A 57671-nucleotide genomic window follows, 5' to 3' on the forward strand; every position below is an offset into this window, starting at 1 on the left:
TTCGATGAGCTTGTCGTCGCGCTTATAAAAAAAATAAAGACGGTTGCGTTCCATATCCATGTTTTGCGTCCTCCCGATGGCATCATCTAATCAATCGATGTACAATGAATATTGTACCACGTTTGCCAGGATTCTAAAAATATGGGCAGCCGATGCAGGGGGGAAGACGATGAATCGAAAACGATGGACCGCGTTGGCCATCGCCGCCGCCTTGTTTGTGATCTCGGTGCTTGTTCAAGCGGTTGGCGTTCTTTTGTCCGACAAGGCCGGCGGCTGGTCGGAAAGCTGGCTGGCGCTCATGGAGTCGCCATTTAGCGAAGAAGTCATCGCCGAGGGCGACCCGTTGAAAAAAATCGCTGTGTTGGAAGTGAACGGAGTTATTCAAGATGCGGGGGAAGCGGAGTCGCTTCTTTCCTCATCACAGTACAACCACCAAACGTTTTTGCAAATGATCAAACAGGCGAAAGAGGATCAAGACGTCAAAGCGATCATCTTGCGCATCAATTCGCCGGGCGGCGGTGTCGCGGAAAGCGCGGAAATTTACGATCAGCTGATGAAGCTGAAAAAGAAGACGAACAAGCCGATTTACGTATCGATGGGGGCCATGGCCGCCTCGGGCGGTTACTATATCGCTGCGGCCGGCGATAAAATTTTCGCCAGCCCGGAGACGATCACCGGCTCCATCGGCGTCATCATGCAAAGCGTCAACTATGAAGGGCTGGCAAAGAAGTACGGCGTGGAGCTTGTCACGATCAAAAGCGGGCCGTACAAAGACATCATGAATCCGGCGCGCAAAATGACCGAGGCGGAGCGCGATCTTTTGCAGCGCCTGATCAACCAGTCGTATGAAGCGTTTGTTGATGTGGTCGCCAAAGGGAGAAAGCTGCCGGAAGACACGGTGCGCAAGCTGGCGGACGGCCGCATTTATGACGGCCGTCAGGCGAAGGCGCTCCGCCTTGTCGACGAGTTCGGCTACTTGGATGACGCGATCGCTGCGCTCAAAAAAGAGCATCATTTAACCGGCGCTCAAGTCGTAAAATACGTGAACGATGCGCCGTGGAGCTCTCTCTTTGAGATGGTGTCGAACCGGATGAAGCCGGACAGCGAGGCGGCCGGGCTCATCCGCCTGTTGTCGCGCCCATCCTCGCCGCGGCTTATGTATTTATACGCCGAATAAAGGAGTGGAAACATGACGGACATGCAAATAACGGCGACGCTGGCGGATCATCTCCCGCCGGCAGAGCGCCCCCTCTGCTACGGCGGCTTTTGGCTTCGTTTTTGGGCGTATTGCCTTGATGTCATTGTTGTCTCAAGCCTCAACCGGCTCATCGTTTGGCCGCTTTTTCGCCTGTTCGATTGGCCGCTTGCGCAGGACGGTTTGTTCGCGCCAGCGGCGGTCGCGGCCGCCGTCGTCTTTTACGCCTATTTCGTGTTGATGACGAAAGCGTTTGGGCAGACGCTTGGCAAAATGGTGTTCGGCTTAAAAGTGGTCGATGAGCGCGGCGAGCCGCTCACCTGGCTGACCGTGTTGTTTCGCGAAGTCGTCGGCAAATTCATCGCGAAAAAATTGCTGTTCATCGGTTTTTTGTTTGTTGCGTTTTCCGAAAAGAAAAAAGGGATGCATGACCAGTTCGCGGATACGATCGTCGTCCGCGAGTAACAATCCGCCTGCATCAAGAACAGAACGTCAACCAATGTCCGCCTGCCGAAACGGCAGGTTTATTTTTTTTCCAGATGGCGACAATGTATGATGAAAGGGAGGGCGGACATTGAAAGCAGTCATCGCGGTCATCGCAACGGTTGTTCTTTTGCTTCTTCTCGTCGCCTGGATGAAAGTATCGGTGACGGTCGTGTTTCGCCATGTGAAAGACGACGATGAATGCAAAATCGTGGTGCGCACGCTGTTTGGCCTCCTCCGCTATACTGTCCGCATTCCGCTCATCAAGCTGGACATGGATCCGGATGCGCCGGGAGTGGCGTTTCTCCAGAAAAAAGGAGTGGAGGGAACGCGCGGGAAGGAGGAAAAGAAAGGGAAATTGACCCTAAAAAAAATCGCTGACCTGTTTCGACAGCTGAAACGGTTTCTCGAGCAAGTCGTCGACTTGCATGAAATTATGAAACAATTTTATCGCCACGTGACGATTACGAAATGGGAGTGGAAAACGAGAATCGGCACCGGCGACGCCGCGTCAACCGGCTTGCTCGTGGGGCTTGGCTGGTCGCTGAAATACATGATCATCGGCGCGGCGAGCCGCTATATGAACATGAAAACAACTCCGGCTGTCGCCATCGTTCCGGCCTACGATCGGGCCGCTTCGGAAACGGTGTTTTTATGTATGATTCAGTTTCGAATCGGGCATGCTATGGTAGCAGGATTGCGAGTGGTCAAACATTGGCGCGGACGGCGGCTGCCAAAGCGAAACCCATTGGCGGCCAAGCAGGCAAATGAAGGCTACTAGGAGGAATGACGATGACGAACCATCCGATTCAAGGGCTGATGACAACAGCGATGGAAAACTTAAAACAAATGATCGACGTCAATACGATTATCGGCGACCCGGTGGAGACGCCTGACGGCAGTGTCATTTTGACCGTTTCGAAAGTCGGGTTTGGCTTTGCCGCCGGCGGCAGCGAGTTTATGCTTGACGGTCAACAAAATGGCCACCAAGGGGTGCAAGCCGACGGGAACGGGCAGGCCCAAGGGAACGGACATCCGTTTGGCGGCGGCAGCGGCGGCGGCGTCTCGATTACGCCGATTGCGTTTCTCGTCGTCAACTCATCCGGGGTGAAGCTGCTCCATTTGGATGAAAGCACGCACTTATACGAAAAAATTCTCGATGTCGCGCCGCAGGCGTTTGAGAAGATTCAGGCGATGCTGAAGAAAAACAAGAAAGACGGCGCCGCAGGCCAAAAAGCAGACGACTTTGACATTTAGCCGGACCGTTGGCGTCCGGCCTTTTGTTTGTCTGCTGTCATGAACGGACAAAATCGTTGAAAAATTCCGTTCCGCGTTTTAGTATGGAAGTAGTACATATTTTTTCTAAAGGGGGAGAGAACCCATGGCCTATGTGACGTTTAAAGGGCAGCCGGTGACGCTTGTCGGCAACGAAGTGAAAGTCGGCGACAAAGCGCCGGATTTCACCGTGCTTGATCAAAACTTGCAGGAAGTGACGCTCGCGGATACGAAAGGGCACGTCCGCCTGATCAGCGTCGTTCCGTCGCTCGACACCGGAGTTTGCGACGCGCAAACGCGCCGGTTTAACGAGGAAGCGGCAAAGCTCGACAATGTGAAAGTGTTGACGATCAGCGTCGATTTGCCGTTTGCGCAAAAGCGGTGGTGCGGCGCCGCCGGCATTGAGAACGTTCAAGTGTTGTCCGACCATCGCGATGTTTCGTTCGGACAAGCATACGGCGTCTTGATCAAAGAACTGCGCCTGCTTGCCCGCGCCGTGTTTGTCATCGACAGCAATGACACAGTGACGTATGTCGAATACGTGCCGGAAGTGACGAACCATCCGAACTACGAAGCGGCGATTGAAGCGGCGAAAGCGGCGAAATAATGAAAAGGCCCCGACCTGTTCGGGGCCTTTTCGTTCCTATCGGCGCTTTTCTTGCGGCGCGAGGCGGACGGTCGTACAATATACAGAAGGGACGTTGGCAGAAAGGTGGGGACGTACAGATGATGACGCCAGTCGAACGGTTGTTCACGGTATTCGATGAAACGGCCCAACTTTTGCAAGAAGAATTGCAATGCACGTATTTAGAAGCCGTCGCGGAGACGGGGGAGAATTTGTTCCACGGCGACGTGCTGCAAAGCGAAGTGAGCGAGCTGAACGCGAAACGGCTGAAAAAGCAGTATCGCGAACTGATGCTGGAACGGTTTCAAAACGAAGAAATCCGCAAGGCGTTTCAGCTTGCGGTGTTAAAAGGGATGCGCAAGCATGTCCAGCCGCACCACCAAATGACTCCGGATGCGGTCAGTTTGTTTTTGGCGTATTTGGTCCGCGAGTTTACGCGCTCGCATTTGGCGCTTAAGATCCTCGACCCGGCCGTCGGCACGGCGAATTTATTGACGGCGGTGTTAAACGGCCTTCGAGGAAAACAGGCCAACAGCTACGGCAGCGATGTCGATGATCTGCTTGTCAAATTGGCGTACGTCAACGCGAACTTGCAAAAGCATCCGGTGCAGCTGTTTAACCAAGACAGCCTAAGGCCGCTGTTTGTTGAGCCGGTTGACGTCGTCGTCTGCGATCTGCCGGTCGGCTATTACCCGGATGACGACAATGCCGCCCGCTTCGCCTTAAAAGCGAAGGAAGGCCGGTCGTATGCCCATCATTTGTTCATCGAGCAAAGCTTGCGCTATACGAAAGAGGGCGGCTACTTGTTTTTCCTCATCCCGAATATGTTGTTCTCGAGCCCGCAGGCGGGGCAGCTGAACGAATTTTTAAAAGAGGCGGCCATTGTCCAAGGAGTCTTGCAGCTGCCGCTGTCGATGTTTAAAAACGATCAGGCGGCAAAAAGCGTGTTGATTTTGCAAAAGAAAGGGCCGAACGTCAAAAAGCCAAAACACGTGCTGCTTGTCGAGCTGCCGCGGTTTTCCAACAAATCGGCGATGCAGGCGATGATGGCGAAAATCGACGCCTGGATCACCGAGGAAAAAGAATGTTGACGAAAGGGTGTCCCAAACGCAACGGGACGCCCTTTTTGATCACCGTATAGGCCGTCAAGCCCCTTCACAAAACGAGAGGTTGCATCTTCCTCCCCTTGCGCTCACGCGTGGAAGTGGGGGGTCTTCTCGGCTCAAGATGATAAATGTTGCTCTTTTCTTCATCGAAGAATCGCTGTTTTTCACCGACCTTTTCGGTCAGCTCCGTTTTCATTTTTCACAACATAAAAACTTTTTCTTGCAACCGGTTGCGAAACAAAGCCGCGCTTGAAACGCGAAAACGGGAGGCATACAATGAAAAAGGCATAGTGAAACGGCGCCCAATCGCGCACACTAACGGTAAGCGCGAGCGGATTTTGGCAAAAAAGGAGCTGTGTTTTCGATGGCGAAAGTGCTAGCCATTAATGCGGGAAGTTCCTCGTTGAAATTCCAGCTGTTTGAGATGCCGGCAGAAACGGTGTTGACCAAAGGGGTCGTCGAACGGATCGGCTTTGACGACGCGATTTTCACCATTGTCGTAAACGGTGAAAAACATCAAGAAGTGACGGCGATTCCGGATCATGCCGCGGCCGTTAAAATGCTGCTTGATAAGCTCATTCGCTACGGCATTATCCGTTCGTTTGACGAAATTGACGGCATCGGGCACCGCGTCGTCCACGGCGGGGAGAAGTTCAGTGATTCGGTGCTCATCACCGAGGACGTCATCAAGCAAATTGAAGAAGTGTCCGAGCTCGCCCCGCTCCATAACCCGGCCAACCTCGTCGGCATTCGGGCGTTTCAGGAAGTGCTGCCGGACGTGCCGGCCGTGGCGGTGTTTGACACGGCGTTCCACCAGACGATGCCGGAACAGTCGTTTTTATACAGCTTGCCATATGAGTATTACACGAAATTCGGCATCCGCAAGTACGGATTCCACGGCACGTCGCACAAATACGTCACCCAGCGGGCGGCGGAGCTTCTCGGCCGGCCGATCGAACAGCTGCGCCTCATCTCGTGCCATTTAGGCAACGGGGCGAGCATCGCGGCGGTTGAGGGCGGCAAGTCGATCGACACGTCCATGGGCTTTACGCCATTAGCCGGCGTGGCGATGGGAACGCGCTCCGGCAACATCGACCCGGCGCTCATCCCGTACATTATGGAAAAAACGGGAATGACTGCGGATGAAGTGATTGAAGTGCTGAACAAAAAGAGCGGCATGCTCGGTCTGTCCGGCATCTCGAGCGATTTGCGCGACTTGGAAAAAGCGGCCGCCGAAGGAAATGAGCGCGCGGAACTGGCACTTGAAGTGTTTGCGAACCGCATTCATAAGTACATCGGCTCGTATGCGGCGCGCATGTGCGGAGTCGATGCCATCATCTTCACCGCCGGCATCGGCGAGAACAGCGAAGTCGTGCGGGCGAAAGTGTTGCGCGGCCTCGAGTTTATGGGAGTTTACTGGGATCCCATCCTAAACAAAGTGCGCGGCAAAGAAGCGTTCATCAGCTATCCGCACTCGCCGGTCAAAGTGCTCGTCATCCCGACGAATGAAGAGGTCATGATCGCCCGCGACGTCATGCGGCTGGCGAATTTGTAAGCGGATTGTAATAAAAAGAATCGTTGCAGCCATTTTGGCCAAAACGGCTGCCCCAAACAAACGGGGCAGCCATTTTTTTGTTTTGCCGCTTTGGTGCGCTTGATTCTTGTTTCAACAACTCCGGACGGAGATGTCTTGCGTTTTTCGTCTCCCCGGCAATCATCGGAATTGCCGGCGGCGTTGTTTCACGCCAAAATGAGAGTGCATACTCGGTTGAAGGGAGTGAACGGATATGGCATTGTTTCGTGATGATGCTCATGTGTATCGGGTGATTGGCGAGTTTATGCAAATTCCGTCGCGCCCAAGGACGGAATTTGAGCTGCGCAGCTGGTGGGAGCGGCATCCAGCGTATAAGGAATACGGCAACGAGGTGGAGCAAATCAATCGGATTGGAGAACAAATCCGCCGTTCCCGCGCCGCGTTCGTCTTTTATTTGACCGATCCGGAGGCGGTCATCAGCATCGATGCGAGGCGGCCGGAAACCGGTGAAAACTACGCCATTTATTTCGGGCAGGCAATCGATGCGCCTGATGTCGCCATCAAGACGACCGGCGATATCGCCCACCAATTTTGGGGCGGCAACATCAACGTTCCATTGGCGCTCATGACCGGAAAAATGAAGGCAAAAGGATCGAAAGCGAAGGCGTTGCAGCTGTTGCCGCGCATCGTGCCGGCGTTTCCGCTTTATCGGCGCTATTTGGAACTGATCGATGAGCGCGCGCTTCTCCATGCTTTAAAGGCGTAAAAACATCGGGGAGAGCCGCGAGGGAGGAAAGAAAGTTCCGACGATTTTCGGGATAGGACATGAAACGGAAACGCGATATAGTAAAAGTACAAAATGAAATTTCAGACAGTTCTAAATTTTTAAGGAGGCCATGAAGATGACGACGGTAAGAGACATTTTCCAACTGATCGATTCGCAATTGAGGGAAGACCCATCCCGCGCCGATGGGATTGTCGCGGTGTACCAGTTTAACTTAAGCGGATCTGATGCGGGGGTGTACCAAGTCGTCCTTCGCCCAGACGCTGGATTTGTCATTGAAGGGGAGCAAGAAACGCCTGATTGCACGCTCAGCATGGACAGCGAGGATTTTAAAAAAATGGTGGACGGCGAGCTCAACGGAACGGAAGCGTTTATGAGCGGGCGGCTCCGCATTGACGGGGACATGGGGCTGGCGCTGCGGCTCCAAGAAGTGCTGTCCGCCTACAACAGCGCCAATCAAAACCAATAAGCACAACAAGAAAGCCGGCCGGCATGTTTTTCCGTGCATTGACAACAGCGCCGACCGTCAGAAGGAAGGAGACGAAAGGCGGCGGGCTTGGCCTTTTTCGCAGGCCCGCCTAATTTGGTTAAAGGAGACGGGGGAATGGATTTACGAACGGTTTGGACGAAAAATATCGAGCAGTTCGGTCCTTATCCGGCACTGATTTTTGAAGGAAACGAATATACGAACGTGGACTGCGACGCCCGTTCGTCCCAGCTGGCTCATGCGTTGATTGAACTTGGGGTCAAGCCGGGCGACCGCGTTGTTGTAACGATGCCGAACAGCCCGGAAGTAGTAGTCGCCTTCAGCGGCGTCTTGAAAGCAGGAGCGGTTGTCGTGCCGGCGTTGCCGCTGTTGCAGACGCAGGAGCTCCATTACATTTTTAAAGACTGCGAACCGAAAGTTGTGCTGACGGCGGAAATGCTGTGGGCGAAAGCGAAAGAGGCCGCCAATGGCTTGCCGGCGCCTCCGGTGATGTTTACGATTGACGATCCTCATTCACCGCGCTCTCTGCGAATGAGAATGGAGCAAGCTCCTGCCAGCATGCCGCAGGTGGCGATCAGCGAACACGATCCGGCCGCCTTGCTTTACACATCAGGAACGACCGGCCATCCGAAAGGGGTCGTGCTGACGCACCGCAACTTGTATGCCAACGCGGAAGCAGCGGCCGAGATGGCGAAGCGGCTGCCTACCGAATATGACCGCGTCGGTCTTGGCGTGCTGCCGATCTCCCACGCGTTCGGCTTTACGATGATGAACGTCGCGCTGTTATTGGGCGACAAGATCGTCATCCTGCCGTATTTCGAGCCGAAAAAAGTGCTGGAGACAATCGAACGGCATCGAGTGACGCATACGGCGATGGTGCCAGCGATGTTCCATGCGTTGTGCTATTGCCCCGAGGCGGACCGCTATGACACATCCAGTTTGGTCGCGTGCGTGTCCGGCTCGGCTTCGTTGCCGCCGTCGCTCGCTTGGCAGTTTCAACGCAAGTTCAATTGCCTGATTTTGGAGGGATACGGACTGTCCGAGGCGGCGCCGATTGTGACGGCGACCGATCCGACGAAGCCGATCAAGCCGGGGTCGGTCGGGCTTCCGTTGCCTGGCGTGCAAGTGGCTGTCGTCGATGAACACGGCAACCGCCTGCCGCCGAACGAAGTCGGAGAACTGATTGTTTCTGGCCCGAACGTTTTCCAAGGCTACTACGGAAAAGACGAAGAGACGCGCCAAGCGCTGCGCGACGGCTGGCTGTATACCGGCGATATGGCGCGCATCGATGAAGACGGGTACGTGTTTATCGTCGACCGGAAAAAAGATGTCATCATTCGCGGCGGATTCAACATTTATCCGCGCGATATCGAGGAACTGCTTATGTCCCATCCGGATGTGCTTGAAGCCGGCGTTGTCGGCGTCCCTTCGCCGAAAATGGGGGAAGAAGTCGCCGCATATGTCGTCGTCCGACGTGGGTCCCAAGTGACCGAAGAGGAGCTGATCGAGTTTTGCCAAAAGCGGGTGGCGAAATACAAAAGCCCGCGCTTTTTGAAAAAGGTCGGCTACCTGCCGAAAAACATCATCGGCAAAATCGACAAAAAGAAGCTGCGTGAATGGGCCAGCGAGTTTATTCCCGCTGTCCAATCATAATGGAAAAGGAGAGGGACAAGGTGATTTCGTTTCAACCGACTGAAGAAGAACAGGCGTTTTTTCAAGTCGCCCGCAGCCTTGCCGTCGAGAAAATTCGGCCGGCCGCGAGAGAATGTGAGAAACGCCGGACCGTTTCGGCTGACTTGAGTGACAGGGTGGATGAGCTCGGCTTGTCGGCGCTCGAGCTCCCGGAATCGTGGGGAGGCTTGGAACTGCCCCTTCTGTCGCAAGCGCTCATTTGGCAAGGGCTCAGCTATGGCGATTTAGGCGTCATTCAAGGGCTTCCGGGGGCGCAAGAGGCGTCTTCCCTCTTTCGTCTGTCTTCCGAGCACCGCGTGTGGCACCGGTACCGGGAGATGGCGAAAGGCGGATGGCCGACTGTCTCCTGGATCGACGAAGCGGAACAAAAAGAACCGCTGAAGGAAGCGATTCGCGTGCGCCGGCGCGGCAGCGGATATATTGTGGACGGGGTGTCGTCTCCAGTCCGCTTGGCGTCGAAAGCCGACTGGGCGGTCATCGCCGCTAGGGACGAAGAAGAGGAAACGGTATTGCTCGCCTTTGATGAGCGAGTATGGGAGATCGAAGAAGGAGACATAAGGCTTGGGCTGCTTGCTGCCGGCATCGCTCGCCTTCGGTTTGCGGAAGTGTACGCCGGTCCGGAACAACTCGTTGCCCGCGGACCGGAAGCGGACGCATTGCTCAACCGCGTGCGCGCCCGAAACCAAGTCATCGAAGCGGCGAAGGAAGTCGGCTTGATGGAGGCGGCGCTTGATTACACCATTGAATACACTGCGGGAAGAAAGGCGTTCGGACAAGAGATCGCCAAGTTCCAAGGGGTGTCATTTACGATCGCAGAGATGGCGTTCGAATGCCGCGGGGCGAAACTGCTTGTATGGCAAGCGGCCGCTGCGGTTGACCAAGGGGATGAACAGGCGGGCGGCTACGCCTGGAGGGCGTTGTCGCGGGCTCATCGTTCCCTGCGCTATGTCACCGATCAGGCCGTGCAAATGCTCGGCGGGCACGGGTACGTGCAAGAATACCCAGCCGAAAAATGGATGCGCGACGCCCAAGCGCAAGTGATGCTGTACGGCCGGGAAACGGACTGGCTCATCCGCCGCGGCGAACAGCTGCTGGGCAAACGGAAAGAGAGGGTGGCGCCATGATTTCCTTTGAATTCTCACCGCAGCAAAAACAAATCAAAGAGCTCGTTCATTGGTTTGCTAAACATGAAGTGCGCCCGATCGCGCTGGAGGCCGACCGGCTCGGGCGGGTGCCGGACGAATGGCTGCAAAAAGTCAACAAAATGGGCATCCAGCTGAATGCGTCTTCGTTTGGCGGAGGGCGTCCGCCGTCTCATGCGGAAGGAAAGAAAGAGAAAAAAGAGCGCGAAGGCAACCGCGTGGCCGTCATCGCCGCTGAGGAGCTCGCGTGGGGATGCCCAGGCATCGCCCTTTCCCTTCCCGGCCCTGGCCTTGGCGGGCCGCCGATTCAATCGAGCGGCACGCCGGAGCAGAAACGGCGGTTTTTGTCCATTTTCACGAAGGAGGAGCCGCGCTGGGGAGCTTACGCCTTGACGGAACCGGAAGCCGGCTCGGACGCGTCCGGCATCCGCACGACGGCGAAAAAAGTGGACGGCGGCTATGTATTAAACGGGCAAAAAATTTTCATCACCAACGGCGCCCGCGCTTCTTGGGTCGTCGTGTTCGCCACGGTTGATCCGAAGTTGGGCCGCGCCGGGCACCGGGCGTTTGTCGTCGAAAAAGGGACGCCGGGATTTGTCGCGACCCGCACCGTCCATAAGATGGGTTTGCGCGCCAATGAAACGGCGGAGCTCTTGTTTGAAGACTGCTTTGTTCCTGATGAAAATTTGCTTGGCGGTGAAGAGTTGTATAGCGCAAATGCGAATAAACCGTCCGGTTTCCAAGTGGCGATGAAAACATTTGACAGCACGAGGCCGATCGTCGCGGCCATGGCCGTCGGCATCGCCCGCGCCGCCTATGAATATACGCTTGACATCGTTCGCAGCGAGTACCCGAAACAAGGACGGTTGTACTATGAAGCAGCCGCCCTGCTTGCCGAGGCGGAGCAAGAGATTGACGCTGCTCGCCTGTTGACGTGGGAAGCGGCGTGGAAAGCCGACATTGGCGAGCCGAATGCGATGGAAGCGGCCGTCTGCAAAGCAGTCGCCGGTAAAATGGCGCTTCATGTCTGCGCTATGTGCCTTGAACTGCTCGGTCCCGTCGGCCTTGGCGGACATTTGGTCGAGAAATTGTACCGCGATGTGAAAGTGTTTGATATTTTTGAAGGCACGCAGCAAATCCAGCGCCTTGTCACAGCAAGACGGTTGTATGCGCCATACGGCGTGCACGTATAGAAGAGCGAGGCGGCGACCCAAACATCTCCGCTCGCGGTGGAGAGCGATGATCATTTGTGAAGTTTGCCGGTTCGATTGAACGAAAGGGGGAATTCCGATGCCTTATGAAACGTTGCGCATAGAGCGGCGAAACAAAGGAGTCGCTTGGGTGATGATCCACAACCCGCCGGCGAACGCCATTAGCGAGCGATTAATGGAAGAATTGGAGAAAGCGGCCGATGAATTGGAAGCCGACCGCGGAGTGCGCGTTGTCGTCATCGCGTCGGCCCATCCGAAAACGTTTCTCGCCGGCGCTGATTTAAAGGACATGATTCAGCGAGGAACCCAGTTTGCCGGCAATGAAGCGGGCATCGCCGAACAAAGCGCCCGCATGCAGCGCTGTTTCGACCGCTTCGCGACGATGCCGAAGCCGGTCATCGCGGCCATCAACGGCTATGCGCTCGGCGGCGGCTGTGAATTGGCCCTGGCGTGCGATTTCCGCATCATGGGCGGCGGCAAAATCGGCCTGACAGAAGTCTCGCTCGGCCTCATTCCCGGCGCGGGCGGCACGCAGCGGTTGACGCGCCTCGTCGGGCGGGCGAAAGCGACGGAACTCATTTTTCTTGCCAGACGGCTTGACCCGCAAGAAGCGCTCGAACTCGGCCTTGTTCATCGCGTCACGCCCCCGGAGCGGTTGGAAGAAGAGGCGTCGGCGTTTGCCGAGCAACTGTCAGAAGGGGCCGTGCGGGCGATGGGGCTCGCCAAGCGGGCCATCTATGCGGCCGAAGGGCTTCCAGAAGACGGATTTGGCATCGAAGCGGCGTCATTTGCGGCAACGTTTAAGACAGGAGAGCCGGCGATTGGGCTGGCGGCGTTTTTCCAAAAGAAACAACCGCAATTTTTACGTTAAACGGAGGGATCACCGATGTCGTCATGGGCGGAACTGCTGAAAGGAAAAGTGGCGGTCGTCACCGGCGCCTCACGCGGCCTCGGGCGCGCGGATGCCTTGGCGCTTGCCGAAGCGGGAGCGGATGTCGTCATTACCGATATTTTGCTCGAATCGGATGAAGAAAGCAAACAGACGGCGCAAAAATATGGGCCGCTCTCACAAGTGATGCAGAGTACAAAAGTGGTGTACGCCGAAAAGACAGCGGAAGACATTCGCGCCATGGGGCGGCGGGCGCTGGCTCTCAAAATGGACGTCACCGACCGCGAGCAAGTGAAAGAAGTGTTTGCCCGCGTCAAGGAAGAGTTTGGTTCCATTGACATTCTCGTCAACAACGCCGGCACGCTCGACCACGTTTCGCAAATCGAAAAGCAAAACGATGAGTTTTGGGAGCGCGATTTGCGGGTGAACCTGACCGGCACGTACAACTGTACAAAAGCGGTATGGCCGTATATGAAAGAGCAAGGATGGGGGCGGATCATCAACATGTCGTCCGTCGCCGGGACGCTTGGCGGCTTTGGCCAAGCGAGCTATTCGGCCACGAAAGGAGCGGTGTTGAGCTTTACGAAAAGCATGGCGCTTGAGGGGGCGCGCTACGGCATCACCGTCAACGCCATCGTGCCGGGCATTATCAACACGGAAGCGTTCCGCATGGGCAACCCGAAAATGAACGAGCGGATGATCCAGCGCACGGCGTTCCGCCGCCCGGGTGAGCCGGAAGATGTCGCCAACGCCATCGTCTTCCTTTGTTCCGATAAGGCGAAGTACATCACGGGGATTGGGTTGAATGTTTCAGGCGGCATCGAATTGTTTACGTTCTGATGAATAAGCGGCCCGCTTTGGAATGTGGCGATTTGAACATAGGAAGAGAGGCCTGCGGCGGCTCTAGCCGCGCAGGAAAACGGTTCGATTTTGATACGGAACAGGAGGAGCGGCATGAGGGAAGTGGTGATTGTTGACGCCGTGCGCACGGCGATCGGCAAGAAAAAAGGGGCGCTCTCAAGCGTCCATCCGGTCGATTTGCTTGTTCCGGTGCTGCGGGCGCTTGTCGACCGAAATGGGCTGGATGCCGGCCTGGTGGAAGATGTCATCGTCGGCTGTGTGACGATGACCGGAGAGCAAGGGGGCAACATCGCCCGCCAAGCGGTGCTCGCCGCCGGCTTTCCAGTCGGAGTGCCGGCGTTTTCCTTAAACCGGATGTGCGGCTCGAGCCAACAGGCGATTCATAGCGCGGCGCAGGCGATTTTGGCCGGCGACATCGACATCGCCATCGCCGCCGGGGTCGAAAGCATGACGCGCGTTCCGATGGGAAGCGACATGGGGCGGTTCAGCCGCCAGCTGACAAGTCGGTACAACATCGTGCCGCAAGGGATTTCTGCGGAGATGATCGCGAAAAAATGGGGATTGTCGCGGGAAGAGCTTGATGCGTTTTCCTTGCAAAGCCATGAAAAAGCGGCGGCGGCAACCGACCGCGGGATGTTTGAGCGGGAAATCATTCCGCTTGACGTGCCGGGCGAGGAGGGGACGGTGTCCTTCACCCGCGACGAAGGGATTCGGCGCGACACCTCGCTCGAAAAGTTAGCAGCGTTAACGCCGTCATTCCAGCCGAAAGGCGGCGTCATCACCGCTGGGAATTCCAGCCAAGTCAGTGATGGAGCGGCCGGCGTGCTGCTCATGTCGGCAGAAAAAGCCCGGCAGCTCGGTTTGCGGCCGAGAGCCCGCATCGTCGCCCGCGCGGTCGTCGGCGAAGATCCGATTCTGATGCTCACGGGCGTCATCCCGGCCACGCGCCGCGTGCTCGAAAAAACGGGACTGCGCCTTGAGCAAATCGATGTCATCGAAATCAATGAAGCGTTCGCTTCGGTCGTCAAAGCATGGGAGCGGGAGCTCGAGCCGGATATGGCAAAAGTCAATCCGCGCGGCGGGGCGATCGCCCTCGGACACCCGCTCGGCGCGAGCGGCGCCCGGCTGATGACAACGCTGCTCCATGAGCTTGAGGACATGGACGGGAAATACGGATTGCAAGTGATGTGCATCGGCTTTGGCATGGCGACAGCCACGATCATCGAGCGGCTGTAAGCAGAAAGGAGGAAAGCGGGTTGCACGCATCACTCGAAACGGCCAAGCCAAAACCAGCGCGCGACTTTGCGGCCATTGGCGCTGCCATTGAAGAGGAGCTGGCTGCCATTACGGCGGGAAAACGGCGGCGGAAAATCATCGCTGTGCTTGTCAAAAACGGGCTTGGCATGGTGCTTGGCGACGCTGTCGCCCATAAGCTGCGGGGAAAGAGGGGGAACAACGATTATTGGCGCCATGTCGGCCGCCGGCTGCGCCTAGCGTTTGAGGAGCTCGGCCCGACGTTCATCAAGCTCGGGCAGGTGCTTGTCACAAGGCAAGACTTATTGCCAGAGCCGATTACGCTTGAGCTGGAGAAATTGCTTGACCGGGTGCCGCCCATTGAGTTTGCCAAAATCGAATACATTTTGGAGCGGGAGCTGCCTGACGGCTTGGAGACGTTTGAATGGATTGAGGAGGAGCCGCTCGGCTCGGCGTCGCTCGCTCAAGTGTACAAAGCGAAACTCAAAGACGGGCCGGTTGTCGCGGTCAAAGTCGTGCGCCCGACGGTCGAAAAACTGTTTCAAACCGATATCGCCATCATTAAAAAAATGGCCGCCCGCCTGCAAAAGCGGCTGCCGCCTGAACTGCAGGCCGCCCTTGACCTCGGGGGGCTCGTGCAAGATTATTACAGCAGCGCCATGGATGAGCTGGACATGACGGAAGAAGCAAGAAAAATGCAAGAAATGAAGCAAAAGTACGAAAGGAGGGCTGAACATGTCACGGTTCCGCACGTGTATGAAGCGACGAAAAGCGTCTTGATCATGGAATACATTGACGGCTGGCTCATTAAAGACTTCCCTGTCGATTTTCTCACCTTCGAAGAGCGGGTCAACATCATGATCGATCTTGTCCATCATTACGTGCAAACGATGCTCGACGGCCATTATCATGCGGATGCCCACGGTTCCAACATTATGATTGACAAGCGGACGAAAAAGGCGGTCATCATCGACTGGGGGATGACCGGGCGGATGGACAGCGTGATGGCGCAAATTTTGATGCGTGTCATTTTGCACATCCAGCTCAACCAGGCGGAAGACGCCGCCGAAGTGTTTATGGAACTGATGTCGCCCACCATTTACACCGATGTTGTCAAATTGAAAGATGAACTGCGGACGTTGACGTTAAACTATGTGTCCGCCCATCAAGGGAGCAGCCGCTACAACTACGGCCGCCTCGTCCTTGAAGCGACGGCGATCGGGCTCCGCAACTACTGCAAAGTCCCGAACGGCTTGGCGCTTTGGGCGAAAGGATTTTCCGCCACCGAAGGGACGGCGCGCTGGATTTGCCCGGAAATTTCGTACGGCGAAGTCGTGGAGGCGTATGAAATTCCAATTTTAAAAAGCATCCTCGGAAAGCGCTTTAATTTTCGCGCCAACGCGAGTCTTGTCGCTGAAACGGCGGAAATGATCGCCACCTTCCCGCGCCGGTTCAACAAAGTGTTGGAGACGATGGCCGAAAACAAATGGCGCATGACCGTGCAAGTCCAAACCGACCCGGTGACGCGCAATACGCTCAACCAAATCGCCAACCGTTTGGCGCTTTCCCTCATCGCGTTTGCCATCATTATGGCCACCGGGTTTATTGTCGCCAGCATCCCGGGCGGAACGTTTCTCGGCATGGAGAAAACGACGATCGCCAACATCGGGTTGGCCGTTTCTGTCATCTTGGTCGTTTTCCTTGGCTGGCGGCTGTTCCGGACGCGCAAACAGCGGCCGCGATTTTAAAGAGGGAGGAAGGAACATGCGCGAGGAACAAGAAGAGCTGACGATGTCAAAGCGCATCGAAGCGTTTTACCGGCAAAGCGGCGGGCCGGGAAGCCCGACGATCCGGCGGTTGCTCGATAAGCATTTGCTGTATGGGAAAGACCACGGCCTGCCGGGGAAAAAGGAAGAGTTTGAGGATGTCATCCGCGATGTGTTTTTGCAAGACCATTCGACCCGGCCGCTCGTCATCGGCCTTTTCAAGCTGAAAGAAACGCTCAAGCAGGAATGGGACGCCTATTTGGATGCATTGCGGGGCCGCGGCATCCGTGAAGAGGAAGCGGATATGGCCGGCAAGCGGGCGTAATGGGCGGATGGAAAAGGAGGGAACGACATGGCAAAAGCCGCAGTATTGCACCGCTACGGGGAGCCGCTGTCAATCGAAGAACTGGATTTGGCAATCCCCAAGCGCGGGGAGGTCAAAGTGAAAATGAAAGCGGCGGGCCTTTGCCATAGCGATTGGCATGTGGTTCAAGGGCAATTGCCGCTCCCGCTTCCCATTGTGCTCGGCCACGAAGGAGCGGGCATTGTCGAGGAAGTCGGGGAAGGGGTGACAAGTGTCAAACAAGGCGACCATGTGGTGCTCAATTGGGTGCCGTCATGCGGGACGTGCAGCTATTGCCGCACCGGGCGGCCCGATCTATGCGAGGAGGCGGCTCGGCTGATGGCGACCGGCACGCTGCCGGATGGGACGACGCGCTTTTCGCTGCATGGAAAACCCGTCTACCAATTTTTAACCGCCGGCGCGTTCAGCGAGTACACCATCGTGCCGGAGCAGGCAGCCATCCCGATTCGCCGTGATGTGCCGTTTGAGTTGGCGGCATTGATCAGCTGCAGCGTCATGACCGGGGTGGGCGCCGCCATTCATACAGCGCAAGTGCGCCCGGGCAGCACAGTCGCTGTGATTGGCGCCGGCGGCGTCGGCTTCAACATCATCCAAGGAGCGGCGCTCGCCGGGGCCAAACAAATTATCGCCGTCGACATTGTCGAGGAAAAATTGGCGATGACGAAAACGTTCGGGGCGACGCACACCGTAAACGCCCGCGAGGACGATGCCGTCAGCGCCGTGCTCGACTTGACCGACGGCATCGGCGTCGACTATGCGTTTGAAGCGATCGGCCGCCCGGAGACGATGGCCGACGCATACAACATGACGCGAAAAGCGGGAACGACGGTCATCGTCGGCATCGCCGCGCCGCATGAAACGGTGGAGATCAACGCCTTTTCGCTGCCGTCCCAATCCAAAGCGTTGACCGGTTCTTGGCTTGGCCAAGGCAATCCGCCGATTGACTACCCGAAGCTGCTTGATTTGTACGCGGCGGGCAAGCTGAAGCTCGAACCGCTCATCAGCGCCGTCTATTCGCTCGACCAAATCAACGACGGATTCGCCGCCTTAAAGAGCGGGCAAAACATTCGCGGCATCATTCGCTTTGAAGAATGAGACGACAAGCCGCCCCGCGTGCGTTTGGGTGAACAAACAAGAGAAGCCGTTGGGCGGTCGGAAAGAGGGCGTTCCATCTGCCCTTGGACGAAAACGGGAAGGCCGGTGTTTGGGTGGGCAAACAAGGGGATCGAAAAAAACGTGGAACGATCGAGACGAGAGGGGGATTGACATGCCGGTGTTTCAAAGCGAGCAGGAGCTGTATGACGTTCTCGGCCGCTTTTTTGAACGCGTGGCCGAAACGGAAGAGTCAAAAGAATTGATTGCGGCGACGGAGCTAGGACCTGGATATGACGCGTTTGTCCAATACATTTTCCATAAGCCGGAAGCGAAAATTACATGGGCGCAGGAAAACGGGAAATTGAAAATTGTCTGCGGCGAAACAGCGCTGCGCCCGGAGCTCATTTTTGAGCAGACGGCGGATGTCGGGCATAAGTTTTGGCTTGGGAAGCTCGACTTGCAGCAGGCGCTCGCCCGCCAGCAAATCAAAGTGCAAGGCCCGCTTGTGAACGCCTTGAAAGTATTGCCGCAGCTTGACGCCATTTACCCGGCGTACCGCGACTATTTGCAGGAAATCGGGCGGAGCGACTTATTGCCGTAGCTTGGTTTCAAGATCCGATCAATCGGGAACGTGGAGCGATGGAAAGGAGGAGATGACAATGATTTCGGCGCAAACGACGGAAGCCGATTTATGGATTGATGGAGAATGGCGGCCGGCTGCCAGCGGCGAACGGTTTGACGTCATCGACCCGGCGACGGGCGAAGTGACGGCCCGCGTCGCCAACGCTGGCGAGGACGATGTTGACGCGGCGGTCGCCATCGCCGAAGAGGCGTTTTCGGATCGGCGCTGGCTAGCCATTTCCCCGCTTGAGCGCGGACGCATCTTGCGGCGCATCGCCGAACTGATCCGCCAGCACCACTACGAACTGGCGCAGCTCATGACGCGGGAAAACGGCATGCCGATCAATCTAGCGTTGTTTGTTGAAATTCCGCTTGCCGCCGACTGCTTCGACTTTTTCGCCTCGCTCGTCGTCAAGCCGCAAGGGGAGGTGCTGCCGTTTTCCGTCGCCGGCTCGGCGCCGGATTATATGGCGTGGACGATGAAGGAGCCGATCGGGGTGGCTGGGCTCATCACCCCGTGGAACTTTCCGCTTTTGATGCCGACGTGGAAAATCGCCCCAGCGCTGGCGGCGGGCTGTACGATGGTGTTAAAACCGGCGCCGGAAACGCCGCTGACGGCGTTGAAGCTTGCTGAGATTTGCCATGAGGCCGGCGTGCCGGAAGGCGTCATCAACGTCCTGCCTGGACTCGATGAGGCCGGAAAAGCGCTCGTCAGCCACCCTGGCGTGCCGAAAATCGCGTTTACCGGCGAGACGGCGACCGGCCGCCATATTTTGCAAGCGGCCGCGCCGCACATCAAACGGGTGACGCTCGAGCTCGGCGGCAAGTCGCCGAACATCATCTTTGCCGACGCCGACTTGGAACAGGCGGCGAAAAGCGCGCTGTTTGGCGTGTTCTACAACTCCGGGCAAGTATGCCAAGCGGGAAGCCGCATTTTAGTGGAACGGCCGGTTTACGAAACGTTTGTCGAGCTGTTGGCCAGCAAAGCGAAAAAGCTGAAAGTCGGGCCCGGCACGGATGCGCGCAGCGACCTTGGCCCCGTCATCAGCCGGGAGCAATACGAGAAAGTATTGCGCTACATTGACATCGGCAAGCAGGAAGGGGCGAAGCTCGTTGCGGGAGGGAGCGCTTTAGATGGGCTTGGCGGCGGCTATTTCATTGAACCGACCGTCTTTGCCGATGTATCGCCATCGATGCGCATCGCCCGTGAAGAAATTTTCGGGCCGGTCGCCGCTGTCATTCCGTTTCAAGATGAAGAGGAAGCCGCCTCCATTGCCAACGATACGATTTACGGCTTGGCGGCGGCGGTTTGGACGAATGACATCAAGCGGGCGCTCCGCTTAGCGCGGCGGGTGAAAAGCGGAACCGTGTGGATCAACACGTACCAAGTGCTGTCGCCGACTGCGCCGTTTGGCGGCTATAAGCAGAGCGGCCTCGGCCGCGAGCTCGGGATGCAGGCGCTTGAACCGTATTTGGAGACCAAAACCGTCATTTGCGACGTAAACGACCGGCCGATGACTTTGTTTTAAGGTCGAAGGTGGTTTCCTAATAGAGCATTTCAAGGAGGGAGATCACGATGGTCCATCACGATGGATTTCAAACGGTGAAAGGAACGATCGATTGGGAGCATCCGATGTACAAATTGTATGAAAAAGCGAAGCGGAACGGGAAATGGAACCCGGCGGACATCGATTTCAGCCAAGACAAAGAAGATTTCGCGCGTTTGACAAGCGAAGAAAAGATCGCGGCGCTGCCGCTCGTTGCCGGCTTTTCCGCCGGCGAGGAGGCCGTGACGCTCGATATTTTGCCGATGACGAACGCCCTCGCGCGCCAAGGGCGGCTCGAAGATGTGATGTTTTTGACGACGTTTATGCATGATGAGGCGAAACATGTTGAGATGTTTTCCCGCTGGCAGCAGGAAGTCGGCATCGGGGCCATGGACTTGTCCGTCTTCCATAACGACCATTATAAACGCATTTTTTACGAAGCGCTGCCGGAGGCGATGAACCGGCTGTACACCGACGACTCGCCGGAAGCGGTCATCCGCGCCGCCACCGTCTACAACATGATCGTCGAAGGGACGCTCGCCGAATCGGGCTATTACACGTTCCGGCAAATTTACAAAAAAGCCGGGCTGTTCCCAGGGTTGCTCCAAGGGATCGATTACTTGAACATGGACGAAGGCCGGCACATTCAGTTCGGCATTTATACGATCCAACGGCTCGTCAATGAAAACGAACGATATTATGAGTTGTTCATCCGCTATATGGACGAATTATGGCCGCATGTCGTCGGCTACGTCGCCTATTTGACCGAGCTCGGAAAGCGCCAGCAGCAGCTCGCCCGCACATATGCGCTCGAGATCGACTACGACATGCTGAACAACTATGTCGTCAAACAGTTCAACATTCGCAAAAAACAAATCAGCCGAGCGAAACGGTATGACAGCGTCGAGGAGCTCGAAAAAACGTTGAGTGAGGCGGAACGCTGAAAACCAGCGCGGGAGCGGCTGTTTCCGCCACCAACAGGGGGATGAAGATGGCTGAACGTTTGAGAAGAATCGTTGCTCTTTCTGTTGTAACCGTTTTGGCTGCCGTTGTTGGCTGGCTTTTGGGCGGCGCTGGCCGGGCGGCGGCAGAAGGACAGGAACCGTCCGGATTTGTCATACATGCAGATAAAGTGGTTGGGACGATCGATTTAGGCGGAATCATTCTCAAAGCGCCGGTCGTTTTAACGGGAGATATGCCCATCGCCTTTATTCAAGCGAAAATATACGGGATGACATTGACGAAACAACAAACGATGGCGGGGCACACTGTGTCGTTTACGTTCCATACCGATCAAGTTGCGCGGACAAAATGGATGAAAATGAGAGTGAAAAAAATGGAAATCGGCGGTCTGTGCATGGATGGCGTGCCGCTTGTCGAGCAATGTTTGAAAGATGTAACGGTAGTCGCGACAGAACTGACGGCGGATGAGCTTGTCATTCCGCAGTTATCCGCTGCTGCGGCGTTCGGAACGGCTTCAGTGGATGAGGGCAGCTCGATGAAATCGAATGGGGGCCAACCGCCAGAGACGTCAACGGAAACCGATCAGCCGGCTGCGCCGTCATCAGGAGAAAAGCCAACCGCGCCATCGGAACCGAGCGCATCGCCGGATGAACCATCTTCCGCTGCGCCCAGTGGGCCGACGAATGGAAGCAGCAATGGGGCGGGGGACGGAAACGATCCGCCATCCGTAAAACCGGCACCTGAGAAAGAAGAGACGCCATCGATCCCAACTGCTCCTGCCGAGCAGCCGTCAACCATCACCCTTCCATCGCTTGACCCGGCGGGCGGGTTGATCGAGGAAGTGAAAGAAGAACAGAAGAAAACAAGCGAGCTGATTGACCAAATCAGCGACGTGGTGCAATCCGGGGTGAGCGGGAAGACGCTTGATGGCATCGAGCAGATGATCCGCAACCAGACGGAGCAGCTGACTGAACAGCTGGCACAAATCGATGCCATCTGGCAGCAGACAAATGAACAGTTGAAAGACATGCAGCAGGAGTTAAAGGAGCATAAGCCGCCGGATGGGACGGGGAGCGGACAACGGCTGCCGACGCAGGAACTGCCTGCGCCGCTTTCCGATGCGGGAGAAGAGAAGGGGATGATCGAACAGGTGTCGGAACGCATTCAACAGTATAAAGCGCAGCTTGAACAGCTTGAGGAAGTGAAACAACAGCTCGAACAACAGAAAAATGAGCTGAAACGCTGGCTGCGGGCGCTGCCATAAAGCGCGGGGACGCGCCGCTGTCAAGAGGCAAAAAAAAAAGCGGCGCGCTCTTTTTTCCGCGCCGGCGCTTCAAATAATGCCGTCGCGGATCGCTTTCACAATGGCTTCCGTCCGATTTTTGGCGTTCATTTTTTGCAAAATGGCCGATACATAGTCGCGCACCGTATACTCGCTCAAATGGAGCCGCTTCGCTGCTTCATACGTGGACGCCCCTTCGGCGACGAGCTTCAGCACCTCGATTTCCCGCGGCGACAAGTGCGGCACTGATGGAACGAGCTCCGGACGGCCTCCGTTGAATTTCGCCAGCACTTCGCCGGCGCTTTGGCCGAATTTCATGACCGCGGTGAAAATGTCGCTCGATAACGTGAAAGGTTGCCCGGGGCCTTGATCCAAAATGGCTGCACCGATGAGCCGGTTTTCCGATGGAGCGTAAATCGGAGCGATGACGATCGATTCGAGCTGGAATTGTTCCACATATTTCGCCGGCAACCCTTCCGCTGCATCAGACAAGTAAATAGGCGGAACGTTCGCCATATGATTGCCAAGCAATTGCAGCTGCTGCACGTACTGTTTAATGAGCGGCAAGGCATTAATGTCCTCGCGAATGCTTTTGATTTGATCGATGTCCAGTTTGTATCCGTAAAGTCCGAATCCGCTTTCATTGACACTCGAGTAGGCGAACAGTGCGCATCGTTCAAACGGCAAATAGGAGACAAAACCGGAGGAAATGTATTCCACCGCCTGCTGCAATGATTTCGCACGCATGATCAACCGGTCAAATAAAATGACGGCATCTTTCCAAAGCTGGTCTTGTTTCGTTTGCTCAAGCGCCATTCCCCCGGCGTGAAACAATTCGAACGAATGAAGGAGAAACGGAAGAACTTGGTGATCCGCTTCATCTGTGCAAAATAGGAAAACGCTTTCTTCCCATGGAAGCGGAATGACGCGTTTCTTTCCCCTCGCCTTTGGCATATAGGCAAGCAGCTGTTCACCCAAGGAAAAAATGGTGTCAGCCCCCATCATGTGGACGTCTGTCGGCAGCCACTCTGCTTCTCCGTATAGTTTTTTGACGTAAAAGCGGCCGTCCGCCTTGTCCAGTTCGGCGATCCAATGGATGGGCATTTGTCTCGAGACGGCAAGCTGTTCCAAAAACCGACCGATGTCCGGCTGGTTGTCGACCGTTGGGGAAAAAACGGCCTCATACATTTTGGAAAACAAATATTGAACGGCTTGATGGTCATGAAATGTGCTGCCGGGGATGGCTTGAACGACTTCGTGCACCGCATTTTCGAGCATCGTAAAGACAAACGTCATTTTGTTGGACGGCGAAAAACATGAATGGCTGCGCCATGCTTCACCGATCGTTTTCAGCCATTCGCGCGCCTCGCCATTCGCTTCCGTCATGTGTTTGGAAAGCAGTTCAATGGCCGCTTCAAGTGAATGGGCCGCGATATGCTGCTTTTTCTTCAATTCGCCTAATTTTTCATTCCAGCGGGCTGCGATCGATTCGCGGTGCCGTCCGATGACCGCCATCCCATCTTGCAAAATGGCCTGTAGCTTTTCACTTAGCGTACGATGCACCGCTTTTCCCTCCTTTTGCCGACTTGTCCGTTATCCATGAGTGGACAATTGCGTTTTTCTTTATGTGTTAATATTATAACAATTCTGTCTATTATATAACAAATAGTTTTATCCGAAAGTGTACAAAAAAGACGGCCGCCCGAAAACGGCCAGGCGCGCCTTCGGGACAGCCGATTGGTTGTCTTGTGGAGTGTAGGCGGAAGACATCGATTTCACGATGGGGTCTTTTCCTTTCGTTTCGCCAGCGAGAAGCAGCCGGCAAGAGTTGGGTAATTTTTGCTATACTATAGCCAACAACACAATGACAAAAGGAGATGAGGGAATGAGCACAGCTGTCCATAAACAAGAAGCTCCCCAAACCGTCCGCTGCAAAGTCATCACCGTCAGCGACACGAGAACGGAGGAAACCGACCAAAGCGGCCGGCTGATGATCGAGCTGCTCACGGAAGCCGGGCATGAGGTCGTCGGCTATGAGATCGTGAAAGACGAAGCGGACGCCATTCGCGAGGCAGTGCTTGACGGCTGCCGCCGCCTTGATGTTGATGCGGTGCTCACGAACGGCGGCACCGGCATCGCCAAGCGCGATGTGACGATCGAAACGGTCGGCGCGCTGCTGGAGAAAGAACTCGTCGGCTTTGGCGAGCTGTTCCGCTTCCTAAGCTACACCGAAGACATCGGCGCCGCCGCCATGCTGTCGCGCGCTGTCGCCGGCGTGGCGATGGACACCGCCGTCTTTTGCACTCCCGGCTCCACCGGCGCCGTGCGCCTCGCGATGACGAAGCTCATTTTGCCGGAGCTTGGGCATGTCGTGCGGGAGATTCGGAAGGATAGGGCGCCGCGTTGACGAAAAGAGAACATAAGCGAAAAAGGGGATGCCCGCTGCGGGCATCCTCTTTCATTCATCAAGCCTTGATGCATTTTTCCCGCTCTTGATTGCGCAGGATGAACCGCTGGATTTTTCCGCTCGGCGTTTTCGGCAGTTCGGCGACAAATTCGACTTCGCGCGGGTATTCATGCTTGGATAAGCGCGTTTTGACGAACAAGGACAGCTCGTCGGCCAGCTCGTCCGACGGCGCAAAGCCTTCTCTGAGCACGACAAACGCTTTGACGATTTCCCCTTTGACGGGATCCGGCTTCCCGACGGCGGCTGCTTCGACGACAGCCGGATGCTCAAGGAGGCAGCTTTCGATTTCAAACGGCCCGATGCGGTAGCCGGCGCTCGAGATGATGTCGTCCGCCCGTCCTTGGAACCAGAAATACCCGTCTTCGTCTTTTGTCGCCAAATCGCCGGTCAAAAACCAAGGGCCAACAAGCCGCTCGGCGGTTTTTTCAGGGTCTTTCCAATACCCCTTAAAGACGTTCGGGATCGAGTCGGTGTTAAAGGCAATTTGTCCGACTTCGCCGTCGGCGACTGGGGTTCCGTTCTCATCGAGCAGGGCCACGTCAAAGCCCGGCAGCGGCCATCCCATCGAGCCTGGCCGGATTTCCATCTCGGCGGCGTTGAAGTTTCCGATCAGCATCAACGTTTCCGACAAGCCATAATGGTCGTGGATCGTAACGCCCACGTGCTCTTGGAAAAAGCGGATGACTTCCGGATTGAGCGGTTCGCCCGCTGAGCTCATGGCGCGCACGTTCAGTTGATAGCGGCGAATGACGTCCGCGCCGGCCGCCGCCATCGCCCGATACGCGGTCGGGGCGTACGCGAAATTGGTCACCCGGTATTTTTCCATCAAGGAATAGCACGTCTCCGGCTTAAACGGCCCTTCGTAAAAGACGATCGGCACGCCAAAGGCCATCGGCGCAAAGGTGCAAAAGACGAGCCCGTACGCCCAGCCCGGATCCGCCCCGCCGAAAAAGACATCGTCATCGCGCAGGCCAATCGCATAGCGCATATACGGATAAATGTTGATGAGCACGTTGTGCGGCCACATGGCGCCTTTTGGCATCCCGGTCGAGCCGGACGTATACTGAATCGCGAGCAGATCGTCGACCGTCGTTTCTTCGATCGAGTGCTCAGTCGACTCTTTCGAAAGCGCTTCCCAAAATGGCTGGTCTTGATCATGAGACGGTCCGTCAATGACAAAAATGTGTTCCAATGTCGGCATGTTGTCCCGCGGCGGCAGTTTGGCGCTCTGTTCCTTGTTCGTCAAGAGGACTTTCGCCTCGGAATGGTTGATGCGATATTCAATCGCCTGCGGGCCAAACGCGGTAAAGAGCGGCACATACACGGCGCCGACTTTCCAAGCCGCCAAAATGTAGACGACAAGGGCCGGGTTTTTCGGCATCAGCGCGCAGACGCGATCCCCTTTTTTCACGCCCAGCTTGCGGAACACGTTCGCCATTTGGTTCGACCAATCGCGCAATTGCCGATAGGTGATCGTTTTTTGCTCTCCTAAAGCGTTTTCATAAAACAGCGCAATGCGATTCGGATCCTCGGCATACCGGTCGCATACTTCGTGGGCGGCGTTGAACCGGCTGCGGGGATCCCAGTCGTAATGAGCGAATGCCTGATCCCAAGAAAATGATTGAATGAGTGAGGCAGGTGATAGATGGTTGGCCATGTCTGATCCCTCCGTTGTGTGAAAAGGAGTCAAATCAATAATAATTCAAATAGAAATAAAATTCAATATATTTTTTAAGGATAATAAATGGAACCCATTGGAGAAAGGGGATAGAATGAAAAAAGAGGAGCTCCCCAGCTTGAGCGCTCCTCTCAATCGCCAAGAAAGCTTTCGTTTGCGACAGCGTATCCTTCGTCATCGCGGCGGAATCCGCCGCATCAATCTCCGATCTTCTGGTCAAAATCGGGCCGCATGGTTTGTCTGCCGTCTTCAAAAAGGGATAAGCGGCATCGGCGCTCATTTGTTATGGGGTGTTATGGTTTTTCGACCCGCTTTTTTCCGTGTCGGCGATGAAACGGATGGAGCAATGCGATACCAAATCCATAAATCGTTGACGATCGAAGCGAGCTCGGCGATGTCAGCATTGAGCTGGCACGAGCGCGCAAAATCCGCTTCTTGGCCGAGCGCGTCTTGTTTTTCGTTGATTTCCCGCTCCAGTTCGGCGATGCGGTCGGGGATCAAGCCGCGGATCGTTTCCCATTCCAGTAAAATCGCCTCTTGTTCGTTTGGGCTGTAGTCCTCCCAAGGCTTGTCCAGATGCGGCAGGCGGATGCCGAGCCGTTTGTCGTCGATGAAGATGCCGTTCATCCTCATGGCCTCCTTTTCTTCTATTATACGAAACGTCCCCATAGAGCGTGGTGGAATTTTTATGCTTTTTCAGGAATACGTATTGAAAAATGATCCGAAAGCTGATAAAGTGATAATGTATTAAATTTGAATATTTATTTATGTTTAAGTATATTTATGTGACAAGAGAGGAGAACGACCATGGCAAATCCGAAATTGGTGCTGGCATACTCTGGTGGTTTAGATACATCAGTTGCGATCAAGTGGCTTCAGGAGCGCGGCTATGATGTGATCGCGTGCTGCTTGGACCTTGGCGAAGGGAAAGACCTCGATTTCGTGAAAGAAAAAGCGCTCAAAGTCGGCGCGATGAAATCGTACGTGATCGACGTCAAAGACGAGTTTGCGAACGAGTATGCACTCATCGCCTTGCAGGCGAACGCGTTGTACGAAGGGAAATATCCGCTCGTTTCGGCGCTGTCGCGTCCGCTCATCGCGAAAAAACTCGTTGAAATCGCCGAGCTTGAAGGCGCGGTGGCGGTGGCCCACGGCTGCACGGGGAAAGGGAACGACCAAGTGCGCTTTGAAGTGTCGATCAAAGCGCTCAATCCAGATTTGGACGTGATCGCCCCGGTGCGCGAGTGGAGCTGGTCGCGCGAGGAAGAAATCGAATACGCGAAAAAGCACGGCATTCCAATTCCGGTTGACCTTGACAGCCCGTTTTCCATCGACCAAAACTTGTGGGGACGAAGCAACGAGTGCGGCATTTTGGAAGACCCATGGGCGGCGCCGCCGGAAGAGGCGTATGAGCTGACGGCTTCGCTTGAGAACGCGCCGGATGTGCCGGATGTCATCGAGATCGGCTTTGAACAAGGCGTGCCGGTGACGTTAAACGGGAAGGCGTATCCGCTTGCGCAATTGATTTTGGAGCTGAATGCGTTGGCCGGCAAGCATGGCGTCGGCCGCATCGACCACGTCGAAAACCGCCTTGTCGGCATCAAGTCGCGCGAAGTGTACGAATGCCCAGGGGCGATCACGCTCATTAAAGCGCATAAAGAGCTGGAAGACTTGACATTGGTGAGAGAAGTCGCCCATTTCAAACCGATCATCGAACAAAAAATCGCCGAAGTCATTTACAACGGCCTTTGGTTCTCACCGCTGAAAGACGCGTTGGTCGCGTTTTTGAAAGAAACGCAGAAAAACGTCACCGGCGTCGTGCGCGTGAAGCTGTTTAAAGGCCATGCGATCGTCGAAGGGCGCAAATCGCCGTTCTCGCTCTATGATGAAAAATTGGCAACATACACGTCCGAAGATGAATTTGACCATCAAGCGGCGGTCGGATTCATTTCGCTGTACGGCCTGCCGACGAAAGTGCACAGCATCGTGAACAAGCAAAACAAGGCGTCAGTGCCGACCGGCCAATGAAGGAAAATGAAGGGAACTTCATGAAAGGAAGGAGGAAGTCGCATTCCTCTGCGGCGAGATTCGTGAAAAAGCTTTGGGGCGGACGGTTTACGAAAACAGCGGAAGAATGGGTCGACGAGTTTGGCGCGTCGATCCCATTCGACCAAGAGCTCGTTGAAGAAGACATTGAAGGCAGCCTTGCCCATGTGACGATGCTTGGCGAATGCGGCATCCTGCCTGAAGGCGATGTAGAGCAGATCAAAGGCGGGCTCATCCGCCTGTTGGAAAAGGCGAAGCAAGGGGAGCTCAAATTTTCCATTGCCTACGAGGACATTCATTTAAACATTGAAAAAATGCTCATCGACGACATCGGACCGGTCGGCGGCAAGCTGCACACTGGACGGAGCCGGAACGACCAAGTGGCGACCGATATGCATCTATACTTGCGCAAGCGGGTTGAAGAGATTCTCGGCCTCATCCGCGGGATGCAGCGGGCGCTTGTCGCTCAAGCCGAAAAGCATGTCGAAACGATCATGCCCGGATATACGCATTTGCAGCGGGCGCAACCGATTTCGTTCGCCCACCATCTGCTGGCTTATTTTTGGATGCTCGAGCGCGACTATGAGCGGTTTTCCGAGTCGCAAAAGCGCATCAACCGCTCGCCGCTCGGCGCCGGGGCGCTCGCCGGGACGACGTTTCCGATCGACCGGCATCGGACGGCGGAGCTTTTGGGCTTTGCCGATATTTACGAAAACAGCCTCGATGCGGTGAGCGACCGCGACTTCATCATCGAGTTTTTAAGCAACAGTTCAATGCTCATGATGCACCTGTCGCGGTTGGCCGAGGAGTTGATTCTTTGGTCAAGCCAAGAGTTCCAGTTCATTGAGCTGGATGATGCGTTTGCGACCGGCAGCAGCATCATGCCGCAAAAGAAAAACCCGGACATGGCCGAACTCATCCGCGGCAAAACCGGCCGCGTGTACGGCCACTTGATGGCGCTCCTCACGGTGATGAAAGGGCTGCCGCTTGCTTACAATAAAGATATGCAAGAAGATAAAGAAGGCATGTTTGATACAGTAAAGACGGTCATTGGGTCGCTGAAAATTTTCACCGGTATGATTGAGACGATGAACGTGCGCACGGACGTGATGGAGCGGGCGACGAAACAAGACTTTTCGAATGCGACCGAGCTTGCCGATTACTTGGCGGCCAAAGGTATGCCGTTCCGCGAGGCGCATGAGGTCGTCGGCAAGCTCGTCTTGCGCTGCATCGAACAAGGCGTCTTTTTGGCCGATTTGCCGCTTGACGTGTACAAAGAAGCGTCGCCGCTTTTTGAAGAGGACATTTATGACGCGTTGAATCCGCGCACGGCCGTCAACCGCCGCAACAGCGCCGGCGGCACCGGTTTTGCCGAAGTGCGCGCGGCGCTGGCGAAGGCGAAACAGTTGCTTAGCACCCCGTAACGGCGGGGTGTTCTTTTTTGACCGTCACATGTTTTCACATCGGACAAGGAAGTTTTTCGGTCCATCTGCTTCATGTGACGAAGACATTATTCTTTCGGCGTCCTTACAACGAGCACATCGCATTTCGCATGGCGGACGATGTTTTCGGAAACGCTGCCGATCAAGAGCCGTTCGACAGCGTTTAAACCGGTCGCCCCGCAAACGATGAGATCGGCTTTGTATTTCGGAGCGACGTCTTTGGCGATTTTCACTTTCGGCGAGCCGAATTCGACCGCGATGTCCACATCGTCGAGCCCGGCGGCGATGGCTTCGTTTTTATACCGTTCCAGAAGTTCGTTCGCATATTGCTCCGACCGTTCGGCGAGGGCGTAATCGTGCGCTTCCACGGTTGTGAACCCGCGCAAATCGATGATGTGGGACAAAATGAGTTTCGCTCCGTTTCGCTTGGCGATTTGGATCGCTTTTTTCAACGCCCATTCCGCTTCTTTCGAGCCATCGACGGCGACGACGATCGTTTGGTAGGTCATGGTCATGTTCTCCCCTCCCTTTGGTTAAAAATGCTATCTCTATATATGGTATACCCATCGCCCTTTGACGAGAAACTAGGCCATATATTGAGATTTTGTGAACAGGGGAGGAAGAGCAATGGAAAAGCGGTATAACGACTGGCAGTACGATGAGGAGGAAGTGCGGACGATCACCGAGCAAATTACCGAGTCGTATGAAAGCGGCATTGTTGACGAGGATGAATCGTATTACGACCCGCGCCGCGAAGTCGGCGAATAGCCATAGCGCCTGCGCGTTATGGTTATTTTTTTGTATTCGCTCCGGTTTGTAGTAAAGTAAAAATGAGACAGCAAATCGCGACGAGGAGGGAGAAGGGTGCGGCACGCCTTGATTACGGCCGGAGCGAAAGGATTGGGGAGAAAAGTGACCGAGCTGCTGCTTGATAAAGGCTACTCGGTGACGGTGAACTACCGGAGCGATGAACAGGCGGTGCGCTCGCTTGCCGAGAAGTACCGCGGCGCCGCTGACCGCCTCCAGTTTGTGCAGGGAGATGTGACGGACAAAAACGATTTAGCGGCGCTTGTGGACGCCGCCATGGAGCGGTTTGGCCGCATTGACTGCCTCATCAACAATGCAGGGCCGTACATTTTTGAGCGGAAAAAGCTGGCCGATTATACGGAAGACGAATGGTACGAAATGATTGAAGGCAATTTGAGCTCGGTCTTCCATTTAGTGAGGCGGACGATCCCGATTATGCGAAAACAACGGTTTGGCCGCATCATTACGTACGGATTTCAAGGAGCGGCGGATGCCCCGGGCTGGGTGCACCGTTCGGCGTTCGGCGCGGCGAAAGTCGGGCTTGTATCGCTGACGAAAACGATCGCCCTGGAAGAGGCGGAATATGGCATTACCGCCAATATGGTGTGCCCAGGCAATATTGTCGGCGCCATGAAAGAGGCGGGGATCGCCGACGCCCGCGCCAGGCGGGATGCGGAAACGCCGGTCGGACGCCCGGGGACTGGTGAAGATATCGCCCGCGTGATCGCGTTTTTATGCGAGGACGACTCGGATTTCATCACCGGCGCCGTCATTGACGTCACCGGCGGAGCGAACGTCATTTACCGCCACCTTTTCCGTTGAGAACAGCGCCTCCTCCTTTTTCGTTTGCTTTTGCGCGAAACGGGGCACAATAAAAGAAGAAGCGGGAAGGAAAAAGGAGGAAAAAGTAATGAAGATCGGCATTCCAAAAGAAATCAAAAACAATGAAAACCGCGTCGCCATCACTCCGGCAGGCGTGATGACGCTCGTCAAAGCGGGGCATGACGTGTATGTGGAGACGGAAGCCGGCGCTGGGTCGGGTTTTTCCGATTCCGAGTATGAAAAAGCCGGGGCAGTGATCGTGACGAAAGCGGAAGATGCCTGGGCGGCGGAGATGGTGTTGAAAGTGAAAGAACCGCTGGCTGAGGAGTTCCGCTATTTTCGCCCCGGATTGATTTTGTTTACGTATTTGCATTTAGCCGCGGCCGAAGCGCTCACGAAAGCGCTCGTCGAGCAAAAAGTGGTCGGCATCGCTTACGAGACGGTGCAGCTTGCGAACGGCTCGCTGCCGCTGTTGACGCCGATGAGTGAAGTCGCCGGCCGCATGTCGGTGCAAGTCGGCGCCCAGTTTCTCGAGAAGCCGCACGGCGGGAAAGGCATTTTGCTTGGCGGCGTGCCCGGGGTGCGGCGCGGCAAAGTGACGATCATCGGCGGCGGCACAGCGGGGACGAACGCGGCGAAAATCGCGGTCGGCCTCGGGGCGGACGTGACGATTTTGGACATTAACGCCGAGCGGCTGCGCGAGCTCGATGATTTGTTCGGCGACCAAGTGACGACGTTGATGTCCAACTCGTATCATATCGCCGAGTGCGTGCGCGAATCCGATTTGGTCGTCGGCGCCGTCTTGATCCCGGGGGCGAAAGCGCCGAAGCTTGTGACGGAAGAGATGGTGCGCTCGATGACGCCAGGCTCGGTGTTGGTCGACGTCGCCATTGACCAAGGCGGCATTTTTGAAACGACCGACCGCGTCACGACGCACGACGATCCGACATACGTCAAGCACGGCGTCGTCCATTACGCCGTCGCGAACATGCCGGGCGCTGTGCCGCGTACGTCAACATTCGCGCTTACGAACGTCACGATCCCATACGCCTTGCAAATCGCCAACAAAGGCTACCGCGCCGCTTGCCTCGACAATCCGGCGCTGTTAAAAGGGATCAACACGCTCGACGGGCACATCGTGTACGAAGCGGTCGCGGCGGCGCACAACATGCCGTATACGGATGTTCATTCGTTGCTGCAGGGATGAAACAATGAAGATGGAGCCGCCTTGATGGCGATGAGAAAACAAAGCTGTCCGAATCGGCTTGGGGATCGGGCCGGTGGACAGCTTTTTTGATGCGCTCATTCGCGGCAGCTTTTGCCAATGGCCTCTCTCGTTAAACAATGATCAACTCCTTCGAAAACGACGTCAACACCTCAACCCCATGATCCGTGACCGCGACGTCGTCTTCAATGCGCACGCCGCCGATGGATGGGACGTAAATGCCTGGTTCGATTGTAAACACCATGCCGGGGGCGAGCGGTTCGTTGTTGGCGCCATGAAGCGATGGGTATTCGTGGATCTCGATCCCTAAGCCGTGCCCGACGCGGTGGGTGAAATAGTCTCCGTAGCCGGCTTGTTCGATGACGTTTCGGGCGGCGCGGTCGATCTCGCCCATCGCGGTTTGTGGGCGGCAGGCGTCGATCGCCGCCTGCTGGGCGCGCCGAACGGTATCGTAAATGAGCCGCTGTTCGTCGCTTGCCGTCTGACAGACGACGGTGCGGGTAATGTCGGAGCAATACCCATCGACGATGACGCCCAAATCGAACAGCACGAAATCGCCTGGTGCGACCGCCGCCGTTCCCGGCACGCCGTGCGGATCGGCTGATTTTGCGCCCGTGAGCACGGTCGTGGGAAACGACATCCCTTCAACGCCGAGTTTTTTCAGCTCATATTCAATAAGGGCGACAAGTTCGAGCTCTGTCACGCCCGGGCGGATGGCCGAGACGCCGATTTCGATCGCTTTGTCGGCCAGTTTTGCCGCCTGGCGCAACACCTTCATTTCCTGCTCATCCTTGATCAGGCGAAGCTGGCGCAGCTTTTCTTCGGCGTCGTGCCACTTGGCGTTTGGAAACAATGCCGAGAGACGCTCGAAACGGGCGAACGACAAATGGTTTTTCTCGATGGCAATCAAGCCGGGTTTTGCGCCGCGCGCTTCGAGATGGCGCCCGATCTCTTCCCATGGGTCGGTGCTGTCGTCGTAGCCGATCACCGTATACCCAAAGCCGCTCCGGCGGGCGCGCGGGACTTCCATTTGCGGACAGACGAGCGCGGGCTCGCTGTCAGGGAAGACAAGCAATGCAAGCAGCCGCTCGTGTGGATCGCAAAAAAAGCCGCTCAAATAAAAAACGTTGGCGCTTGACGTAATGAAGGCAAATGAATCATCATGATGTTGAAGCCATGATGAAAAAGCATCCAGCCGTTGGTTCATCGTTCCCTTCCTTCCTTTTTTCGTGATCGTCCATTTTGAGCGTATCAAGAAACGGGCCGTTTGTAAATGGACAGGAGGGAAAAGAAGGGAATGGATGGGCGGCGGCGAATCATGTGTAGTGGAAAGGAGAGATGTGACGATGAAAATCAGCTACCATGGCCATTCGGTCGTCCGCATTGAGACGAACGGAAAAACGATTTTGATCGACCCGTTCATCACCGGCAATACGACGACCGATTTGAACGCGGCGGATGTGAAAGCGGATGTCATTTTGTTGACGCACGGGCACGGGGATCATGTCGGCGATACGGTTGAAATCGCCAAGCGGAACAACGCCCTTGTCGTGGCCACATTTGAGCTGGCGACGTATTTAAGCTGGCAAGGCGTCGAGACGTTTGGCATGAACATCGGCGGGGCGCGCGAATTTGACTTTGGCACGGTCAAGTTCACGCAGGCGTTCCACAGCTCCGGGTTTGTGACGGACGACAAGCAAATCATTTATTTAGGCATGCCGACCGGCATTTTGTTCACGGCCGAAGGCAAAACGATCTATCATGCCGGCGATACCGGGCTGTTTTCCGACATGAAGCTGATCGGCGAGCGCCATAACATCGATGTCGCCTTTTTGCCGATTGGGGACAGCTTCACGATGGGGCCGGAAGACGCGGCGGTCGCCGCCGAGTGGCTCGGGGCGAAACTCGTCGTGCCGATCCATTACAACACGTTCCCGCCGATCACCCAAGACCCCGAGCGGTTCGTCTCGCTCCTTCCGCCGGGCGTCGGCCGCGCGTTGAAACCGGGGGAAAGCATCGAGCTGTAACAGAGGCGCTCTTCCCGCTTTGGGAAGGGCGCTTTATGATGGCCGGCGCGACCGTTGAATCCCCGCCGCCAGGCCCGTTATAATGAAAGTAACAAACGCGTAAAGGGTGAAGAACCGTTGGCGACAAAACACGAGCAAATTTTGGAATACATCCACCGGCTGCCGATCGGCGAGAAAATTTCTGTCCGGCAGATCGCCAAGGAAATGGGCGTAAGCGAAGGGACGGCGTACCGGGCGATCAAGGACGCCGAGAACAAAGGGTATGTGAGCACGATTGAACGCGTCGGCACGATCCGGATTGAGAAGAAACGGAAGGAAAACATTGAGAAGCTTACGTACGCCGAGGTTGTCAACATTGTGGACGGCCAAGTGCTTGGCGGACGTGAAGGGCTGCATAAGACGCTCAACCGTTTTGTCATCGGCGCCATGCAGCTGGAGGCGATGATGCGCTATACGGGCGCAGGGGATTTGCTTATCGTCGGCAACCGGACGAAGGCGCACGAGCTGGCGCTTCAGGCGGGGGCGGCCGTGCTCATCACCGGCGGGTTTGACACGGCCGACCACGTGAAAAAGCTCGCCGATGAGCGGCAGCTGCCGATCATTTCGACGAGCTATGACACGTTTACGGTCGCGACGATGATCAACCGGGCGATTTACGACCAGCTCATCAAAAAAGAAATTGTGTTGGTCGAGGATATTCTCATTCCGCTTGACAAAACAGCGTACTTGCGCGTCCATGATCCGATTGAGCGGTGGTATGCGTTGAACAAAGAGACGCGCCATAGCCGGTTCCCGGTCGTCGATGATGAGCTGAAAGTGCAAGGGGTTGTGACGGCAAAAGACGTGCTGGATGTCGACCGGCAGCTGCCGATCGAAAAGGTGATGACGAAGCAGCCGATTACGGTGAACGGAAAAACGTCAGTGGCGTTTGCTTCTCATATTATGGTATGGGAAGGAATTGAGCTTCTCCCGGTGGTGGATGACTATAACCGGCTGCAAGGGATCATCAGCCGCCAAGACGTGTTAAAAGCGCTGCAAATGGCGCAGCGCCAGCCGCAAGTCGGGGAGACGATCGATGATCTCATCACCGCCCAGTTTCGTGAGTCAGGCGACAAAGAAACGCTGTTTCGCTGCACGATCACGCCGCAGATGACGAACTATTTAGGGACGCTCTCGTACGGCGTGTTTACGACGATCGTCACCGAAGCGGCGGCGCGCATGCTTCGCGCGTACAAACGCGGCGATTTGGTGATGGAAAATATCACGATTTACTTCATCAAGCCGGTGCAAATCGACAGCACGGTCGACGTGCGGGCAAAGCTTTTAGAGCTCGGGCGCAAGTTCGGGAAAGTGGATGTCGAAGTGTATAACGAAGGCGATCTTGTCGGCAAAGCGATGATGATGTGCCAGCTGATCGACCGATAAACGGTAAAGGAAAAAAAGGATGTCCACTTCCTTATGGGAACATCCTTTTCCTTTATCGTTGACCGGCGCATACGCCAAACGGCATTACCCTTGTTTTGCCGCTTCCTTTGCCTCTTCGACCGCCTGCGGCAGATAGCAGCGGTAGGCGCGGTAGCCGGCCCAAACGCTCCCGAAGCCTAAGGCGATAAAAATGGCGCAGATGATATAGGTCACGGTTGTCTGATACAAAAACAATTGGTTGATCCCGAACAAGGCAACGAACAGTCCAAGCGCCATGCTCGATTTCGCTGAGAGAAAGCGGCGTTCCATCGGGCGCTGGGAGCGTACGTAGCGGATTTTATAATAGACGTAAAACGAAAAGGAAAATATAATGAAAATAACCAAGGCTGGCATGGTTGGGTCCCTCCGTTGTTCATTTCTTTTTTCATTGTACATAGAAGCAGGGAAAAATGCCAGCGGTTGAATATGACAGGTGACTAAAGGGGAAGAACGAATGAAACCGGTTCATCAACAAATTCTTGATGCGATTCGTGAATTTGACACGATCATCATCCACCGCCATGTTCGCCCGGACCCGGACGCGTACGGGTCGCAAGGCGGGTTGGCGGCGTTGCTTCGGGCGTCGTTTCCGGAAAAACGAGTGTATGCGGTGGGGACCGATGACCCATCGTTATCATTTTTACGACAAATGGATGTCATTGACGATGCCGTTTATGAACAGGCGCTTGTGATCGTCTGCGATACAGCCAATGAGGAGCGGATTTGCGACAGCCGCTATCGGCTCGGGCGAAAGCTCATTAAAATTGACCATCACCCGAACGACACGCCGTATGGCGACATTATGTGGGTCGATACCGCCGCCAGTTCGACAAGCGAGATGATTTATGAGTTTTATTTGGCGGGGAAAGAGGAAGGGTTGACGATGACCGCTGAGGCGGCGCGTCTCATTTACGCCGGCATTGTCGGCGATACGGGCCGCTTTTTGTTTCCGCGCACAAGTGAAAAAACGTTCCGCTACGCTGGGGAGCTCATTTCGTACGGTTTTTCGCTGACGGAATTGTACGACGGATTGTATCGGACGAGCTTGCCGCTCGCCCGCTTAAGCGGTTATGTGTTGTCGAACTTTATGATCGAGGAAGGGGTGGCGGCTGTGAAAATGCCGCGGGCGCTGCTTGGGGAATACGGCGTCACCCCGCTTGAGGCGTCGCAACTCGTCAGTTTGCTCGGCAATATTGACGGCATTGTCGCCTGGGTGTTTTTCATTGAGGAAGAACGGGAAATCCGCGTCCGCTTCCGTTCCAAAGGGCCGGTCATCAATGTGGTCGCCAAACGCTACGGCGGCGGCGGCCATCCGCTCGCAGCCGGTGCGTCCATTGCTTCTTGGGAGGAAGCGGATCGCGTGATTGAAGACGTAAAAGCGGTTTGCCGGGCTGAGCGGTGACGGAAACGGGTGGTTTTAAAAAGTTGTTGTTTCAAATGAAGCGTCATGTTGATAGGAGAAGGCGTCCCGAAGGCTTTCGGGACACCCTCTTTTCCCGCAAGACGCGCTTGTTTGGCACTCCACCGCGGCGGAATGGGGCGGCAAGGCGCGCTCTACGGAAGCGGCGTCAGTTTCACTTCGACGGCCAACAAGGTAAAGATCGTGAGTGTGTGAAGTTCAAGCCGGTATGTCTTCTCGTGGATCGTATACGTTTTGTTTTCAATTGCCCGCTCAATCAGTTCGCGGCTGTTGTACACTGTTTCGATATCTTTCGCAATCAAATGGGACAAATCTTCTTTGACGCTGTCTTCAATGCGAAACGTCGTGTATGAATCAAGTTTATATTGCTCGGCGTTGGCGAGATGGACGGAAACGTCCTGCACGGTCAGCTTTTTTTTCATTTCCTTATTGTAATGAATATAGTCTTCCTGCCAAATGCGAATTTCGTTTTGCAAATCGGCGATCTGTTCGTTGAGCTCATTGACGTGTTGCACTTGTTTTTCCTGCAAGACGCCGAAAATATACAAAAAGACAAACCAACTGATGAGCGCTCCGATCGCCGCGCCGGCGAAAAAGCGCTGCCATGACGGGTATTGGTAATACGGAGGAATTCTCATGGCGAAATGTGCTCCTGCGTCAGCCACGTGATGATCGCCACTCCGGTCTGTGCTCCGCCCATGGCGGACAAAATGAGCAAAAATTGCCGCACGATGTCTTTCGTTTCCCCTAAAAACAGCCCTCGCTCAACGACGTAAAACGTGTCAAACGTCCCGCCGATGGCGGCGACGACCGCCCAAATGCGCAAATCGCCGGCAAATCGGTACATGGCCGTCAGCGGCTGGCCGCCGCTCAAAAACGCGCCGAGCGCGCCGATGATGGCGCCGCCAAGCAGCACGCCGACGGCGATAAAATAGCTTTGAATAAACGCCGGCAAGAAGGCCGCTTTTTCGTTCATGCGTTTCCCCGCCCTTTCTTTCTCTCTTATCTATGTATATCAATAGGGTGGACGGAGTATGTAGCCGAAAGAAAAGTTTTCGCCCGTCAAGCGCACGGATGAGGGAGGGATGGTCATGATGTTCGTCCACTTGCATGTGTTGAGCGGATACAGTTTGTTTCAAAGTGCGGCGGCGGTGGAGGCGCTTGCAGCGAGGGCGAAACAGCTCGGCTATCAAGCGCTCGCGCTCACGGACCGGAATGTGTTGTATGGCGCTATTCCGTTTTACCGGGAATGCAAGCAGAACGGCATTCGCCCGATTATCGGCGTGACGGCTGATGTCGCTCTTTCTGGGGAGGAAGCGTTCCCGCTCGTGCTGTTGGCCGCCAATGAAGAGGGGTATCGCCATTTGCTTGAAATCAGCACCATGATACAAATGGGGGAAACAAAGCATATGGAGGAAGCCGCTCTTGTGCGCTTAAGCGGCGGCATCATCGCCATCACTCCCGGAAGCGAGGGACGCGTCGAGTCGCTTGTGGCCGCCGACGAATGGGAGCGGGCGAAAGAGGCGCTTGGCCGCTATCATCAGCTGTTTCCAGGACGGCTGTATGTCGCCGTTCAGCGCGGCGAGCAAACGCGAGCCCCATATGAAGCCGGGTTGTTGCAGCTGGCGGAGGAAACCGGCGTCCCAATCGTGGCGACGAACGACGTCCGTTACGTGGAGCGCAGCGATGCCGTGGCGTGGCGTTGCTTGCAGGCCATCGGCCGCGGCGCGCTGCTCGCTGACATTGAGGACGATAACGGCCGCTATTTGGCGGGGCCAGAGGAGATGGCGCGCCGGTTTGCGGACTTGCCGGAGGCGCTCGAGAACAGCCTGGCGATCGCCGATCAATGCGAGCTGCAGATCGAGTTTGGCGGCTGGCGGCTGCCGGCGTATCCTGTTCCGGACGGAGAGACGGCCGACAGTTATTTGCGCCGCTTATCGGAACAAGGGCTCGCCCGACGCGTGCCGTCGGCCGATGAGCGCTACTGGCGTCGGCTTTCGCATGAGCTGGATGTGATTCAGTCGCTTCATTTCAGCGACTATTTTTTGATCGTCGCCGATGTGCTCGCCTACGCCCGCCGGCGCGGCATCTTAACCGGCCCGGGCCGCGGTTCGGCGGCCGGGTCGCTTGTCGCCTACGCATTGTCGATCACCGATGTCGATCCGATCAAGTATGGGCTTTTGTTTGAACGGTTTTTAAATCCGGAGCGGGCGTCGGTGCCGGATATTGACTTGGATTTTCCTGATGGCCGGCGCGAAGAAGTGATTCGCTATGTGGCGGATAAATACGGGCGCGACCGCGTTGCGCAAATCATTACGTTCGGTACGTTCGGCGCCAAAGCGGCGCTGCGCGAGACGGCCAAAGCGCTTGGCGTCCCTGAGCGGGAGGCGGAACAGGTCGCGGCGCTGCTGCCGAGCAAACAAAGTGTGACGCTCCGCCAATGGCATGCCGAGTCCGCCGCTTTTCGGCGCGCGGTGGCAGCGGTTCCGCAAGGGAGAGAGTGGCTGGCTGTTGCGCAAAAACTGGAAGGGCTGCCGCGCCATACGTCGATCCACGCTGCTGGTGTCATCATCAGCCCGGAGCCGCTCGTTCGCTTCGTGCCGCTGCAGCCAAGCCATGGCGAATGGCCGCTGACGCAATACGCGATGGGGGCGCTTGAAGCGCTTGGATTGCTGAAAATTGATTTTCTCGGTTTGCGCACGCTCACGTTGATCGAGCAGATCGTGCGTTTGATCGAGCGGCAGACAGGAAAGCCGTTTGACATCCGCACGCTGCCGCTCAATGATGAAAAAACGTACGCGCTGCTTGGCGCTGGAGATACAAACGGCATTTTTCAGCTGGAATCAAGCGGGATGAAGCGTGTGCTCGCCGAGCTGCGGCCGTCGCAATTGGAAGATGTCGTCGCCGTCAATGCCTTGTATCGGCCAGGGCCGATGCAAATGATCCCCGTTTACATCCGGCGCAAGCGCGGGGAAGAGCCGGTGTCCTATGCCCATCCTGATCTTGAGACGATTTTGGCGCCCACATACGGGGTGTTGATCTACCAGGAGCAAATTATGCAAATCGCCGCCCGGCTTGCCGGATTTTCGCTCGGACAAGCGGACGTGCTTCGCCGGGCGGTGGCGAAAAAAGAGAAAGCGCTGCTTGCTGAGCAGCGTCAGGCGTTTGTCGCCGGCTGCGTGGCGAACGGCTATCCGAAAGCAGTCGCCGAGGAACTGTACCGACACATCGTCCGCTTTGCCGATTACGGCTTCAACCGAAGCCACGCGGTCAGCTATGCGCTGTTGTCGTATGTGATGGCGTATATGAAAGCTCATTACCCGCTTTGTTTTTATGCGGTCATGCTCACCAATGCTTCCGGCGACCGAGAAAAAGCGGCGGTATACTATTGGGAGGCGGCGCGAAAAGGGATCAACGTCCTTTTGCCGTCGGTCAACAAAAGCGGTTTTCGCTCTTCCGTGGAGGGGAGCGCCATTCGCCTTGGGCTCGCGATGGTGAAGCAAGTCGGCTCGGCGGCGAAGCTGATTGTCGAGGAGCGGAAAGCGAACGGACCGTTTGCCGACTTCTTTGATTTCGCTGCCCGCCTGCTGCCAAAAGGGCTCGGGCGCCCGGCGCTCGAGGCGCTCATTTCCGTTGGGGCGTTTGACGAGTTCGGTGCAGATCGGGCTTCGCTTCTTGCCAGCATTGACATTGCGATCGAACATGCGCAATGGGTTCAGGCGCTGCAAGCCGGAGGGCTGTCGTTAAAACCGAAATATGCTGCCGCACATTCGTGGCCTTTGTCCGAACGGCGGCGGCGGGAAGCGGAGTTTCTTGGCTTCGCCGTCACCCCGCATCCGGCGGCGGTGTGCCGCCCGTTGCTGCAAGCGGCGGGGGCGGTGTGTGTTGCCGATGTACAAGGTCCGTCAACTGTAGTCGGGGGAGCGGTCGTCCGCATACGGAAAACGAGAACAAAGCAGGGTGAAGAAATGGCGTTTTTCACCGTCGGCGATGAGAGCGGGGAATTGGAGGCGGTGGCGTTTCCGAACGTTTACCGCCGCGCGGCGGACATATTGAAAGAAGGGCAGTTTGTATTGCTTGCCGGAACGATTGAGGTGCGCGGCGGACGGCGTCAGCTCATCATCCGCCGGGCCGAACGCTTGACGGCGTCGGCGTTGTATATCGACGCCAGCCGCCAAGACAAGGCGCGTCTTGCCGCGCTGAAGCCGCTGTTGGAACGACACCAAGGCCGCACTCCGGTGTATTTGTACGATGAAGCGAAGCGGAAGCTTCTCCGTCTTCCCGAGCGATATGCGGCCGATCTCACCGCCCCGCTTGTCGATGAACTGCTTTCCTTGTTCAGCTTCGGACGCGTGGTCGTCAAGTAAATCGCTCTTTACTATTTCATTATTTTGTTATATCGTATAACCATTAGGTGGTCAGACCAGTGGATGAAGCGAAGGAGAGGGGTCATTGTATCAAAGAGGAGAACGTGTATGCCGAGACGTTGAAACATATCCGCCGCATGATGGCGGAAGACAACTTAGCCCCTGGCGACAAGCTGCCGTCGGAGCGCGAGCTGGCCGAACGGCTCGGCGTCGGGCGTTCATCGGTGCGCGAGGCGTTGCGGGCGCTTGAATTTCTCGGCTTGATTGAAACGCGGCGCGGCGAGGGGAGGTATAGGCGTGAGGTCGGCAGCCACCAGCTGATCGACCTGTTGGCGATGTTTTTGTTGGAAAACGAACGGGCGAAGGCCGATTTGGCGGAAACAAAATGGCTCATCGAGCGCCTGTTGCTTGCCCTTGCGTGTCGGCGCCGGAGCGCGGAGGACGTAGACGAGTTGAAAAAAATCGTTCGTCAAAAACCGATTGATTTCGCGCGGTTTTTCGAGACGGTGGTGGAAGCGGCTGGCAATGTTTTGCTCGCCCGCATTTGGCGGGTGCTGTCGGGGTTTGCCGCTTCATTTGCGCCCGAGCCGCCCCTTGCCGACGCCAGCTATGAACAGCTGCTTGCCGCTTTGGAAAGGCAAGATCCGGCGGAGACTGTCGCCGTTTGGGAGGCGCAACGGCCTTCGCCGTTGTCGAAACAGGCCGGACATCGTTTGACAAACAATGATGTCCATTTTCGATAAAGTAGTAGAGAGGCGAAAACGCAAAGGAGGGGCTCCCTCGTGTGGAAAGACTTGTTTGTGAAAAAGAAAAAGTATGCACCGCTGCCTTCAGAACAAGCGAGGCATGAAGTGCCGGAAGGCGTGATGACGAAATGTCCGCAATGCAAGAAAATTATGTATACAAAAGAGTTGATCAAAAACTTGCGCGTTTGCCTAAGCTGCGGCTACCATCATCCGATGCCGGCGCGTGAACGGATTGCAAGCCTTCTTGATGACGGCAGCTTCCGCGAGTATGACGCCGATATGATCTCGGTCAATCCGCTCGGCTTTCCGGGCTACATCGAAAAACTGGAAGAAGACCGGCGCAAGTCAGGGCTGAACGAGGCGGTCGTCACCGGCGAAGGGGCGCTTGACGGCCATCCGCTCGTCATTGCTGTCATGGATTCATCGTTTCGCATGGGCAGCATGGGCTCGGTCGTCGGCGAAAAAATCACCCGCGCCGTCGAACGGGCGCACAAACAGCAGATGCCGTTTCTCATTTTCACCGCTTCCGGCGGTGCCCGCATGCAGGAAGGGGTGTTGAGCCTCATGCAAATGGCGAAAACAAGCGCGGCGCTCAAACGGTTCAGCAACGACGGCGGCTTGTTCATCTCCGTCATGACCCACCCGACGACCGGCGGTGTATCGGCGAGTTTCGCCTCGCTTGGGGATTATAACTTTGCCGAGCCGGGGGCGCTCATTGGTTTTGCCGGCCGCCGCGTCATCGAGCAGACGGTGCGCGAAGAGCTGCCGAACGATTTCCAGACGGCGGAGTTTTTGCTGAAGCACGGGCAGCTTGATGCCGTCATTCACCGCCACGAGCTGAAAGAAACGCTTGCGGTCGTCTTGGATCTTCATCAAAAAGGAGGGGAAGAGGGATGGTGGCGGAATTAGAATTCGAAAAGCCGCTTGTCGAGCTGCGCCGCAAAATTCAAGAGTTGAAAGAGTTCATGAAAACGGCGGACGTCGATTTATCGGCGGAAATCGAAAAGCTTGAGGCGCGCCTCGCCAAGCTGGAAAACGAGATTTATGCGAATTTGACGCCGTGGGACCGCGTGCAAATCGCCCGCCACCCGCAGCGGCCGACGACGCTCGATTACATCGAGCGGTTGTTTACGAACTTTCTTGAGTGCCACGGCGACCGCTGCTTTGGCGATGACGAGGCGATCGTCGGCGGCATCGCCAAATACGACGGACTCCCCGTGACGGTCATCGGTCATCAGCGCGGCAAAGATACGAAAGAAAACTTGCGCCGCAACTTTGGCATGCCGCATCCGGAAGGATACCGGAAGGCGTTGCGGCTCATGAAGCAGGCAGAAAAGTTTTCGCGGCCGATCATCTGCTTTATCGACACGAAAGGCGCCTACCCGGGCAAAGCGGCCGAAGAGCGCGGGCAAAGCGAGGCGATCGCCCGCAACTTGTTTGAAATGGCTGGGCTCACGGTGCCTGTCGTCTGCATCGTCATCGGAGAGGGCGGAAGCGGCGGGGCGCTTGCTCTTGGCGTCGGCAATCATATCCATATGCTTGAAAACTCGACGTACTCGGTCATCTCGCCGGAAGGGGCGGCGGCGATTTTGTGGAAAGACGCCTCATTGGCGCAGCGGGCGGCGGAAACGATGAAAATCACCGCTCATGACTTAAAGGCGCTCGGCGTCATCGATGAAATCATTCCGGAAGTCAAAGGCGGCGCTCATCGCAACGCCGACGAGCAGGCAAAAGAAATTGACCGCGTGCTGCGCCGTTCGCTCAAACAGCTGTTGGCGCTTGACGGCGAAGAGCTCGTCCGGCAGCGCTATGAAAAATTTAAACAAATGGGCCAAGTGTCGTTTTTGCCGGAAACGATTCGGGCAAGATAAGGAAAAAGCTGTCTCCGTCGCGGGACAGCTTTGTTCTATCGTGAAAAAATCCACTTTTGTAAGCCGTTTCAGCGATCGCTTCTATATTGTGTTCCGCTGTTGTTCATGGTACATTAGGGATGTTCAAGAAGACGTATGAGGTCGGACGTGTGCAATTCGATGCAAACGAGGTGGAAATGATGAAACGGATTGGTGTGTTGACAAGCGGCGGCGACTCGCCGGGCATGAATGCGGCCATTCGCGCTGTCGTCCGCAAAGCGATTTACCATGGGGTGGAAGTGTACGGAATCTACCACGGGTATGCCGGGTTGATCGCCGGCAATATCAAAAAGCTGGAAGTCGGGGACGTCGGGGACATCATCCATCGCGGCGGCACCATCCTTTATACCGCGCGCTGCCCGGAGTTTAAGACGGAAGAAGGACAGAAAAAGGGGATCGAGCAACTGAAAAAGCACGGTATTGAAGGGCTGGTCGTCATCGGCGGCGACGGGTCGTATCAAGGGGCGAAAAAATTGACGGAGCACGGCTTCCCGTGCGTCGGCGTGCCCGGGACGATCGACAACGACATTCCAGGCACCGATTTTACGATCGGTTTTGACACCGCGCTCAATACGGTCATTGACGCCATTGACAAAATCCGCGACACGGCGACGTCGCATGAGCGGACGTACGTCGTCGAAGTGATGGGCCGCCATGCCGGCGATATTGCGCTATGGTCGGGGCTTGCCGGAGGGGCGGAGACGATTTTGATTCCGGAAGCGGACTACGACATGGACGACATCGTCGCTCGCTTGAAGCGCGGCCATGAACGCGGCAAAAAACACAGCATCATCATCGTCGCCGAGGGAGTCGGCAGCGGCGTCGACTTCGGCCGGCAAATTCAAGAGGCGACCGGCTTTGAGACGCGCGTGACGGTGCTTGGCCACGTGCAGCGCGGCGGATCGCCGACGGCGTTTGACCGCGTGTTAGCGAGCCGCCTCGGCGCCCGTGCGGTCGAGCTGCTCCTTGAAGGCAAAGGCGGCCGCTGCGTTGGCATTCAAAACAACCAAATCGTTGACCATGACATTGCCGAAGCGTTGGCGAAAACACATACAGTCGATCAGCGGATGTATACATTGTCGAAAGAGCTGTCGATTTAATTCCCGAGGGGAAAGGAAGAAGAAGTGATGAAGCGGAAAACGAAAATCGTCTGTACGATCGGGCCGGCAAGCGAGAGCGTAGACAAGCTCGTGCAATTGATCGAAGCGGGGATGAACGTGGCGCGCCTCAACTTTTCGCACGGAGATCATGAGGAACACGGGCGGCGCATCGCCAACATTCGCGAGGCGGCGAGGCGGACGGGCCAAACGGTCGCCATTTTGCTCGATACGAAAGGCCCGGAAATCCGCACGCACAATATGGAGAACGGCGCCGTCGAACTGAAGGAAGGGGCAAAGCTCATCATTTCGATGAGCGAAGTGCTCGGCACGCCGGAAAAAATTTCCGTCACCTATCCGGGGCTGATCGATGATGTGTCCGTTGGTTCGAAAATTTTGCTGGACGACGGGTTGATCGGCCTTGAAGTCAACGCAGTCGACAAGCAAGCTGGAGAAATTGTCACGACCGTCTTAAACAGCGGTGTGCTCAAAAACAAAAAAGGGGTCAATGTCCCCGGCGTGCGTGTCAATTTGCCGGGCATCACCGAGAAGGACCGAGCCGATATTTTATTTGGCATCCGCCAAGGCATCGACTTCATCGCCGCCTCGTTTGTGCGCCGGGCGTCTGATGTGCTCGAAATCCGCGAGCTGCTCGAGGCGAATGACGCCTTACATATCCAAATTATCGCGAAAATTGAAAATGAAGAAGGCGTCGCCAACATCGATGAAATTTTGGAAGCCGCCGATGGCCTCATGGTGGCGCGCGGCGACCTTGGCGTTGAGATTCCGGCTGAGGAAGTGCCTCTCATTCAAAAAATGCTCATTAAAAAGTGCAACATGCTTGGCAAGCCGGTCATCACGGCGACGCAAATGCTCGACTCGATGCAGCGCAATCCGCGGCCGACGCGGGCTGAGGCGAGCGATGTCGCCAACGCCATTTTTGACGGCACCGACGCCGTCATGCTTTCCGGAGAAACCGCAGCCGGCCAGTATCCGGTCGAAGCGGTAAGGACGATGCACCAAATCGCGCTCCGCACCGAGCAGGCGTTGGAGCATCGCGACATTTTGTCCCAGCGCACGAAAGAGAGCCGAACGACGATCACCGATGCCATTGGCCAATCGGTCGCCCACACGGCGCTCAATTTGGATGTCGCGGCGATCGTGACGCCGACGGTGAGCGGAAAAACGCCGCAGATGGTGGCGAAATACCGCCCGAAAGCCCCGATCATCGCGGTGACATCAAACGAAGCGGTCTCGCGGCGGCTGGCGCTCATTTGGGGCGTGTATACGAAAGAAGCACCGCATGTCAATACAACCGATGAAATGCTCGATGTGGCGGTCGACGCGGCAGTGCGCTCCGGCTTGGTGAAGCACGGCGACTTGGTCGTCATCACGGCCGGCGTGCCGGTCGGCGAAACGGGATCGACGAACTTAATGAAAGTGCACGTCATCAGCGACTTGCTTGCCAAAGGGCAAGGCATCGGCCGCAAGTCGGCATTCGGCAAGGCGGTCGTCGCCAAAACGGCAGAAGAGGCGTGCCGAAAAATGGTAGAGGGCGGCATTTTAGTCACCATCAGCACCGATGCCGATATGATGCCGGCTCTCGAAAAAGCAGCGGCGATCATTACTGAGGAAGGCGGGTTGACGAGCCATGCGGCGGTCGTCGGCTTAAGCCTTGGCATTCCGGTCGTCGTCGGGGTGGAAAATGCCACAAGCTTGTTTAAAGATGGGCAAGAGATCACGGTCGATGGCGGCTTTGGCGCCGTCTACCGCGGCCATGCGAGCGTGTTGTAACGGACGTTGCAGCAAAACAGGGTGTCCCAAAAGCAGCGGGACACCCTTTCGCATCGTCCTATATACCCATTAAACATCTTTGTGAAACGAAAGATTGTATTCCTATTATAGAAAGCCGAGCTTTTGAGACAGCTCCCTTCGATTACGTGGTCGGCTTGCCGATAATAAAGCGCCAAAGATCACGAAAAACATTGGCGCTATGGAGCGTGCGGATGATGACAAGCGCTACGGGGCCGGCAATCAAGCCGAGAAAGCCGAGCAGCTTGAAGCCGACGAACAAGGCGATGAGCGTCGCGAGCGGATCGAGGCCGATCGTTGAAGAAAGCACTTTCGGCTCCATGATTTGCCGTTGGACGAGGACGACGACATACAGCACGCCCAATCCGATGGCAAACGGAATGTCGCCGCTAGCCATGGTGTAAATGATCCAAGGAACAAATACAATCCCCGTTCCCAAATATGGCAAAAGATCGACGAACCCGATGATCAATGCGATCGTAATGGCGTAATCGACGCGCAAAATAAGCAAGCCGATCAACACGATGACCGTCGTAATCGAAATGAGCGTCGCCTGCGCTTTGATAAAGCCAAACAGCGCCCGCTTTAAATCAAGAAACACCGTTTTTCCGCTTGTGCGGGCTTTCGTCGGCAGCCATTGCTGCGCCATGCGCATCAGACGGTGCCAGTCTTTGCTGATGAAAAACGTCGCCAACAGCGAAAAAATAAACACGGTCGCGGCATTCGGCAGCCAGGCGAGAAGCTGCGGAATGTTTTGCAGGATGCTCTGGACAAATTCACCAACCGTCGTCCCAATTTTTTTCCGACGGCTTGAATGTTTTGCATAATCGTATCCTGTTGGGCGGCGCTTAAACTTTTAAACATCCCGGCCAAATCTTTGTAAATCGGGATGATTTGGTCGGCGACGAACGTCTCCATGTACGTGATCAATGCTTGAAATTTTTCCGGCACGACGCGGGCTAAATATTGCGTTCCCGAAACGATTTCGGCAACAAGAAGCGTGACCAAGCCGGCGACCGCGGCAAACAACATGATGAGCGTGACGCTGACCGCGAGCCAGCGCGGCATTTTCGCTTTCCGCTCCAAAGCATCGACGAGCGGGTTGATGATCATCGCGATGAAAAAGGCGATGATGAACGGATACGTCACCGTCGCGATGTAGTACATAGCGATGGCGCCGAGCGCGACAGCGGCGATGACAAGAAAAAAGCGCAAAAAGCGATCAACATAAACTCGGGACAATGTTTCACCTCCAACGACGTTCCATATTGATATATTACACGTTTTCTTACGGGGAAGCAAAAAGACAAGTTTCATAGGAAAGGACGGACGACCGTGAACGAACCGGTGTTGTTTTTATTGTTGTTGCTTGCGCTCGGCTTTCTTGCGAAAAACAAGTCGCTTATTGTCGCCGTCGTTGTGCTGTTGGCCATCAAACTTGTCGGCTTGGATCAAAAAGTGCTGCCGATCATTCAGTCCAAAGGGATCAACTGGGGAGTGACGGTCATTACGATCGCCGTGCTCGCTCCCATCGCTTCTGGGGAGATCGGCTTTCGGCAGCTTGTCGGCTCTCTGCAGTCGTTGTCGGCCTGGGTGGCGCTCGCATCTGGCATTTTTGTCGCCTTGATTGCCAAAAATGGAGTAACGCTCCTTGCCCATGATCCGCATATGACAGCGGCGCTTGTGCTCGGAACCATCCTCGCGGTTTCGCTGTTTCATGGGGTGGCGGTTGGTCCATTGATCGGCGCTGGCATTGCCTATACGGTCATCAAAATGGTAGAATATTTTTGATCATCAGGTGGTGTGTGGGATCCTCCGTTTTGAGATGAATCGATTTCCATTTCATTCCTGATCATCATTTCTTTTGACGTGTGACAGCTGACAAAAGTCTGATAATTGTTTATAATAATAAACGTGAGTGAGTTTTCGGCCAAGCATTGTACAGCTGTTGCGACGGGGCGGTTGTCGCCGGCGTCATGTAAGCACTTTCGCGCGCGCGTTTGTTTTTGCCTCCATTTCGAGCAAGCGCTCATCGGCCATCGGTCGTTATGGCTGGAACTTATGAAGAGAAGGGGAGATTGAACATGACAGTAACCCGTGGGTTAGAGGGAGTTGTGGCCACAACTTCAAGCATCAGTTCGATCATCGATGACACGTTGACGTATGTCGGTTATGACATTGACGATTTAGCCGAAAACGCTTCCTTCGAAGAAGTCGTTTATTTGCTTTGGCATCGCGAACTGCCGACGAAAGAGCAGCTTGAGGAATTAAAGAAACAGTTGGCGGAAAACGCTGAAATTCCAAATGAAATCATTGAACACTTCAAGCTGTATCCGATTGACAAGGTGCATCCGATGGCGGCTTTGCGCACCGCGGTATCGCTTCTCGGCTTGTATGACGAAGAGGCGGATGTGATGACGAAAGAGGCGAATTATCGGAAAGCCATTCGCCTGCAGGCGAAAATCCCGACGATTGTCACCGCCTTCGCCCGCGTGCGCAAAGGGTTGGAACCGGTTGCGCCGCGCAAAGATTTGAGCTTTGCCGCCAATTTCTTGTACATGCTGACCGGCAAAGAACCAGACGACATCGCCACGGAAGCGTTCAACAAGGCGCTCGTGCTGCATGCCGACCACGAGTTGAACGCGTCGACGTTCACGGCGCGCGTCTGCGTAGCCACGCTGTCCGATATTTATTCCGGCATCACGGCGGCGATCGGAGCCTTGAAAGGGCCGCTTCACGGCGGGGCGAACGAAGCGGTGATGAAAATGTTGACGGAAATCGGCACGGTCGACAACGTCGAGCCATACATCCGCAGAAAGCTCGCCAACAAAGAAAAAATTATGGGCTTTGGCCATCGCGTTTACCGAAAAGGCGACCCGCGCGCCAAACATTTGAAAAAAATGTCGGAAAAACTGACGAAGCTCGTCGGCGAGCCGCATTGGTATGAAATGTCGACGAAGATTGAAGAAATCGTCACATCGGAAAAAGCGCTGCCGCCGAACGTTGACTTTTATTCCGCTTCGGTTTACCATTGTTTAGGAATCGATCATGATTTGTTTACGCCGATTTTTGCCGTCAGCCGCACCTCGGGATGGTTGGCTCACATCTTGGAACAATACGACAACAACCGTCTCATCCGTCCGCGCGCTGAGTACACCGGCCCAGGCAAGCGGGCGTACGTGCCGATCGACGAGCGCGGCTAAAACAAGTGGACAAGGCGGTGAAGGCGCGCCTTCACGCCTTTTTATAAAAAAACTGCATTGGGGGTTTTGCTCGTGACGCAAGGAGAAAAAATTACAGTCCAAAATGGTGTGCTCAACGTTCCGAACAACCCGATCATTCCGTTCATCGAGGGGGATGGAACCGGCCCGGACATTTGGGCGGCCGCTTCGCGCGTGCTCGAAGCAGCGGTGGAAAAAGCGTACAAAGGTGAGAAAAAAATCGTCTGGAAGGAAGTGCTCGCTGGTGAAAAAGCGTACAAGCTGACGGGCAGCTGGCTTCCGGATGAAACGCTTGAGACGATCCGCGAATACATAATCGCCATTAAAGGGCCGTTGACGACGCCGGTCGGCGGCGGCATCCGCTCGCTGAACGTAGCGCTCCGCCAAGAGCTCGACCTGTTTGTCTGCTTGCGCCCGGTTCGCTACTTCCCAGGCGTTCCGTCGCCGGTGAAACGCCCGGAAGACACCGATATGGTCATTTTCCGGGAAAACACGGAAGACATCTACGCTGGCATTGAATATGCCAAAGGCACGCCGGAAGTGAAAAAAGTCATCGACTTTTTGCAAAACGAAATGGGCGTGCGCAAAATCCGCTTCCCGGAAACGTCCGGCATCGGCATTAAACCGATTTCCGAACAAGGGACGAAACGGCTTGTGCGCGCGGCGATCAACTACGCGATCGAACACGGCCGCAAGTCGGTGACGCTCGTTCATAAAGGAAACATTATGAAATTCACCGAAGGCGCGTTTAAAAACTGGGGTTATGAACTGGCGGAGGAAGAATTCGCCGACAAAGTGTTCACGTGGGCGCAATACGACCGAATCGTTGAAACGGAAGGCAAGGAAGCGGCGAACAAAGCGCTTGCTGATGCGGAAGCGTCCGGCAAAATCATTATCAAAGATGTCATCGCCGACATCTTCCTGCAACAAATTTTGACGCGTCCGCGCGAATTTGACGTCATCGCGACGATGAACTTAAACGGCGACTACATTTCCGACGCGCTGGCCGCTCAAGTCGGCGGCATCGGCATCGCGCCGGGGGCCAACATCAACTACGAAACCGGCCACGCGATTTTCGAAGCGACGCACGGCACGGCGCCGAAATACGCAGGGCTTGACAAAGTCAACCCGTCGTCCGTCATTCTCTCGGGCGTCATGATGTTTGAGCATCTTGGTTGGAACGAAGCAGCGAAATTGATCATCAAAGCGATGGAGAAAACCATCGCCGCGAAAATCGTCACGTATGACTTCGCCCGCCTGATGGAAGGGGCGACGGAAGTGAAATGCTCCGAATTTGCTGATGCGCTCATCCGCAATATGGACTAACCTTTGAAGGAAAGGGATGGCAAACGATGGCGATGAAACGGAAAAAAATCTCGGTGATCGGCGCCGGATTCACGGGGGCGACGACGGCGTTCCTTTTGGCGCAAAAAGAGCTCGGCGACGTCGTGTTGGTCGATATTCCGCAGCTTGAGAACCCAACGAAAGGGAAGGCGCTCGATATGCTCGAGGCAAGCCCGGTGCTCGGCTTTGACGCGAATATCATCGGCACATCGGATTACGCTGACACAGCCGATTCCGACATCGTCGTCATCACAGCAGGCATCGCCCGCAAGCCGGGCATGAGCCGCGACGATTTGGTGACGACGAACCAAAAAATTATGAAGCAAGTGACGAAGGAAGTCGTCAAATACTCGCCGAACTGCTACATCATCGTCTTGACGAACCCGGTCGATGCCATGACATACACGGTGTTTCAAGAGTCCGGGTTTCCGAAAAACCGCGTCATCGGCCAGTCGGGCGTCTTGGATACGGCGCGCTTCCGCACGTTCGTCGCCGAGGAGCTGAACATTTCGGTAAAAGATGTCACTGGGTTTGTTTTAGGCGGCCATGGCGATGACATGGTGCCGCTCGTCCGCTACTCGTACGCCGGCGGCATTCCGCTCGAAAAACTCATTCCGAAAGATCGTTTGGACGCCATCGTTGAGCGGACGCGCAAAGGCGGCGGTGAAATCGTCAACCTGCTCGGCAACGGCAGCGCCTACTACGCACCGGCCGCCTCGCTTGTCGAAATGGTCGAAGCGATTTTGAAAGACCAGCGCCGCATTTTGCCGGCGATCGCCTACCTTGAAGGCGAATACGGCTATGAAGGCATTTATTTGGGCGTGCCGACGATCCTCGGCGGCAACGGCATCGAGAAAGTGATCGAGCTCGAGCTGACCGAAGAGGAAAAAGCGGCGCTCGCCAAATCCGTCGAATCCGTTAAAAATGTCATGCGCATGCTGGAATAGCGGCGAGGCAAAAATTCGGGCATTGCCCCGGATTTTTGCCCACAGTCAATGAAAGCGCTTTCTAGACAACGAAGGGGTGGGAACATGTTGAAAAAACGAAAGCTCGGGAGACGGATCGGGGAAATTCAAGCGGGGGAAAAGCTCGTGTTCCAAGCCGCCATCGAAGACAAAGACTTGCTTCTTTATCTTGGGCTGACGGATGATGCCAATCCGCTCTATATCCAGCATGATTATGCTTCACAGACGCCGTTTGGAAAACCGGTCGTGCCGCCGGTCATGTTGACGGGGATGATCACTTCCGCGGTCTCCAAATATTTGCCGGGCCCGGGCAGCTACATTACGCGGCAGGATCTTCGCTTTCTCCGCCCAGTTTATCATTATGAAACGCTCGAATTTTTGCTCGAAGTCGCCGATGTCGATGAGGCGGGCCATTGCGTGACGTTGTCCGTCATGGCGACGCGCGGTGCGGAGACGGTGCTTGACGGAACGCTGTCTGTCTGCCCGCCGCATACGTTGCCGCGCCTAGACGGGCGGGTGCTCGAGAACTTTTGACCTCATGTTGAAAGCAGTCCCCCACTTCGAAACAAAGGGGGAGTTTCATGCCGCTTTCCGCCAAAGGAAGCCAGCCAAACGCGAGGGGCAGTTTTCCGAGGGCAACCTGTCCGCAGGAAAACGCCCTTTTTTCTTTTTTTGTCCGAATCAAGGCGTCAATTGTGGTATCATAAAGGCAGAAACCATTGGACGGGATGGAGGAGCGGCATGGGACGAAAAATTTTAGTTGTCGATGACGAACAGCCGATTGTGACTCTGTTGTCGTACAATTTGGAGAAAGCCGGATTTCACGTCGTGACCGCTCACGATGGCGAAGAGGCGCTCGTGAAAGTAGCGTCCGAGCAGCCGGCGCTCATTATTTTGGACTTGATGCTGCCGAAGCTTGACGGCGTTGATGTGTGCAAGCGGCTTCGCCAGCAGCAAATCATGACGCCGATTTTAATGTTGACGGCTCGCGATGATGAATTTGACAAAGTGCTTGGTCTTGAGCTTGGCGCCGACGACTATATGACAAAGCCGTTCAGCCCGCGCGAAGTCATTGCCCGCGTCAAGGCGATTTTGCGCCGCACGGAGATCGTTCAGCCGGCGGCTGAATCGAGCGAGCGGCTTGTTGTTGGCGATCTGGAAATTTTTCCGGAACGCTATGAAGCAACGATCGACGGCAAGCCGCTTGAGCTGACGCCGAAAGAGTTTGAGTTGCTCCTTTATTTGGCTCGCCATAAAGGGCGGGTGTTGACGCGCGACCAGCTGCTCAGCGCCGTGTGGAACTACGAGTTTGCCGGCGATACACGCATTGTCGACGTCCATATCAGCCACTTGCGCGAGAAGATCGAAACCGATACGAAAAAACCGATGTACATTAAAACGGTGCGCGGCCTTGGCTACAAGTTGGAGGAACCGAAGCGGCATGAATAGCTTCCGCACCCGCCTTTTGTTTTGGCTCGTGACGCTCATCGCCACGGTGTTGATCGCCCTCGGGCTTTTGCTCGGGCAATTGCTGAAAGATTTTTACGCCGAGACGATGAACAAACGGATGGAAAAAGAGGCCCAAGCGCTTGCGATTTTGCTTGAAAATGAACCGCTCGAGCAAATCCGCGCCGATTTGCAGGAAATGGGGAATGAACTGTCGTCCCGCATCACCGTGCTCGATAAAGAAGAACGGGTGCGGTTTGACAGCGGTCGCGTCGCAGCGATCAGCGACAAAGACCATGAGCGCATCGTCCGCGCGATTTTGCGCAAAAAGCAGTTTCCCCGCTTTTCCGTGATTGAAAAAACAAACGATGTCTATTACTACATCGTCCCGTACGAGCGCGGTGAACGGAGCGGGTACGTCGTTTTAAGCACACCGACGAGCTCACTCCAAAAAGTAAACGAGCAAATTTGGGGCGTGCTCACGAGCAGCCTCGGGATGGCGCTCGTTGTCATCATCGCCCTCGTCTGGAAAATCGCCAATCAATATATGAAGCCGATTGAAGAAGCGACGAAAGTGGCGTTTGAGCTGGAAAAAGGCAATTACGCCGCCCGTGTGCCCGATGGTGAATATAACGAGGCCGGGATGCTTGTGCGCTCGATCAACCGGCTGGCCCGCCATTTGCAGGAGATGAGCAGGGCGCGGGAAATTCAGACCGATCGGCTTCACACGCTCATTGAAAACGTCGGCAGCGGCCTGTTGTTTATTGACCACCGCGGACATATTTCTCTCATCAATCGGGCGTTCCAGACTCAGTTTCATCTCGATCCGTCGGATTGTTTGTACCGTCCGTACGCCGATGTGCTGCCGCACCGCGACATCGTCCGGTTTATCGATGATATTTTCATCACTGAAACGACGATGCGCCGGCATATGCGGCTGACGATTGGCATCGAGCGGAAACATTTCGATGTATACGGGGCTCCCATCATTGGCACGAACGCCGAATGGAAAGGGATTGTCGTCGTGTTTCATGACATTACGGAGCTGAAGCGCCTTGAGCAAATCCGCAAAGACTTTGTCGCCAACGTTTCGCACGAATTGAAAACGCCGGTGACGTCCATCAAAGGATTCGCCGAAACGCTATTGGATGGCGCTATGAAGGATGAAGCGGCGCTCGAACATTTTTTGACCATCATCTTAAAAGAAAGCGAACGGCTGCAAACGCTCGTTGAGGAACTGTTGGACTTGTCGAAAATCGAGCAGCACGGATTTCAGCTGCAACTCGAAGACGTGGATATCGCTCAAGTCATCGCCGAAGCGGCTGCTGTGTTTCGCCAAAAAGCGGCGGAAAAACAAATTGATTTGCATATCGAATCGCCATCCGGGCTTGTCATCCGCGGTGACAGAAATCGGATGAAGCAAATTTTGCTGAACTTGCTCGCCAACGCCATCACGTATACGCCGGAGCACGGACGGGTCGCTGTCGAGGCGGAAGAGACGAAGAAAGAAGTGCTGATCCATGTGAAAGACACCGGAATCGGCATTGAGGAAAAAGAAATCCCGCGCATTTTTGAGCGTTTTTACCGCGTCGACAAGGCGCGCAGCCGCGATTCCGGCGGAACGGGGTTGGGCCTGGCGATTGTGAAACATTTGGTTGAGGCTCACCATGGATATATTACCGTAGCGAGCAAAGTGGGGCGCGGCACCGTGTTCACGATCCATTTTCCAAAGCCGGGGCGGTAGCCGGCTTCTTTTTATCATCTCCAACTGAGAAGCCTGCCATTTTTCAGCGTGAGCGTGAGCACGGGATGAATCGGCGCCTCCCATCATGGTGGGAGAGCGTTCAAGGCAAGCCGCAGGCATGGTACAATAGGACAAGGAAGCATCCGAGGAGGGATGAGATTGAAAAAAAAGCTTGTTTTAATCGACGGCAGCAGCGTGGCGTACCGCGCCTTTTTCGCCTTGCCGCTTTTGCATAACGACAAAGGCATCCATACGAACGCCGTCTACGGGTTTACGATGATGTTGAATAAAATTTTGGCGGAAGAAGAGCCAACTCATATGCTTGTCGCGTTTGACGCCGGGAAAACGACGTTCCGGCATGAAGCGTTTCAAGAGTATAAAGGTGGGCGCCAGCAGACGCCACCGGAGCTGTCGGAGCAGTTTCCGCTGTTGCGCGAGCTGCTGAGGGCGTATCGCATCCCCGCCTATGAACTCGAGAACTACGAAGCGGACGATATTATCGGAACGCTTGCCGCCCGCGCTGAGCAGGAAGGGTTTGAGGTGAAAGTCATTTCCGGCGACCGCGATCTGACCCAGCTCGCCTCCCCCCATGTGACGGTGGACATTACGAAAAAAGGGATTACCGATATCGAACCGTACACGCCGGAGGCGGTCCGCGAAAAATACGGCTTAACTCCGGAACAAATCGTTGATTTGAAAGGATTGATGGGCGACAAATCGGACAACATTCCCGGAGTGCCGGGCATCGGGGAAAAGACGGCGGTCAAGCTGCTCAAGCAATTCGGCACGGTCGAAAACGTGCTTGCCTCCATTGACGAGATCAAAGGCGAAAAGTTGAAAGAAACGCTGCGCCAACACCGGGAGATGGCGCTGTTAAGCAAAAAGCTCGCCGCCATTCGCCGCGACGCCCCGGTCGAGCTCTCGCTTGATGACATCGTCTATCAAGGGGAAGACCGGGAGAAAGTGGTCGCTTTATTTAAAGAGCTTGGGTTTCAATCGTTTTTAGAGAAAATGGAATCGCCGTCATCAGAAGAGGAAAAACCGCTTGCCAAGATGGCATTTACGCTTGCTGACCGCGTGACGGAGGAGATGCTTGCCGACAAGGCGGCGCTTGTCGTTGAAGTGGTCGAGGAAAATTATCATGATGCGCCGATCGTCGGCATCGCTGTGGTCAACGAACATGGACGGTTTTTCCTGCGCCCGGAGACGGCGCTTGCCGATCCGCAGTTTGTCGCCTGGCTTGGTGATGAAACGAAGAAAAAAAGCATGTTTGACTCAAAGCGCGCGGCAGTCGCCTTGAAATGGAAAGGAATTGAGCTATGCGGCGTTTCCTTTGATTTATTGCTGGCCGCCTATTTGCTTGATCCGGCGCAAGGTGTTGATGATGTGGCTGCCGCAGCAAAAATGAAGCAATACGAAGCGGTGCGCCCGGATGAAGCGGTGTA

54 protein-coding genes and 1 pseudogene (2 of these 55 only partly in view) are annotated in these 57671 nt (G+C 55.6%); 45 read left to right on the plus strand and 10 right to left on the minus strand.

The window, feature by feature from the left end; genetic code table 11:
- Window positions 1-60 carry the beginning of an NAD kinase gene (locus JCR24_RS00525; RefSeq protein ID WP_011232266.1) on the minus strand. Its footprint begins 744 nt before the window's first position, so only the first 60 of its 804 coding nucleotides appear in the window; the start codon lies at window positions 58-60; the stop codon falls past the left edge of the window.
- A gap of 109 nt (window positions 61-169) precedes the next feature.
- On the opposite strand from JCR24_RS00525, the gene sppA reads away from it, so the two are divergent.
- From sppA to JCR24_RS00635, 22 genes are all read left to right on the plus strand, one after another.
- Window positions 170-1177, plus strand: a complete 1008-nt coding sequence (gene sppA / locus JCR24_RS00530; RefSeq protein ID WP_238979903.1) for a signal peptide peptidase SppA — start codon at window positions 170-172, stop codon at window positions 1175-1177.
- 12 nt (window positions 1178-1189) lie between these two features.
- On the plus strand, window positions 1190-1660 hold the full coding sequence (locus JCR24_RS00535; protein WP_013524344.1) for an RDD family protein: 471 nt from the start codon (window positions 1190-1192) through the stop codon (window positions 1658-1660).
- A gap of 109 nt (window positions 1661-1769) precedes the next feature.
- Window positions 1770-2459 (plus strand): DUF2953 domain-containing protein, encoded by a 690-nt coding sequence (locus tag JCR24_RS00540; protein WP_062898877.1) that lies wholly within the window; start codon window positions 1770-1772, stop codon window positions 2457-2459.
- Between the two features lie 11 nt (window positions 2460-2470).
- The gene (gene ytfJ / locus JCR24_RS00545; protein WP_238979904.1) at window positions 2471-2935 is read left to right on the plus strand and encodes a GerW family sporulation protein; all 465 of its coding nucleotides are present in this window, start codon (window positions 2471-2473) and stop codon (window positions 2933-2935) included.
- 124 nt (window positions 2936-3059) lie between these two features.
- Window positions 3060-3560 (plus strand): thiol peroxidase, encoded by a 501-nt coding sequence (gene tpx / locus JCR24_RS00550; protein WP_011232261.1) that lies wholly within the window; start codon window positions 3060-3062, stop codon window positions 3558-3560.
- A 119-nt stretch (window positions 3561-3679) separates the two neighbouring features.
- On the plus strand, window positions 3680-4669 hold the full coding sequence (locus JCR24_RS00555) for a class I SAM-dependent methyltransferase (RefSeq protein WP_014196551.1): 990 nt from the start codon (window positions 3680-3682) through the stop codon (window positions 4667-4669).
- Window positions 4670-5048: 379 nt separating this feature from the next.
- A complete protein-coding gene (locus JCR24_RS00560) occupies window positions 5049-6239 on the plus strand; it encodes an acetate kinase (protein WP_238979905.1) in 1191 nt (396 codons plus the stop codon).
- A gap of 232 nt (window positions 6240-6471) precedes the next feature.
- Window positions 6472-6984 carry a hypothetical protein gene (locus JCR24_RS00565; RefSeq protein ID WP_011232258.1) on the plus strand — a complete coding sequence of 171 codons (513 nt, stop codon included), beginning with the start codon at window positions 6472-6474 and terminating at the stop codon, window positions 6982-6984.
- A 136-nt stretch (window positions 6985-7120) separates the two neighbouring features.
- Window positions 7121-7471, plus strand: coding sequence for an SCP2 sterol-binding domain-containing protein (locus JCR24_RS00570; protein WP_011232257.1), 351 nt, complete (start codon window positions 7121-7123; stop codon window positions 7469-7471).
- 135 nt (window positions 7472-7606) lie between these two features.
- Entirely contained in the window at window positions 7607-9142 is a 1536-nt protein-coding gene (locus JCR24_RS00575) for a long-chain-fatty-acid--CoA ligase (protein WP_238979906.1), read from the plus strand.
- Between the two features lie 20 nt (window positions 9143-9162).
- On the plus strand, window positions 9163-10305 hold the full coding sequence (locus JCR24_RS00580) for an acyl-CoA dehydrogenase family protein (RefSeq protein ID WP_011232255.1): 1143 nt from the start codon (window positions 9163-9165) through the stop codon (window positions 10303-10305).
- Window positions 10302-11516 (plus strand): acyl-CoA dehydrogenase family protein, encoded by a 1215-nt coding sequence (locus tag JCR24_RS00585; protein ID WP_011232254.1) that lies wholly within the window; start codon window positions 10302-10304, stop codon window positions 11514-11516. The genes JCR24_RS00580 and JCR24_RS00585 overlap by 4 nt, the downstream gene beginning before the upstream one ends.
- Window positions 11517-11613: 97 nt before the next feature.
- Window positions 11614-12405, plus strand: coding sequence for an enoyl-CoA hydratase/isomerase family protein (locus JCR24_RS00590; RefSeq protein ID WP_011232253.1), 792 nt, complete (start codon window positions 11614-11616; stop codon window positions 12403-12405).
- 15 nt (window positions 12406-12420) lie between these two features.
- On the plus strand, window positions 12421-13263 hold the full coding sequence (locus JCR24_RS00595; RefSeq protein ID WP_011232252.1) for an SDR family NAD(P)-dependent oxidoreductase: 843 nt from the start codon (window positions 12421-12423) through the stop codon (window positions 13261-13263).
- 114 nt (window positions 13264-13377) lie between these two features.
- Window positions 13378-14520 (plus strand): thiolase family protein, encoded by a 1143-nt coding sequence (locus JCR24_RS00600; RefSeq protein WP_023633825.1) that lies wholly within the window; start codon window positions 13378-13380, stop codon window positions 14518-14520.
- Between the two features lie 20 nt (window positions 14521-14540).
- On the plus strand, window positions 14541-16286 hold the full coding sequence (locus JCR24_RS00605) for an ABC1 kinase family protein (protein ID WP_238979907.1): 1746 nt from the start codon (window positions 14541-14543) through the stop codon (window positions 16284-16286).
- A gap of 16 nt (window positions 16287-16302) precedes the next feature.
- Window positions 16303-16629 (plus strand): hypothetical protein, encoded by a 327-nt coding sequence (locus JCR24_RS00610; protein WP_011232249.1) that lies wholly within the window; start codon window positions 16303-16305, stop codon window positions 16627-16629.
- Between the two features lie 27 nt (window positions 16630-16656).
- Window positions 16657-17763 carry a Zn-dependent alcohol dehydrogenase gene (locus JCR24_RS00615; RefSeq protein ID WP_238979908.1) on the plus strand — a complete coding sequence of 369 codons (1107 nt, stop codon included), beginning with the start codon at window positions 16657-16659 and terminating at the stop codon, window positions 17761-17763.
- A 172-nt stretch (window positions 17764-17935) separates the two neighbouring features.
- Window positions 17936-18364: a hypothetical protein gene (locus tag JCR24_RS00620; protein ID WP_238979909.1), complete on the plus strand. Its 429-nt coding sequence runs from the start codon at window positions 17936-17938 to the stop codon at window positions 18362-18364.
- 58 nt (window positions 18365-18422) lie between these two features.
- Window positions 18423-19913, plus strand: coding sequence for an aldehyde dehydrogenase family protein (locus tag JCR24_RS00625; RefSeq protein WP_238979910.1), 1491 nt, complete (start codon window positions 18423-18425; stop codon window positions 19911-19913).
- A 47-nt stretch (window positions 19914-19960) separates the two neighbouring features.
- The gene (locus JCR24_RS00630) at window positions 19961-20875 is read left to right on the plus strand and encodes a R2-like ligand-binding oxidase (protein WP_023633828.1); all 915 of its coding nucleotides are present in this window, start codon (window positions 19961-19963) and stop codon (window positions 20873-20875) included.
- A gap of 47 nt (window positions 20876-20922) precedes the next feature.
- Window positions 20923-22158 (plus strand): AAA family ATPase, encoded by a 1236-nt coding sequence (locus tag JCR24_RS00635; protein WP_050582928.1) that lies wholly within the window; start codon window positions 20923-20925, stop codon window positions 22156-22158.
- Between the two features lie 69 nt (window positions 22159-22227).
- On the opposite strand, the gene JCR24_RS00640 is transcribed toward JCR24_RS00635, so the two are convergent.
- On the minus strand, window positions 22228-23739 hold the full coding sequence (locus JCR24_RS00640) for a response regulator transcription factor (protein WP_023633830.1): 1512 nt from the start codon (window positions 23737-23739) through the stop codon (window positions 22228-22230).
- A gap of 322 nt (window positions 23740-24061) precedes the next feature.
- On the opposite strand from JCR24_RS00640, the gene JCR24_RS00645 reads away from it, so the two are divergent.
- Entirely contained in the window at window positions 24062-24583 is a 522-nt protein-coding gene (locus JCR24_RS00645) for a MogA/MoaB family molybdenum cofactor biosynthesis protein (RefSeq protein WP_238979911.1), read from the plus strand.
- Window positions 24584-24641: 58 nt separating this feature from the next.
- On the opposite strand, the gene JCR24_RS00650 is transcribed toward JCR24_RS00645, so the two are convergent.
- Together JCR24_RS00650 and JCR24_RS00655 are read right to left on the minus strand one after the other, a co-directional pair.
- Window positions 24642-26300 (minus strand): acetate--CoA ligase, encoded by a 1659-nt coding sequence (locus JCR24_RS00650; protein WP_238979912.1) that lies wholly within the window; start codon window positions 26298-26300, stop codon window positions 24642-24644.
- A 297-nt stretch (window positions 26301-26597) separates the two neighbouring features.
- Window positions 26598-26948, minus strand: a complete 351-nt coding sequence (locus JCR24_RS00655; RefSeq protein WP_014196539.1) for a hypothetical protein — start codon at window positions 26946-26948, stop codon at window positions 26598-26600.
- A 180-nt stretch (window positions 26949-27128) separates the two neighbouring features.
- Here JCR24_RS00655 and JCR24_RS00660 point away from each other — a divergent pair, with 180 nt between their 5' ends.
- Both JCR24_RS00660 and argH read left to right on the plus strand, forming a co-directional pair.
- Window positions 27129-28349: an argininosuccinate synthase gene (locus tag JCR24_RS00660; protein WP_011232231.1), complete on the plus strand. Its 1221-nt coding sequence runs from the start codon at window positions 27129-27131 to the stop codon at window positions 28347-28349.
- A 62-nt stretch (window positions 28350-28411) separates the two neighbouring features.
- A complete protein-coding gene (gene argH / locus JCR24_RS00665) occupies window positions 28412-29791 on the plus strand; it encodes an argininosuccinate lyase (protein WP_238979913.1) in 1380 nt (459 codons plus the stop codon).
- Window positions 29792-29877: 86 nt separating this feature from the next.
- Here argH and JCR24_RS00670 read toward each other — a convergent pair whose 3' ends face one another.
- Window positions 29878-30324: a universal stress protein gene (locus tag JCR24_RS00670; RefSeq protein WP_021322122.1), complete on the minus strand. Its 447-nt coding sequence runs from the start codon at window positions 30322-30324 to the stop codon at window positions 29878-29880.
- Between the two features lie 112 nt (window positions 30325-30436).
- Between JCR24_RS00670 and JCR24_RS00675 the strand changes: the two genes are divergently transcribed.
- The 3 genes from JCR24_RS00675 to ald all read left to right on the plus strand — a co-directional run bounded on the left by JCR24_RS00675 (window position 30437) and on the right by ald (window position 32645).
- Window positions 30437-30577, plus strand: coding sequence for a hypothetical protein (locus JCR24_RS00675; protein WP_011232228.1), 141 nt, complete (start codon window positions 30437-30439; stop codon window positions 30575-30577).
- A 96-nt stretch (window positions 30578-30673) separates the two neighbouring features.
- Window positions 30674-31438, plus strand: a complete 765-nt coding sequence (locus JCR24_RS00680) for an SDR family oxidoreductase (protein WP_013144502.1) — start codon at window positions 30674-30676, stop codon at window positions 31436-31438.
- An 88-nt stretch (window positions 31439-31526) separates the two neighbouring features.
- Window positions 31527-32645: an alanine dehydrogenase gene (gene ald / locus JCR24_RS00685; RefSeq protein ID WP_011232226.1), complete on the plus strand. Its 1119-nt coding sequence runs from the start codon at window positions 31527-31529 to the stop codon at window positions 32643-32645.
- A gap of 130 nt (window positions 32646-32775) precedes the next feature.
- On the opposite strand, the gene JCR24_RS00690 is transcribed toward ald, so the two are convergent.
- The gene (locus JCR24_RS00690) at window positions 32776-33870 is read right to left on the minus strand and encodes a M24 family metallopeptidase (RefSeq protein WP_011232225.1); all 1095 of its coding nucleotides are present in this window, start codon (window positions 33868-33870) and stop codon (window positions 32776-32778) included.
- A gap of 139 nt (window positions 33871-34009) precedes the next feature.
- Between JCR24_RS00690 and JCR24_RS00695 the strand changes: the two genes are divergently transcribed.
- Window positions 34010-34690, plus strand: coding sequence for a metal-dependent hydrolase (locus JCR24_RS00695; protein WP_011232224.1), 681 nt, complete (start codon window positions 34010-34012; stop codon window positions 34688-34690).
- A gap of 117 nt (window positions 34691-34807) precedes the next feature.
- Entirely contained in the window at window positions 34808-36115 is a 1308-nt protein-coding gene (locus tag JCR24_RS00700) for a CBS domain-containing protein (protein WP_011232223.1), read from the plus strand.
- 84 nt (window positions 36116-36199) lie between these two features.
- On the opposite strand, the gene JCR24_RS00705 is transcribed toward JCR24_RS00700, so the two are convergent.
- Complete coding sequence (locus JCR24_RS00705) at window positions 36200-36508, minus strand: YtpI family protein (RefSeq protein ID WP_011232222.1); 309 nt, start codon at window positions 36506-36508, stop codon at window positions 36200-36202.
- Between the two features lie 100 nt (window positions 36509-36608).
- On the opposite strand from JCR24_RS00705, the gene JCR24_RS00710 reads away from it, so the two are divergent.
- On the plus strand, window positions 36609-37556 hold the full coding sequence (locus JCR24_RS00710) for a DHH family phosphoesterase (RefSeq protein WP_011232221.1): 948 nt from the start codon (window positions 36609-36611) through the stop codon (window positions 37554-37556).
- Window positions 37557-37708: 152 nt separating this feature from the next.
- Here JCR24_RS00710 and ytrI read toward each other — a convergent pair whose 3' ends face one another.
- Both ytrI and ytrH read right to left on the minus strand, forming a co-directional pair.
- On the minus strand, window positions 37709-38212 hold the full coding sequence (gene ytrI / locus JCR24_RS00715; protein ID WP_014196532.1) for a sporulation membrane protein YtrI: 504 nt from the start codon (window positions 38210-38212) through the stop codon (window positions 37709-37711).
- On the minus strand, window positions 38209-38550 hold the full coding sequence (ytrH, locus tag JCR24_RS00720; protein ID WP_011232219.1) for a sporulation membrane protein YtrH: 342 nt from the start codon (window positions 38548-38550) through the stop codon (window positions 38209-38211). Before ytrH ends, ytrI begins: the two co-directional genes overlap by 4 nt.
- Before the next feature lie 115 nt (window positions 38551-38665).
- Between ytrH and dnaE the strand changes: the two genes are divergently transcribed.
- The 6 genes from dnaE (at window position 38666) to pyk (ending at window position 47488) form a co-directional block, all read left to right on the plus strand.
- Window positions 38666-41941 (plus strand): DNA polymerase III subunit alpha, encoded by a 3276-nt coding sequence (gene dnaE, locus JCR24_RS00725; RefSeq protein ID WP_238979914.1) that lies wholly within the window; start codon window positions 38666-38668, stop codon window positions 41939-41941.
- 59 nt (window positions 41942-42000) lie between these two features.
- Window positions 42001-42684, plus strand: coding sequence for a FadR/GntR family transcriptional regulator (locus JCR24_RS00730; RefSeq protein WP_238979915.1), 684 nt, complete (start codon window positions 42001-42003; stop codon window positions 42682-42684).
- Between the two features lie 39 nt (window positions 42685-42723).
- Entirely contained in the window at window positions 42724-43596 is an 873-nt protein-coding gene (accD, locus tag JCR24_RS00735; protein ID WP_014196529.1) for an acetyl-CoA carboxylase, carboxyltransferase subunit beta, read from the plus strand.
- Entirely contained in the window at window positions 43581-44558 is a 978-nt protein-coding gene (accA, locus tag JCR24_RS00740) for an acetyl-CoA carboxylase carboxyl transferase subunit alpha (RefSeq protein ID WP_011232215.1), read from the plus strand. Before accD ends, accA begins: the two co-directional genes overlap by 16 nt.
- A gap of 179 nt (window positions 44559-44737) precedes the next feature.
- The gene (gene pfkA / locus JCR24_RS00745) at window positions 44738-45697 is read left to right on the plus strand and encodes a 6-phosphofructokinase (RefSeq protein WP_025039132.1); all 960 of its coding nucleotides are present in this window, start codon (window positions 44738-44740) and stop codon (window positions 45695-45697) included.
- A gap of 27 nt (window positions 45698-45724) precedes the next feature.
- Complete coding sequence (gene pyk, locus JCR24_RS00750; protein WP_238979916.1) at window positions 45725-47488, plus strand: pyruvate kinase; 1764 nt, start codon at window positions 45725-45727, stop codon at window positions 47486-47488.
- A gap of 142 nt (window positions 47489-47630) precedes the next feature.
- Here pyk and ytvI read toward each other — a convergent pair.
- Window positions 47631-48748 (minus strand): annotated as a pseudogene (gene ytvI, locus JCR24_RS00755) (sporulation integral membrane protein YtvI).
- Between the two features lie 93 nt (window positions 48749-48841).
- On the opposite strand from ytvI, the gene JCR24_RS00760 reads away from it, so the two are divergent.
- From JCR24_RS00760 to polA, 8 genes are all read left to right on the plus strand, one after another.
- Window positions 48842-49297, plus strand: coding sequence for a DUF441 domain-containing protein (locus JCR24_RS00760; RefSeq protein WP_238979917.1), 456 nt, complete (start codon window positions 48842-48844; stop codon window positions 49295-49297).
- Window positions 49298-49590: 293 nt separating this feature from the next.
- On the plus strand, window positions 49591-50709 hold the full coding sequence (gene citZ / locus JCR24_RS00765; protein ID WP_011232210.1) for a citrate synthase: 1119 nt from the start codon (window positions 49591-49593) through the stop codon (window positions 50707-50709).
- A 72-nt stretch (window positions 50710-50781) separates the two neighbouring features.
- Window positions 50782-52053: an NADP-dependent isocitrate dehydrogenase gene (icd, locus tag JCR24_RS00770; protein WP_011232209.1), complete on the plus strand. Its 1272-nt coding sequence runs from the start codon at window positions 50782-50784 to the stop codon at window positions 52051-52053.
- Window positions 52054-52079: 26 nt separating this feature from the next.
- Complete coding sequence (gene mdh, locus JCR24_RS00775; RefSeq protein ID WP_011232208.1) at window positions 52080-53018, plus strand: malate dehydrogenase; 939 nt, start codon at window positions 52080-52082, stop codon at window positions 53016-53018.
- Between the two features lie 84 nt (window positions 53019-53102).
- The gene (locus JCR24_RS00780) at window positions 53103-53570 is read left to right on the plus strand and encodes a MaoC/PaaZ C-terminal domain-containing protein (RefSeq protein ID WP_011232207.1); all 468 of its coding nucleotides are present in this window, start codon (window positions 53103-53105) and stop codon (window positions 53568-53570) included.
- Window positions 53571-53777: 207 nt separating this feature from the next.
- Window positions 53778-54485 carry a response regulator transcription factor gene (locus tag JCR24_RS00785; protein WP_014196523.1) on the plus strand — a complete coding sequence of 236 codons (708 nt, stop codon included), beginning with the start codon at window positions 53778-53780 and terminating at the stop codon, window positions 54483-54485.
- Entirely contained in the window at window positions 54478-56226 is a 1749-nt protein-coding gene (gene pnpS / locus JCR24_RS00790; protein WP_014196522.1) for a two-component system histidine kinase PnpS, read from the plus strand. Before JCR24_RS00785 ends, pnpS begins: the two co-directional genes overlap by 8 nt.
- A 153-nt stretch (window positions 56227-56379) precedes the next feature.
- On the plus strand, window positions 56380-57671 hold the beginning of the coding sequence (polA, locus tag JCR24_RS00795; protein WP_047758145.1) for a DNA polymerase I. Its footprint extends 1345 nt past the window's final position; 1292 of the gene's 2637 nt are visible here — the first part of the coding sequence; it begins with the start codon at window positions 56380-56382; its stop codon lies beyond the right edge, outside the window.

The organism is Geobacillus sp. YHL (assembly GCF_022341265.1).
Classification (GTDB): Bacteria; Bacillota; Bacilli; order Bacillales; family Anoxybacillaceae; genus Geobacillus; species Geobacillus thermoleovorans.

What these genes read in the sequence shown, in the direction of transcription:
- JCR24_RS00565 (WP_011232258.1), top strand. Translation starts at nt 6,472, where the DNA reads ATGGCATTGTTTCGTGATGATGCTCATGTGTATCGGGTGATTGGCGAG.
- ald (WP_011232226.1), top strand. Translation starts at nt 31,527, where the DNA reads ATGAAGATCGGCATTCCAAAAGAAATCAAAAACAATGAAAACCGCGTC.
- JCR24_RS00655 (WP_014196539.1), bottom strand. Translation starts at nt 26,948, where the DNA reads ATGAACGGCATCTTCATCGACGACAAACGGCTCGGCATCCGCCTGCCG.
- JCR24_RS00620 (WP_238979909.1), top strand. Translation starts at nt 17,936, where the DNA reads ATGCCGGTGTTTCAAAGCGAGCAGGAGCTGTATGACGTTCTCGGCCGC.
- JCR24_RS00785 (WP_014196523.1), top strand. Translation starts at nt 53,778, where the DNA reads ATGGGACGAAAAATTTTAGTTGTCGATGACGAACAGCCGATTGTGACT.
- JCR24_RS00560 (WP_238979905.1), top strand. Translation starts at nt 5,049, where the DNA reads ATGGCGAAAGTGCTAGCCATTAATGCGGGAAGTTCCTCGTTGAAATTC.
- JCR24_RS00575 (WP_238979906.1), top strand. Translation starts at nt 7,607, where the DNA reads ATGGATTTACGAACGGTTTGGACGAAAAATATCGAGCAGTTCGGTCCT.
- JCR24_RS00590 (WP_011232253.1), top strand. Translation starts at nt 11,614, where the DNA reads ATGCCTTATGAAACGTTGCGCATAGAGCGGCGAAACAAAGGAGTCGCT.
- JCR24_RS00710 (WP_011232221.1), top strand. Translation starts at nt 36,609, where the DNA reads ATGAAACCGGTTCATCAACAAATTCTTGATGCGATTCGTGAATTTGAC.
- mdh (WP_011232208.1), top strand. Translation starts at nt 52,080, where the DNA reads ATGGCGATGAAACGGAAAAAAATCTCGGTGATCGGCGCCGGATTCACG.
- pyk (WP_238979916.1), top strand. Translation starts at nt 45,725, where the DNA reads ATGAAGCGGAAAACGAAAATCGTCTGTACGATCGGGCCGGCAAGCGAG.
- ytrI (WP_014196532.1), bottom strand. Translation starts at nt 38,212, where the DNA reads ATGAGAATTCCTCCGTATTACCAATACCCGTCATGGCAGCGCTTTTTC.
- ytrH (WP_011232219.1), bottom strand. Translation starts at nt 38,550, where the DNA reads ATGAACGAAAAAGCGGCCTTCTTGCCGGCGTTTATTCAAAGCTATTTT.
- tpx (WP_011232261.1), top strand. Translation starts at nt 3,060, where the DNA reads ATGGCCTATGTGACGTTTAAAGGGCAGCCGGTGACGCTTGTCGGCAAC.
- JCR24_RS00695 (WP_011232224.1), top strand. Translation starts at nt 34,010, where the DNA reads ATGAAAATCAGCTACCATGGCCATTCGGTCGTCCGCATTGAGACGAAC.
- JCR24_RS00650 (WP_238979912.1), bottom strand. Translation starts at nt 26,300, where the DNA reads ATGGCCAACCATCTATCACCTGCCTCACTCATTCAATCATTTTCTTGG.
- ytfJ (WP_238979904.1), top strand. Translation starts at nt 2,471, where the DNA reads ATGACGAACCATCCGATTCAAGGGCTGATGACAACAGCGATGGAAAAC.
- pfkA (WP_025039132.1), top strand. Translation starts at nt 44,738, where the DNA reads ATGAAACGGATTGGTGTGTTGACAAGCGGCGGCGACTCGCCGGGCATG.
- JCR24_RS00600 (WP_023633825.1), top strand. Translation starts at nt 13,378, where the DNA reads ATGAGGGAAGTGGTGATTGTTGACGCCGTGCGCACGGCGATCGGCAAG.
- JCR24_RS00780 (WP_011232207.1), top strand. Translation starts at nt 53,103, where the DNA reads ATGTTGAAAAAACGAAAGCTCGGGAGACGGATCGGGGAAATTCAAGCG.
- JCR24_RS00535 (WP_013524344.1), top strand. Translation starts at nt 1,190, where the DNA reads ATGACGGACATGCAAATAACGGCGACGCTGGCGGATCATCTCCCGCCG.
- pnpS (WP_014196522.1), top strand. Translation starts at nt 54,478, where the DNA reads ATGAATAGCTTCCGCACCCGCCTTTTGTTTTGGCTCGTGACGCTCATC.
- JCR24_RS00570 (WP_011232257.1), top strand. Translation starts at nt 7,121, where the DNA reads ATGACGACGGTAAGAGACATTTTCCAACTGATCGATTCGCAATTGAGG.
- JCR24_RS00670 (WP_021322122.1), bottom strand. Translation starts at nt 30,324, where the DNA reads ATGACCATGACCTACCAAACGATCGTCGTCGCCGTCGATGGCTCGAAA.
- JCR24_RS00595 (WP_011232252.1), top strand. Translation starts at nt 12,421, where the DNA reads ATGTCGTCATGGGCGGAACTGCTGAAAGGAAAAGTGGCGGTCGTCACC.
- sppA (WP_238979903.1), top strand. Translation starts at nt 170, where the DNA reads ATGAATCGAAAACGATGGACCGCGTTGGCCATCGCCGCCGCCTTGTTT.
- JCR24_RS00690 (WP_011232225.1), bottom strand. Translation starts at nt 33,870, where the DNA reads ATGAACCAACGGCTGGATGCTTTTTCATCATGGCTTCAACATCATGAT.
- JCR24_RS00630 (WP_023633828.1), top strand. Translation starts at nt 19,961, where the DNA reads ATGGTCCATCACGATGGATTTCAAACGGTGAAAGGAACGATCGATTGG.
- JCR24_RS00615 (WP_238979908.1), top strand. Translation starts at nt 16,657, where the DNA reads ATGGCAAAAGCCGCAGTATTGCACCGCTACGGGGAGCCGCTGTCAATC.
- JCR24_RS00705 (WP_011232222.1), bottom strand. Translation starts at nt 36,508, where the DNA reads ATGCCAGCCTTGGTTATTTTCATTATATTTTCCTTTTCGTTTTACGTC.
- JCR24_RS00645 (WP_238979911.1), top strand. Translation starts at nt 24,062, where the DNA reads ATGAGCACAGCTGTCCATAAACAAGAAGCTCCCCAAACCGTCCGCTGC.
- JCR24_RS00585 (WP_011232254.1), top strand. Translation starts at nt 10,302, where the DNA reads ATGATTTCCTTTGAATTCTCACCGCAGCAAAAACAAATCAAAGAGCTC.
- JCR24_RS00555 (WP_014196551.1), top strand. Translation starts at nt 3,680, where the DNA reads ATGATGACGCCAGTCGAACGGTTGTTCACGGTATTCGATGAAACGGCC.
- citZ (WP_011232210.1), top strand. Translation starts at nt 49,591, where the DNA reads ATGACAGTAACCCGTGGGTTAGAGGGAGTTGTGGCCACAACTTCAAGC.
- dnaE (WP_238979914.1), top strand. Translation starts at nt 38,666, where the DNA reads ATGATGTTCGTCCACTTGCATGTGTTGAGCGGATACAGTTTGTTTCAA.
- accA (WP_011232215.1), top strand. Translation starts at nt 43,581, where the DNA reads ATGGTGGCGGAATTAGAATTCGAAAAGCCGCTTGTCGAGCTGCGCCGC.
- JCR24_RS00635 (WP_050582928.1), top strand. Translation starts at nt 20,923, where the DNA reads ATGGCTGAACGTTTGAGAAGAATCGTTGCTCTTTCTGTTGTAACCGTT.
- JCR24_RS00610 (WP_011232249.1), top strand. Translation starts at nt 16,303, where the DNA reads ATGCGCGAGGAACAAGAAGAGCTGACGATGTCAAAGCGCATCGAAGCG.
- JCR24_RS00660 (WP_011232231.1), top strand. Translation starts at nt 27,129, where the DNA reads ATGGCAAATCCGAAATTGGTGCTGGCATACTCTGGTGGTTTAGATACA.
- JCR24_RS00625 (WP_238979910.1), top strand. Translation starts at nt 18,423, where the DNA reads ATGATTTCGGCGCAAACGACGGAAGCCGATTTATGGATTGATGGAGAA.
- JCR24_RS00675 (WP_011232228.1), top strand. Translation starts at nt 30,437, where the DNA reads ATGGAAAAGCGGTATAACGACTGGCAGTACGATGAGGAGGAAGTGCGG.